The organism is Psychromonas sp. (assembly GCF_047632955.1).
Taxonomy (GTDB): Bacteria; Pseudomonadota; Gammaproteobacteria; order Enterobacterales; family Psychromonadaceae; genus Psychromonas.
Map to the genome: position 1 here is coordinate 1 of NZ_JBLIED010000001.1, position 57671 is coordinate 57671.

The 57671-nt window shown below is 40.2% G+C and carries 43 protein-coding genes and 6 tRNA genes; 29 read left to right on the forward strand and 20 right to left on the reverse strand.

The genetic code is table 11. From position 1 onward, the window contains the following. The 5 genes from rpsM to nfsA all read right to left on the reverse strand — a co-directional run. The coding region (gene rpsM, locus ACJAZP_RS00005) for a 30S ribosomal protein S13 (RefSeq protein WP_415228679.1) at window positions 1-235 on the reverse strand (235 nt) is incomplete at its 3' end. A 121-nt stretch (window positions 236-356) separates the two neighbouring features. Further along, window positions 357-470, reverse strand: coding sequence for a 50S ribosomal protein L36 (gene rpmJ / locus ACJAZP_RS00010; RefSeq protein ID WP_011770886.1), 114 nt, complete (start codon window positions 468-470; stop codon window positions 357-359). Between the two features lie 455 nt (window positions 471-925). Continuing rightward, entirely contained in the window at window positions 926-1180 is a 255-nt protein-coding gene (locus ACJAZP_RS00015; protein WP_415228680.1) for a DUF2960 domain-containing protein, read from the reverse strand. A 34-nt stretch (window positions 1181-1214) separates the two neighbouring features. Continuing rightward, entirely contained in the window at window positions 1215-1880 is a 666-nt protein-coding gene (locus ACJAZP_RS00020; protein ID WP_415228681.1) for an alpha/beta hydrolase, read from the reverse strand. A gap of 263 nt (window positions 1881-2143) precedes the next feature. Continuing rightward, window positions 2144-2905 carry an oxygen-insensitive NADPH nitroreductase gene (gene nfsA / locus ACJAZP_RS00025; RefSeq protein ID WP_415228682.1) on the reverse strand — a complete coding sequence of 254 codons (762 nt, stop codon included), beginning with the start codon at window positions 2903-2905 and terminating at the stop codon, window positions 2144-2146. 324 nt (window positions 2906-3229) lie between these two features. Between nfsA and ACJAZP_RS00030 the strand changes: the two genes are divergently transcribed. The 8 genes from ACJAZP_RS00030 to ACJAZP_RS00065 all read left to right on the forward strand — a co-directional run bounded on the left by ACJAZP_RS00030 (window position 3230) and on the right by ACJAZP_RS00065 (window position 15374). After that, entirely contained in the window at window positions 3230-5002 is a 1773-nt protein-coding gene (locus ACJAZP_RS00030) for an AMP-dependent synthetase/ligase (RefSeq protein WP_415228683.1), read from the forward strand. 64 nt (window positions 5003-5066) lie between these two features. After that, window positions 5067-6356, forward strand: a complete 1290-nt coding sequence (locus ACJAZP_RS00035; RefSeq protein WP_415228684.1) for a thiolase family protein — start codon at window positions 5067-5069, stop codon at window positions 6354-6356. Beyond that, window positions 6356-8530 carry a 3-hydroxyacyl-CoA dehydrogenase NAD-binding domain-containing protein gene (locus ACJAZP_RS00040; RefSeq protein WP_415228685.1) on the forward strand — a complete coding sequence of 725 codons (2175 nt, stop codon included), beginning with the start codon at window positions 6356-6358 and terminating at the stop codon, window positions 8528-8530. Before ACJAZP_RS00035 ends, ACJAZP_RS00040 begins: the two co-directional genes overlap by 1 nt. Before the next feature lie 67 nt (window positions 8531-8597). Beyond that, a complete protein-coding gene (locus ACJAZP_RS00045) occupies window positions 8598-10499 on the forward strand; it encodes an acyl-CoA dehydrogenase family protein (protein WP_415228686.1) in 1902 nt (633 codons plus the stop codon). A 412-nt stretch (window positions 10500-10911) separates the two neighbouring features. Then, window positions 10912-11727, forward strand: a complete 816-nt coding sequence (locus ACJAZP_RS00050) for an HAD-IIB family hydrolase (protein WP_415228687.1) — start codon at window positions 10912-10914, stop codon at window positions 11725-11727. A gap of 24 nt (window positions 11728-11751) precedes the next feature. Further along, window positions 11752-12978, forward strand: a complete 1227-nt coding sequence (locus ACJAZP_RS00055; protein WP_415228688.1) for a glycosyl transferase — start codon at window positions 11752-11754, stop codon at window positions 12976-12978. Window positions 12979-12998: 20 nt separating this feature from the next. After that, the gene (locus ACJAZP_RS00060) at window positions 12999-14774 is read left to right on the forward strand and encodes a sugar phosphorylase (RefSeq protein WP_415228689.1); all 1776 of its coding nucleotides are present in this window, start codon (window positions 12999-13001) and stop codon (window positions 14772-14774) included. A 315-nt stretch (window positions 14775-15089) separates the two neighbouring features. Next, window positions 15090-15374 carry a protein-L-isoaspartate O-methyltransferase family protein gene (locus ACJAZP_RS00065; protein ID WP_415228690.1) on the forward strand — a complete coding sequence of 95 codons (285 nt, stop codon included), beginning with the start codon at window positions 15090-15092 and terminating at the stop codon, window positions 15372-15374. Between the two features lie 68 nt (window positions 15375-15442). Here the strand turns inward: ACJAZP_RS00065 and ACJAZP_RS00070 are convergent, their stop codons facing one another. After that, the gene (locus ACJAZP_RS00070; RefSeq protein ID WP_415228691.1) at window positions 15443-16054 is read right to left on the reverse strand and encodes a MarC family protein; all 612 of its coding nucleotides are present in this window, start codon (window positions 16052-16054) and stop codon (window positions 15443-15445) included. 295 nt (window positions 16055-16349) lie between these two features. Here ACJAZP_RS00070 and ACJAZP_RS00075 point away from each other — a divergent pair, with 295 nt between their 5' ends. Further along, window positions 16350-17438 carry a branched-chain amino acid aminotransferase gene (locus ACJAZP_RS00075; RefSeq protein ID WP_415228692.1) on the forward strand — a complete coding sequence of 363 codons (1089 nt, stop codon included), beginning with the start codon at window positions 16350-16352 and terminating at the stop codon, window positions 17436-17438. Window positions 17439-17542: 104 nt separating this feature from the next. Here the strand turns inward: ACJAZP_RS00075 and ACJAZP_RS00080 are convergent, their stop codons facing one another. After that, window positions 17543-19447, reverse strand: a complete 1905-nt coding sequence (locus ACJAZP_RS00080) for a TRAP transporter permease (RefSeq protein WP_415228693.1) — start codon at window positions 19445-19447, stop codon at window positions 17543-17545. Window positions 19448-19469: 22 nt separating this feature from the next. Continuing rightward, complete coding sequence (locus tag ACJAZP_RS00085) at window positions 19470-20402, reverse strand: TAXI family TRAP transporter solute-binding subunit (RefSeq protein ID WP_415228694.1); 933 nt, start codon at window positions 20400-20402, stop codon at window positions 19470-19472. 217 nt (window positions 20403-20619) lie between these two features. On the opposite strand from ACJAZP_RS00085, the gene ACJAZP_RS00090 reads away from it, so the two are divergent. Together ACJAZP_RS00090 and ovoA are read left to right on the forward strand one after the other, a co-directional pair. Next, window positions 20620-21795: a hypothetical protein gene (locus tag ACJAZP_RS00090; protein WP_415228695.1), complete on the forward strand. Its 1176-nt coding sequence runs from the start codon at window positions 20620-20622 to the stop codon at window positions 21793-21795. A gap of 3 nt (window positions 21796-21798) precedes the next feature. Next, window positions 21799-23910 carry a 5-histidylcysteine sulfoxide synthase gene (ovoA, locus tag ACJAZP_RS00095; protein ID WP_415228696.1) on the forward strand — a complete coding sequence of 704 codons (2112 nt, stop codon included), beginning with the start codon at window positions 21799-21801 and terminating at the stop codon, window positions 23908-23910. Between the two features lie 379 nt (window positions 23911-24289). On the opposite strand, the gene pstB is transcribed toward ovoA, so the two are convergent. From pstB to ACJAZP_RS00120, 5 genes are all read right to left on the reverse strand, one after another. After that, a complete protein-coding gene (gene pstB, locus ACJAZP_RS00100; protein ID WP_415228697.1) occupies window positions 24290-25039 on the reverse strand; it encodes a phosphate ABC transporter ATP-binding protein PstB in 750 nt (249 codons plus the stop codon). A gap of 37 nt (window positions 25040-25076) precedes the next feature. Then, window positions 25077-25922, reverse strand: coding sequence for a phosphate ABC transporter permease PstA (gene pstA / locus ACJAZP_RS00105; RefSeq protein WP_415228698.1), 846 nt, complete (start codon window positions 25920-25922; stop codon window positions 25077-25079). After that, window positions 25922-26827 carry a phosphate ABC transporter permease subunit PstC gene (pstC, locus tag ACJAZP_RS00110; protein ID WP_415228699.1) on the reverse strand — a complete coding sequence of 302 codons (906 nt, stop codon included), beginning with the start codon at window positions 26825-26827 and terminating at the stop codon, window positions 25922-25924. The genes pstA and pstC overlap by 1 nt, the downstream gene beginning before the upstream one ends. A gap of 87 nt (window positions 26828-26914) precedes the next feature. Then, a complete protein-coding gene (locus ACJAZP_RS00115; protein ID WP_415228700.1) occupies window positions 26915-27772 on the reverse strand; it encodes a phosphate ABC transporter substrate-binding protein in 858 nt (285 codons plus the stop codon). 89 nt (window positions 27773-27861) lie between these two features. Next, window positions 27862-28674, reverse strand: coding sequence for a phosphate ABC transporter substrate-binding protein (locus ACJAZP_RS00120; RefSeq protein WP_415228701.1), 813 nt, complete (start codon window positions 28672-28674; stop codon window positions 27862-27864). A 711-nt stretch (window positions 28675-29385) separates the two neighbouring features. Between ACJAZP_RS00120 and ACJAZP_RS00125 the strand changes: the two genes are divergently transcribed. Further along, window positions 29386-29462, forward strand: a tRNA-Pro gene (locus tag ACJAZP_RS00125). A gap of 89 nt (window positions 29463-29551) precedes the next feature. On the opposite strand, the gene ACJAZP_RS00130 is transcribed toward ACJAZP_RS00125, so the two are convergent. After that, window positions 29552-30949, reverse strand: coding sequence for an MBL fold metallo-hydrolase RNA specificity domain-containing protein (locus tag ACJAZP_RS00130; RefSeq protein ID WP_415228702.1), 1398 nt, complete (start codon window positions 30947-30949; stop codon window positions 29552-29554). A 740-nt stretch (window positions 30950-31689) separates the two neighbouring features. Here ACJAZP_RS00130 and ACJAZP_RS00135 point away from each other — a divergent pair. The 6 genes from ACJAZP_RS00135 (at window position 31690) to ACJAZP_RS00160 (ending at window position 34030) form a co-directional block, all read left to right on the forward strand. Next, window positions 31690-31766, forward strand: a tRNA-Pro gene (locus ACJAZP_RS00135). A 48-nt stretch (window positions 31767-31814) separates the two neighbouring features. Further along, window positions 31815-31891, forward strand: a tRNA-Arg gene (locus tag ACJAZP_RS00140). 17 nt (window positions 31892-31908) lie between these two features. Further along, window positions 31909-31984, forward strand: a tRNA-His gene (locus ACJAZP_RS00145). A 30-nt stretch (window positions 31985-32014) separates the two neighbouring features. Continuing rightward, window positions 32015-32099: transfer RNA gene (locus ACJAZP_RS00150), tRNA-Leu, on the forward strand. Between the two features lie 153 nt (window positions 32100-32252). Then, a tRNA-Pro gene (locus tag ACJAZP_RS00155) sits at window positions 32253-32329 on the forward strand. Between the two features lie 816 nt (window positions 32330-33145). Then, window positions 33146-34030 (forward strand): crotonase/enoyl-CoA hydratase family protein, encoded by an 885-nt coding sequence (locus ACJAZP_RS00160; RefSeq protein ID WP_415228703.1) that lies wholly within the window; start codon window positions 33146-33148, stop codon window positions 34028-34030. A 27-nt stretch (window positions 34031-34057) separates the two neighbouring features. On the opposite strand, the gene ACJAZP_RS00165 is transcribed toward ACJAZP_RS00160, so the two are convergent. After that, entirely contained in the window at window positions 34058-36574 is a 2517-nt protein-coding gene (locus ACJAZP_RS00165) for an ATP-binding protein (protein WP_415228704.1), read from the reverse strand. An 8-nt stretch (window positions 36575-36582) separates the two neighbouring features. Further along, entirely contained in the window at window positions 36583-37659 is a 1077-nt protein-coding gene (locus ACJAZP_RS00170; protein ID WP_415228705.1) for an HD domain-containing phosphohydrolase, read from the reverse strand. A gap of 917 nt (window positions 37660-38576) precedes the next feature. Here ACJAZP_RS00170 and ACJAZP_RS00175 point away from each other — a divergent pair. The 7 genes from ACJAZP_RS00175 to ACJAZP_RS00205 all read left to right on the forward strand — a co-directional run bounded on the left by ACJAZP_RS00175 (window position 38577) and on the right by ACJAZP_RS00205 (window position 48164). Next, complete coding sequence (locus ACJAZP_RS00175) at window positions 38577-39182, forward strand: MarC family protein (protein ID WP_415228706.1); 606 nt, start codon at window positions 38577-38579, stop codon at window positions 39180-39182. A 491-nt stretch (window positions 39183-39673) separates the two neighbouring features. Beyond that, complete coding sequence (tig, locus tag ACJAZP_RS00180; protein WP_415228707.1) at window positions 39674-40981, forward strand: trigger factor; 1308 nt, start codon at window positions 39674-39676, stop codon at window positions 40979-40981. 171 nt (window positions 40982-41152) lie between these two features. Further along, on the forward strand, window positions 41153-41776 hold the full coding sequence (gene clpP, locus ACJAZP_RS00185) for an ATP-dependent Clp endopeptidase proteolytic subunit ClpP (RefSeq protein WP_415228708.1): 624 nt from the start codon (window positions 41153-41155) through the stop codon (window positions 41774-41776). A gap of 14 nt (window positions 41777-41790) precedes the next feature. Then, window positions 41791-43080: an ATP-dependent protease ATP-binding subunit ClpX gene (gene clpX / locus ACJAZP_RS00190; protein WP_415228709.1), complete on the forward strand. Its 1290-nt coding sequence runs from the start codon at window positions 41791-41793 to the stop codon at window positions 43078-43080. Window positions 43081-43244: 164 nt separating this feature from the next. Further along, a complete protein-coding gene (gene lon, locus ACJAZP_RS00195) occupies window positions 43245-45602 on the forward strand; it encodes an endopeptidase La (RefSeq protein ID WP_415228710.1) in 2358 nt (785 codons plus the stop codon). A gap of 157 nt (window positions 45603-45759) precedes the next feature. After that, window positions 45760-46035 (forward strand): HU family DNA-binding protein, encoded by a 276-nt coding sequence (locus ACJAZP_RS00200; RefSeq protein WP_011769845.1) that lies wholly within the window; start codon window positions 45760-45762, stop codon window positions 46033-46035. Window positions 46036-46268: 233 nt separating this feature from the next. Continuing rightward, entirely contained in the window at window positions 46269-48164 is a 1896-nt protein-coding gene (locus ACJAZP_RS00205) for a SurA N-terminal domain-containing protein (protein WP_415228711.1), read from the forward strand. Window positions 48165-48333: 169 nt separating this feature from the next. Here ACJAZP_RS00205 and yeiP read toward each other — a convergent pair whose 3' ends face one another. From yeiP to yccS, 3 genes are all read right to left on the reverse strand, one after another. After that, window positions 48334-48906: an elongation factor P-like protein YeiP gene (gene yeiP, locus ACJAZP_RS00210; protein ID WP_415228712.1), complete on the reverse strand. Its 573-nt coding sequence runs from the start codon at window positions 48904-48906 to the stop codon at window positions 48334-48336. A gap of 75 nt (window positions 48907-48981) precedes the next feature. Next, entirely contained in the window at window positions 48982-49311 is a 330-nt protein-coding gene (locus tag ACJAZP_RS00215; protein WP_415229012.1) for a TusE/DsrC/DsvC family sulfur relay protein, read from the reverse strand. 89 nt (window positions 49312-49400) lie between these two features. Then, a complete protein-coding gene (yccS, locus tag ACJAZP_RS00220) occupies window positions 49401-51593 on the reverse strand; it encodes a YccS family putative transporter (protein ID WP_415228713.1) in 2193 nt (730 codons plus the stop codon). Between the two features lie 243 nt (window positions 51594-51836). Here yccS and folD point away from each other — a divergent pair, with 243 nt between their 5' ends. Continuing rightward, a complete protein-coding gene (gene folD, locus ACJAZP_RS00225; protein ID WP_415228714.1) occupies window positions 51837-52691 on the forward strand; it encodes a bifunctional methylenetetrahydrofolate dehydrogenase/methenyltetrahydrofolate cyclohydrolase FolD in 855 nt (284 codons plus the stop codon). A gap of 166 nt (window positions 52692-52857) precedes the next feature. Here folD and ACJAZP_RS00230 read toward each other — a convergent pair whose 3' ends face one another. Beyond that, entirely contained in the window at window positions 52858-54072 is a 1215-nt protein-coding gene (locus ACJAZP_RS00230; RefSeq protein WP_415228715.1) for a pyridoxal phosphate-dependent aminotransferase, read from the reverse strand. Between the two features lie 184 nt (window positions 54073-54256). Here ACJAZP_RS00230 and ACJAZP_RS00235 point away from each other — a divergent pair, with 184 nt between their 5' ends. From ACJAZP_RS00235 to aroG, 3 genes are all read left to right on the forward strand, one after another. Continuing rightward, window positions 54257-55198, forward strand: coding sequence for a LysR family transcriptional regulator (locus ACJAZP_RS00235; protein ID WP_415228716.1), 942 nt, complete (start codon window positions 54257-54259; stop codon window positions 55196-55198). Window positions 55199-55265: 67 nt separating this feature from the next. Next, entirely contained in the window at window positions 55266-56513 is a 1248-nt protein-coding gene (moeA, locus tag ACJAZP_RS00240) for a molybdopterin molybdotransferase MoeA (RefSeq protein WP_415228717.1), read from the forward strand. 83 nt (window positions 56514-56596) lie between these two features. Beyond that, window positions 56597-57649 carry a 3-deoxy-7-phosphoheptulonate synthase AroG gene (gene aroG, locus ACJAZP_RS00245; RefSeq protein WP_415229013.1) on the forward strand — a complete coding sequence of 351 codons (1053 nt, stop codon included), beginning with the start codon at window positions 56597-56599 and terminating at the stop codon, window positions 57647-57649. The last annotated feature ends 22 nt before the right edge of the window (window positions 57650-57671 follow it).

The following is a 57671-nucleotide window of genomic DNA, read 5'->3' on the forward strand; positions in this document are numbered from 1 at the left end:
GTTTGATGTTCATAGAAACTTCACGACGTAAATCACCTTCAATGGTGAACGTAGCTACTTCTGTACGAAGAGCTTCGATTTGTGTTTCATCCAGATCTTTAAGCTTTGTTGATTCAGCAATACCTGACGCAGCACAGATTTTCTGTGAGCGAGTTTTACCGATACCAAAAATTGCAGTTAATGCAATCACAGCATGCTTATGATCAGGAACGTTAATGCCAGCGATACGGGCCACTATGCACTCCTTAAAAGTTAATAATTCATTTGCGAAAAGCCCGGTAGGATACTCGACAAATGAAAATGAGAAAAATTAGTTTAACTATTATTGGCTAAACTATTGGAATCCAAAATCGATCTTAGCCTTGGCGTTGTTTATGCTTTGGCTCTACACAGATAACTCGCACCACACCGTGACGCTTGATAACTTTACAGTTACGACAGATCTTTTTAACGGATGCACGAACTTTCATTGCAACACTCCGAAATCGAAATTAAAGTGTCTGTGATTTTATTAAATCGTCACAAACACAAATTATTAAAATAACCACAAAACTAAATTACTGACTTTGTTTTTTTAAATAAAAAAGTAAAAGTGTAACTAGTGGACATGGGCGCAATAATATAGCAAATATGAAACACTTATACGAGTAATAATTGATTCAAGATGATTAATATAGTGATGATTAGTTGAAATAACTCACCGGAAGTTAGTTTTCTGCTCAATATTCACAATATTGTTTGTTTATAAGCAGTAGGTAAAATAAAAAATCTTAACTTATTTTAATCTGTGCAGGGAAAATTATCATAAAAAGGCGGCCCAATCTGGCCACCATCATTGAGAATAGCAACGGACTCATTCAAAGAACGCTGCTATTCTGCCTGACAAAAGAGCTGAATATTTATCATCATCTTTTGCGCAGTGCGATTATTTTTCCGGTTCTTCGTCACGGACAAATTTTATTTTATCAAAGCCCATTCTGGCAAATTCAGTCAGACGGAAATTTTTTGCAATTCCCTGACCGCGACAACTCATTGCCAGCTGTTTTTCCATTGCGAAAAAGCTTTTTAAATCGACGCCTTCAGCATCTGCAACTGCTTCATACATATCATGAAATTGATTGTAGGTGAATTGAATCGTCTTAAGCTTACCTTTAAATACATATGTTACTTGTCTTGCCATTGTTAAACCTTAATGTTTTATGTTGGTGTGGTTTTTATTTGAGCGCTAATAACTTAACTAACCAAGCGGAAATATCTGTAATTTGCGCGCCGCAAACGCAGTGCTCCATTGTATAACTTTTATAACTTGGTTGAAATCCCATTTCGGTTAGCGAGCTTAATGCCTGCTTACCTAAGCTCGGATCCACAACAGGATCCTGACTGCCATGCATGATCATAATATTAATGTGTTTATTTGCATCGCTTATTTGAATGCTTTCTTTAGTTGCAAAATAGGTAGACATTGCCAGTAGCCCGGCTAAGGGTTTTGCATAGCTTAATGCAGTCTGATAAGCCACTGCGCCGCCTTGAGAAAAGCCGGCGATGACTATCCTGTCGGCAGGGATCCCACGTTCAACTTCTCTGTCTATTAATGCTTGAATTTTTTTGGCAGAACTGTTTAAACCGCTTAAGTCAACCTGACGTTCGATGCTCATCTGCAAAATATCGTACCAGGCAGGCATCTTTAAACCACCATTAATGGTAACGGGTATTGATGGTGCGTGAGGAAATATAAAACGAACAGCTAATGCTTCCGGTAAAGATAACTGCGGAACAATGGTTTCAAAATCATGTCCGTCTGCGCCCAAACCATGTAACCAGATAACCGCGGCATTGGCTGTTAATTTGGGTTGTACTTCTACACAAGGTAAATAAGTCATAAAGTTTATTCTTTAAAAGAAAGGATTGATAATATAACAAGGTTATTACCATAAAAATACTTTTTGGTACTTAGGGGCTGTTTATCTTTAGGTGTTTTTTTACTTCGAACCTAATTTTATCGAGTATCAGCTAAGCGTGCAGCATAACCCTGGTTTTTGTTTCCAGTCTGCCGGAGCAATATTTATGGGTAAAACTATTGATTGGTTAAAAGCGTCAGTAGTCACTGTCAGATAACTCTTCTGACAGTGACTTTTTTTCGTCTTTATTTGTTCATAAATCCCTTATCTTGAAGAAATTTCATCATGTGCGGTCGCGCTTCTTTTTGCAGCATGCCTGAAATTTGCTCAGTCCAACCCGTTTCTTTTTGATTACCCGTTCTGCTTATATAATATTCTCTAATCTGCTGGTCATAGGCTTCAAGTGCTGCTATGTCGAGCTTATCTGCTTCATCTGTTGTTTTATCTTGTGTGTAACTATCTTGTTTTAGCGTTAATGATAATGGCAGGCGAGGTTTTACTTCAGGATTCTGATCCGGGTAACCCAGACATAAACCAAACACTGGGAAAACCAGGTCAGGTAATGCCAACAGAGATGATACGGCTGCAATCTCGTTTCTCAGTCCGCCAATATAACAAGCCCCTAATCCTAATGCTTCTGCGCCAATCACAACATTTTGAGCGAACAAAGCACAATCGATTGATGCGGTTAATAATTGTTCGGTATAACCGCTTTGCATGGGTACTTTATGAAGTTCACAAGCAAGTTGATGGCGGTGCATATCGGCGCAAAAAACTAGAAACACGGGGGCCTTGGCAACGTAGCGCTGATTACCTGCAAACTGTGCTATTTTCTCGCGTTTTTCCCCTGATGATACCTGAATCACGGTGCAGGCCTGAATGAAACTGGAGGTCGCCGCTGCTTGACCGGAACGGATTAATTCTTCGACAAGGGATTGATCTATCGTAATGTCTTTAAAAGTACGAATCGAACGGTGAGATTGTAATAAATGCATAACATCTTGCATATCCAGTCCTTAAAGTGGGTTCATTTTAGCGTACTCGATTTTACCACACCCAATCAATAATTAAACGAAGCACCACCGGGGATTAAAAATTTAACTCTATTTTTCAAATGCTAATGGCAATTAAGGGAATTGTTTATTGTACAAAATAGTCTATATTTTTTGGAGGTGCAAAGGAAAACATCCATTAATCAAGACTGCAAAGTTAAGCATGAGAATAGTCGGTGTTTAGGGGTTTTACCTATAGCTGCTAGGAAAATTAAATTGCTCCACGCGGTTTATAGCGGTTATTGGGATGACAGCAACGCGATCAACAGGGAAATAGATATGGAAAAGTACACAACTATCCCACAGATGATTCAATATGTTGTAAATACATACAGTAATTATTCTGCCCTGAACTTTAAAAATAAAAGCTATTGGGAAACCATTTCCACGGAAAAGTTTTCTGAAACTATTCGCCGTCTTGCTTTAGGTTTGCACTCACTCGGTATTAAGCCGGGCGATGGTGTTGGTTTAATTGCTAACCCTTCTCCACAATGGGTGATGATTGATATTGCTATCATGGTCAATAAAGCAATTTCAGTGCCGATGTTTGCAAATATATCTTCAGCTCATTTTCAGTTTCAGAGCAAGGACAGTCATGTTAAATATCTTTTCATAGATGACCAGGAATTATTAGCCGATGCGCTAAAACCCCTGCTGCACTCATTCACAAAAATCATCTCCTACCAGCCTCAACGCAGCGCTAGAAATGCCATCAGTTATGAGGAATTATTAACCTTGGGCGATCTGTTATCGGCAAAGCAGCCAAATCTTTATGCGCGCATGAGGCAGGCTGTTGGCCCAAAGGATATCGCCACGGTTATTTATACCAGTGGTTCAACCGGCATGCCCAAAGGCGTTGAAATCACGCATGCAAATCTGATTTCACAAATAAGAGCAACAACACAACTGTTCCCGCTACGCTCTGAAAAAGACAAGGCGCTGACCTGTTTACCCTTGGCCCATGTTTTTGAACGAATGGTTATTTACTTTTATATCTCCACCGGCACGCCGATCTTTTTTGCCGATGATATTAAAAACGTCGGTGAACTGCTCAGACAAGTGCATCCCAGTGTTATTACCCTGGTTCCACGCCTGTTAGAAAAGGTTTATGCGAAAATGCATGCGCGAATAGAGGAGCAATCCGGAATCAAAAAAAATCTTATGTCGAGTGCATTTAAACGTGCGATCTCCAAGCAGCCTGGTGCTCATAGTCTGCTTGATAAGATTTATGACAAACTGATCTATGCAAAATTACGCGAGGCTTTAGGGGGCAACTTAGAGATAGTGATCAGTGGCGGGGCGGCGCTCAGTGAAAGCATGGAAAATTTTTTCAAAAATATCGGACTTAATCTTTATCAAGGGTATGGATTAACCGAAACGTCACCGGTTTTAGCGGCTAACTACCCGGGTAATGTGTGTTACCGAAGTGTCGGTAAGATTTGGCCGGAGGTTGAAATAAAAATTTCCGATGAGCAGGAGATCTTAGCTAAAGGCCCTAATCTTATGAAGGGTTATCACAATAACCCACAAGCTACCCGGGAAACGATCGATTCAGCAGGTTGGTTACACACGGGGGACTTGGGCTACATTGATGAAAATGGATATTTATTTGTTAACGGGCGAAAAAAAGAAATTTTTAAAACATCAAACGGCAAGTATGTCAGTCCCGTTCCTATTGAACAAATGTTATCTGCTTCAGAGCTTATCGATATGGTGGTTATCATTGGAGAAAATAAAAATTTTGTTTCCTGCTTACTTTTTCCGGATTTTGAAAACTTGGCTGCCATTAGAAAAAACCGTGGTTATGGTGATATGAGCAACGGTGATTTTCTTAATTCAAATGAAGTCAGGCAGGAAATTGCGGCTGTTGTTGAAGGTGTTAACAGGCAGCTAGATGAGTGGGAAAAAATTCGTAAATTTAAATTTATAAAACAGCCAATCAGTATAGAAACCGATGAGCTTACTCCAACCATGAAGATTAGACGTCAGGTTATTGAACAGAAATTCAGTGACATTATTAATCAATTTTATGTGGATCAGGACGGTGAGTAATGGGTTATCTATTATCCATTATGAATAAGAGCTTGCAGTAATGGCAATTAAGCAGGGGAATAATATGAAAGAGAGATTAGCAATTGTAGATGGTATTCGCAGTCCATTTTGTAAATCCGGTAGCAGTATGGCGAATATCCTGGCTGACGATTTAGGGGCCGTTATTGTCAAAGAATTGATTGCCAGAACAGACATCGATTTCACCTTAATTGATGAACTAATATTTGGCAATGTCGGTCAACCTGCAAACGCACCCAATATTGCTCGCGTTATCGCCTTAAAAGCAGGGCTGCCGTTAGAGGTTATTGCGCATACCGTGCATAGAAACTGTGCTTCAGGGATGGAGTCTGTCACCACCGGCTTTGATAAATTATTAGCGGGAAACGCCAATATACTGATCGCAGGCGGGACCGAAAGCATGAGTAATTTACCCATCAACTTTAGCAAGAAAATGACCCGGATTTTTGAAAATGTCATGAAGGCTAAATCCATCGGACAAAAATTATCGGCTATTTCAGCATTGAGGCCCGCCGATTTAAAACCCGTTATCGCTATTATAGAAGGGTTAACCGATCCGGTTTGCGGCTTAAGCATGGGACAAACAGCTGAGGTATTAGCCCGTGAATTTGCGATCACTCGGGAGCAGCAGGACAAGTTTGCTCTGCAGTCTCACTTGAAGGCTGCCAAAGCAAATACAGCCGGTTATTTTGCTCAGGAAATTCATCCCATCATGCTACCGCCAAATTACGATAACGTGCAATTTGATGATAATTCTATTCGGCCGGATCAAAGTTTAGCAAAACTCGCTAAATTAAAACCCTTCTTTGATCGGGTTGCCGGCACTGTCACGGCTGCTAACGCCTGTCCCATTACCGATGGTGCCGGTGCGGTATTAATTATGCTGGAAAGTAAAGCCAAGGAGTTGGGGTATTCGCCCTTAGGTTATTTAAAAGAGTACAGTTATGCGGGCTTGCAACCGGAAAGAATGGGATTGGGTCCGGTCTACGCAACCTCTAAACTTTTGAATAAAACCGGTATGTCCATGGCAGATTTTGATCTGGTGGAGCTAAACGAAGCCTTTGCAGCACAAGTGATTGCCAATCAAAAAGCCTTCGCATCGGCTATTTTTGCACAAAAATATTTACACAAAGATAAAGCGCTGGGTGTGCTTGATGATGATCTGTTAAATGTTAATGGCGGCGCGATTGCATTAGGACACCCCGTAGGAGCTACCGGTACCAGATTGATAATTACCATGTTAAATGCCCTGCGCCGCAGTAATAAAAACTGTGGGCTGGTTACTTTGTGCATAGGTGGTGGTCAGGGTGCGGCATTAGTCTTGGAGGTAGAATAATGAATTTTACACTGGATATTTCACAAGCAGGCCCAATGGCGGGTGTTGCAATCCTTACCTTTGATTTTCCGGGCGAACGCATTAATAAGTTAGATTCGGAGGCATTATTAGAGCTTCGGGAAAAAATTGATGATTTGGCAAAAAATAATGCCGTCAAACTGCTGGTATTTCGCAGTGCCAAAAAGGATATATTTATTGTCGGCGCTGATATCAATGAAATTAAAGATCTTGTTAACGAAGAGCAAGCCTATAAAGCAATAAGAACCGGACAGTTAATCATTGATGGTATTTCTAAATTACCTTTTCCAACATTAGCGGTGATAAACGGGGTCTGTCTGGGTGGTGGTTGTGAGTTAGCCTTAGCCTGTACGTATCGCATTGCTACCGATAATATTAACGCTATTATAGGCTTACCCGAAGTCAGTTTGGGTATTATTCCCGGTTTTGGCGGTTGTGTGCGTTTACCAAAACTGATTGGCCTGCAAGCTGCTCTGCAGTTAATACTGTCCGCTAAACCTGTACCGCCTAAAAAAGCACTACGACTCAAATTAGTGGATCATCTTTACAATAATGAGCTTGAAGAAAGTTCAGTGGCTGATTTTATCGTAGGTTTAGTAAATGATGAAAGTTTTGCCAAAGGGTTGATAACACGACGTTCAAAATCCGTGAAGAAACTGAGCCAGAGAATTTTAGAAGATAATATTTTAGGGCAAAAACTGATCTTTAAAAAAGCCAAAGACAATTTGCTGAAAAAAACCAAAGGGCAATATCCCGCGCCGCTTAAGGCCCTTGAAACCATAGAAAAAACATTAAATTTAAAAACAGTAGAAGCCTTAGAGGTGGAAGCACGAGTTGTCTCCGAGCTTGCTGTAAGTGAAATCAGTAAAAATTTAATTCAGCTGTTTTTCACCTTCGAGGCATTAAAAAAAGAAACGGGTATTACTGAAACTAACATAGAGCCGAAAATCATTAATCAGGTCGCGGTGCTTGGCGCAGGCGTGATGGGCGGTGGTATCGCCTGGTTGTTTTCGAAAAATGATATCCCGGTCAGGCTTAAGGATATTGAATGGGATGCGGTCAGTAAAGGTTATGAAACCGCCGCCCATTATTACGGACAATTAAAGAAAGTCCATAAAATTACTGATAATCAAATCCGCGTAAAAATGAATCATATTGCAGGGACAGTTAATTATAACGGTTTTAAAAGAATCAATCTGGCGGTTGAAGCGGTGGTTGAAAATATGGAGGTTAAGCAAAAAGTTCTGGCGGAGGTTGAAGCGCAGCTGCCGGAAGAGGCGATACTCGCTTCTAACACCTCAAGTTTATCGATCACCGAAATGGCGGTAAATCTGCAAAGGCCGGAGAACTTTATCGGCATGCACTTTTTTAATCCGGTTAACAGAATGCCGCTGGTGGAGATTATACCGGGAGAAAAAACCAGCCAGCAGACCATAATCACTCTGGTTAAACTCGCTAAACAGGCCGGTAAAACGCCGATAGTTGTTGCTAACTGTGCCGGTTTCTTAGTCAATCGGATTTTAATTCCGTTTTTGAATGAAGCCGCTTTAATGCTTGAAGAGGGAGGTGTTGTCAGCGAAATGGACGATGCCCTTGAAACGTTCGGCTTGCCCATGGGGCCTTTTGTTTTAGCCGATGAGGTTGGTATAGATATTGGCTTTCATGTAGCTTCAATACTTGAGCAGGCCTACGGCGATAGAATGAAAGTTTCTGCTTTATATACCCAACTTTTTAAAGATGAGAAGTTATTAGGTAAAAAAGCGGGTGTTGGTTTTTACCTGCACAAAGGCAAAGAGAAATCCTACAATGAGGCACTGGATAAGATTATTTATACCTACCGTTTTAAAAACGGGATAACAGCCAAAGCTTTTCAGCCGGACGAAATTGTCGACAGATGTATTCTGGTGATGGTCAATGAAGCGGCCAAATGTTTACAGGAAAATATTGTTAACAATCCAGCTTATCTGGACATGGCTATGATCCTCGGAACCGGTTTTCCGGCATTTACCGGCGGGCTTTTAAAATATGCCGATAATCGCGGCATCGGCAATGTTTGCGATAAATTAAATCAATTAGCGGCTTTATACGGCGAGCGTTTCTTACCTGCCGAGCAGTTAATTGAGAAAGCAAAAAATAATGAGAAATTTTATAATTAGAGCCGGATAGTAAAGGTAGGCAGCAACAGATTGCAGGCCGGCAGGGTATTGATAGAGGGGGTTAATAATGCGTGATGAAAATAATGAACCTAAACAAGAGTCTGTTATAGATACATCTAAAATGAATGCCGAGAAGGCCTCGACCATGAGGATAACCGAAGCTGCTCGAGAAGCAAACAATGAGCAGCCAAGCTTCGCCGGACAGCTATTTATGGGTTCTTTCCAACCGCATCTGTTATTTCCTTTTCCTGTGCAGAGTCTTGAAGAAAAAATAATAGGCGATCATTTGCTTGATAAAGTTTGCCGTTATCTTAAGCAAAACTTAGATCCGGAGTTGGTCGATGCGACCCAAACTATTCCTGAAGAAGTGATTAAAGGAATGGCGGAACTGGGGCTTTTTGCCATGAAAGTACCTAAAGAATATAACGGCCTAGGGCTTTCTCAAGTGAATTATAACCGGGTCATGATAGCCATCTCCTCCTATTGCGGCAGCACCGCCGTATTGCTCAGTGCTCATCAATCTATTGGCGTGCCGCAACCGTTAAAAATGTTTGGTACTAAAGCGCAAAAAGAAAAATACCTGCCTTTATTCAGAGAAGGGAAAATATCTGCTTTTGCCCTTACGGAACCCGAAGTGGGGTCCGATCCCGGTAAAATGGAAACCACTGCAACCTTGAGTGATGACGGTGAACATTATCTTATAAATGGAGTAAAACTGTGGTGTACCAACGGCTTGATCGCCGACGTATTGGTGGTGATGGCCCGTACCGAGGATAAAATAGCTAAGCATGGAGAGCCGATAAAACAAATTACCGCTTTTATTGTTGAAAAGGAGATGCCCGGCATTGAAATAAAACATCGCTGCGACTTTATGGGAATCCGCGGGATTCAAAACGGCGTCATAAAATTTAGCAATGTAAAAGTACCGATAGAAAATATTATTTTAGGTAAAGGCAAAGGATTAAAACTTGCGTTGGCGACGCTTAACACCGGGCGTTTAACCCTGCCGGCTGCCGCTACCGGGATGTCTAAATATTGTTTAGCGGTCGCTCGGGAGTGGGGAAACGAACGCGTGCAGTGGGGACTGCCGATCGGCAAACATGAAGCGGGCTCTAAAAAAATAGCCTTTATTGCCGCCAGCACTTTTGCGATGGAGGCGGTTACTTATTTAACCTCGCACATGGCCGATGATCCTAAATTAGACATTAGAATTGAAGCCGCCATGGCGAAATTGTTTTGCTCGGAACTTGCCTGGAAAGTGATCGATGAAACGATGCAGTTCAGAGGCGGGCGAGGTTACGAAAAAGCCTCATCACTGAAGGCGAGGGGAGAAAAGGCTTACCCTATCGAAAGAATGATGCGTGATACGCGTATCAACCGAATTATCGAAGGCACAACGGATATTATGAAGCTGTTCTTAGCGCGCGAAGCCATGGATCCGCATTTAAAAGTCGCCGCTGAAATATTAAAAAACAATCTTTCCATGGAAAATAAACTCCATGCCGGTGTTAAACTCGCGGCCTTTTATGGCAAGTGGTACCCCACTCAGTGGCTAAACTCTTCGCTTTGGGCCAGCCATACGGATCTCGGTGAATTGTCCAAACATTTCTCCTACGTGGAAACGACTTCGCACAAACTGGCGCGCACGATTTTTCATTATATGGGGCTTTATCAGGACAGGTTAGAGCGTAAGCAAAATATTCTCGGCATTTTAATGGAAATTGGCACTGAGCTGTTTGCGATGGCAACCACCTGCTCCTATGCCAAACATAAAATGGATGACGATCCCGAAGATACCACACCCAAGTATTTAGCCGATGTTTTTTGCTTAAATGCCAAAAGGAAAATAGCCCGTTTATTTGATGATTTAACCGATAATGATGATAAAAAAAGGAATAAATTAGCAAAAAGTGTTTTAAAAGGTGATTTGAAGTGGTTGGAAAAAGGCATTATCTGGACAGATGATTAATTAGCTTTATTACAGCCTAAGTGAAAACTCAAAACGGGTACTGTGTTTTGAGTTTTTTATACTGAATAATTTTAAATTATCACTTTAATAAATTTTTTATTTCCCACCGGAATGGAATTAAGCCATTTTATCTGCACCAAAATAGTGCTTTTTCATAATGAAACAGCTATATTCCCCTTTGAAGTTTCCATTAAACACTAAGCTATTGAATATAAAGTTATTTTTATTCAATAGCTTAGTGTTTTTTTTATGTCCTGCTTTTAAGTGCTTTATATTTGGCTTAATTATTGCTAGATATTAATTATCATGATCCTGTTTATATTTTATTTGTACAAAAAATAATCAGTTGAATGTTTATACTCTAGGGATGGGATTAGATGCACAGAATAGGCGGTTAAAAAAGTGGGGATAAATGAATAAAAAAACACTCATATTCACAGATTTAGATGGCACCTTACTTGACCATTACACTTATCAGACTGACTCTGCAGATAAGACTATTGCGCAGCTTAAAGAAAAAAATATCCCCATTATTCCCAATACCAGTAAAACTCTCGATGAAGTGTTATTAATTCGAGAAGATTTAAAACTTGATAGCCCTTTTATTATTGAAAATGGTGCCGCGGTTTATATACCGGTTAACTATTTTAGCGAACAACCCCTTGGCAGCCGCTTGGAAAATGGATTTTGGGTTAAATCATTTTGTCAAAAAAGAGATTTTTGGCTATCTTTATTAAACTTGAATGCACCACAATTTAGTGCTCATTTTCGCGGCTTTTCACAAATGAGTGCACAGCAACTGGCCGATTTGACCGGGCTCAGTCTAACGGATGCCGGATTAGCTAAACGGCGCCAATACGGAGAGCCGCTTGAATGGTTAGGTGATCAACAATCTCAAGCAAACTTTATTAAACAGATGAAGCTGTCGGGTGCCAATGTACTTGCCGGAGGACGGTTTTTACATATCAGCGGAAATTGTGACAAGGGGCAGGCGCAATCCTGGTTGGCTCAGCAATATAAAATTAATCAAGCTGAACAGGTATTTACGACTATCGCACTTGGCGATAGCCACAATGATACGGCAATGTTAGAAGCCGCTGATGTTGCTGTTTTAGTGCGCTCTCCCGCGCACGATTTCCCAACCTTACAAAGAGTAACCGATGTTTATTTTAGCCGTGAATATGGACCTGCCGGATGGGCAGAATGTTTGCAAAAAATAATTTTTTAAACTGTAATTAAAGGAATGCTTATTATGGCTGATTTTTATCAAAACGGTATTGTTACAACCCTGCATAGCTTGTCTCAACGAAGTAACGAGGATCTGGAGAAAGAATTGTTGGCATTTTCAGCAATAAGGCCGATGGGGCTGATACTACCCTCTTTGTATTCTGAGTTAGAGGGTAAGGCGCTGCCCGCGATCGTTGGACATTTAAGCAAAACAAAATATTTATCAGAAATTGTGATCGGCCTGGACAGAGCTGATGAGGCACAATATCGTCAGGCCTTGAAGTTTTTCAGCAAATTACCCCAGCAGCACAGCGTATTATGGAATGACGGCCCACGATTACAGGCAATAGATGCCAAGCTGCAGAAATTGGGTCTTGCGCCCAAAGAGTTAGGCAAAGGGCGTAATGTCTGGTATTGCATGGGTTATACCTTAGCGACGGGCAGAAGTGAGTCAGTGGCATTACATGATTGTGATATTTTAACCTACGACAGAAAACTTCTGGCGCGATTACTTTATCCGGTTGCCAATCCGCAATTCAATTATGAATTCTGTAAAGGTTTTTATGCGCGAGTAGCAGACGGGAAAATTAACGGACGCGTTTCCCGGTTATTGGTTACTCCTTTGGTTAAAGCCCTGCAAAAAACCGTTGGGCATCACGATTATTTGACGTTCATTGATAGTTTTCTTTATCCGCTTGCCGGTGAGTTTTCATTTCGCCGCGATGTATTAAATGATTTGCGTATTCCAAGTGATTGGGGATTAGAAATCGGTGTACTCTCTGAAATGCATCGTAATTACGCCAGCAACAGGATTTGTCAGGTGGATATAGCGACCAATTATGATCATAAACATCAAGCGCTGTCTCTTGAAAACAGTAACGCTGGATTATCAAAAATGTCCGTTGATATCACTAAAGCATTCTTTCGCAAACTAGCAACCCAAGGGGAAATTTTTAGTACTGAGAATATTCGAACGCTTAAAGCCGCCTATTATCGAATCGCCCTGGATTACGTGGAGATGTACCACAATGATGCAGTAATGAACGGTTTGAAGCTGGATATTCATAGTGAAGAAAAAGCGGTGGAAATGTTTTCTGAAAATATTATGACGGCAGGTCAACAATTTTTAGATAACCCGATGGAAACCCCTTTTATCCCTTCATGGAATCGGGTGGTCAGTGCAATACCCGATGTCTTAGAGCAACTTAAAGAGGCGGTAGAATTAGATCAAATTGAATTCAGTAATTATTAATTAACATTAAAAGGATATGTATGTCTGATTTTAAGCGCAAATCAAAATCATTAAAAAATTTACAAAAGAAATTAAATCAACAGCTGAGCAGTATCTATAAGGATATTGAATTAGCAGATACTTTTGAGGAATTAAGTGATAAATTAATGCATTTGATGGGTCTGGATCAGACATGCTATTTACCCGTTGCGGCTCAAAATAAGTGGTCAGAACGGGATGTTATTTTGATCACTTATGCAGACAGTCTGCTGGAAGCGGATAAAAAACCGTTAGCCACACTGCAGCACTTTATTGATAAATACTTAGGTAAAAGCATTAACAGCGTGCATATCTTACCTTTTTTCCCCTATAGCTCGGACGACGGTTTTTCCGTCATTGATTATTCAAGCGTTAATGAATCCTTTGGTGACTGGAGTGATATTCAAGCGATTGCCAAGGACAGGCGCCTGATGTCAGATCTGGTGATTAACCATTGTTCCAGCCGCAGTGCCTGGTTTCAAAATTTTATTAAAGGGGAGGGGGTAGGGCATGACTTCTTCTACACCGCAAACCCCGATGATGATCTTTCTAAGGTGGTACGTCCGAGGACCTCAGATCTTTTAAATGAAGTTCAAACGGGCAAAGGTGTGCAGCATGTTTGGTGTACTTTTAGTCATGATCAGGTTGATTTTGATTTCAGTAATCCAGCGGTATTGGAAAGCTTCGTGACTATTATTCGTCAGTATCTGGATATGGGGGTCAGGATTTTCCGTCTGGATGCGGTCGCTTTTTTGTGGAAAAAAGCAAATAGTGAGTGTATTAATTTGCCTGAAACTCACACCGTTATTCGCCTGCTTAGAACCTTGATTGAACATGCACAGCCTGATGCGATTATTATTACTGAAACCAATATCCCTAATGTCCAAAATTTAACCTATTTCGGTAACGCCAATGAAGCGCATGCCATTTATAATTTTGCATTACCGCCTTTATTGGTTCATACCCTGGTCAGTGAGGATTGCAAACATCTTAAGCGCTGGTTGATGAGTATGCCTCCCGCACAAAATGGCACCTGTTATTTCAATTTTATCGCTTCCCATGACGGCATCGGTTTACGTCCCGTGGAGGGATTATTAAGTGACCAGGAATTAAATACACTGGCGGTGACGCTGGAGAGTTTTGGCGGGAAAACCTCCTGGCGCACCACGGATCAAGGCCAGCAAAAACCCTATGAAATTAATATCGCCTTATACGATGCCCTGCAAGGTACCGTTGAGGGGGAAGACAAACTGGGATTCTACCGGTTTATTTGTGCTCACGCGATCATGCTTGGTCTGGAGGGGATACCTGGAATATACATACACAGTCTGTTAGGTACCAGAAATGACTATGAAAAATTACAAAACACCCAGCATAATAGAGCCATTAATCGTCATCGTTGGGACTACAATGCCTTAGAAGAAAAATTATCCGGGCATCCCGATCACCATAAAAATGTTTTATCCGAGATGAAGCATTTAATTAATATACGTATAAAACAAAAGGCATTTCATCCTAACGCAACGCAATTTACACTGCATTTAAAAGAGCAGTTATTTGGTTTTTGGCGACAAAGCCAGGACCGGGCACAAAGTATTTTTTGTATCAGCAATGTCAGTACAAACACCTTAGATCTGTCTCTTAGTGAATTGAACTTGATTATTACTGAAAATTGGTATGAATTGATCACCGGCGCTAAAATCGCACCTTCGCAATCAACCATTAGCTTACTGCCTTATCAAACGTTGTGGATAAGTAATCTTGATATGGATGTTTGACTGGCAGTCGCCTCATAAAAACCGGCTTATTCGAGAGATAAGCCGGTTTTTGAATAAATAGGCTATTATTTTAATATTCTTTATTCGCTATGAGGTCCATTCAAACGTGCCGACGGAAGATTCGGAATTTTTAAAACTCAGAAAATTAATGGTCAGCGAACAAATTGAAAAGCGGGGCATTACCAGCAGTAACGTCTTAAATGCGATGAGGACTGTTCCCCGGCTCTGTTTGTGCCGTAACAACGTTTACATGAAGCCTACGCTGACTATCCTTTGCCGATTGGATTAAATCAGATTATCTAGATTGTCGCGCTAATGATAGAAACGCTGGAATTGGAAAACCATCATAAGGTTCTGGAAATTGGTAGCGGTTATCAAACGGCATTATTAGTTGAAATAGCGGCTCAAGTCTACAGCATTGAAATAGTCCCTGAATTAGCTGAGCGCTTTCGGAAAATATTAGAGCAACTGAACTATCAGAATATTCATCTTAAATGTGGTGATGGTTTGACGGACTGGGCAGAGCAGACTCTCAGAATTTATATCACATTATTCGAAAATCAGACAATAAAAGAGAGCAGCAATTACTGGAGCCGGTAAGGTTTGTTGCCATGACTGGCAAAGTTGAAAAAAACAACCGTTTTACCCAACTGCCCGACTAAGCTAATTTAATAAAACGTCGGAATAAGACCGCGAATACCGTCAATAAACATCTGCACTGACATAATAAGTAATAACATCCCCATCAGTTTTTCTAATGCGCTTAACCCTTTTGTCCTTAATAGCTTGTATAAATAGGGCGAACACAATAATACCACTGCGGTTAATAACCAGGCAATAAGCAGTGACAGGAATAATTCTCCCGTATGCTCAGTATTCGTTTTGGCTAATACTAACAGGGTGGCAAGTGCCGCAGGGCCGGCAATCATCGGCATGGCAATGGGCACAATTAACGGTTCGTTGGAATCTTTTGTGGTAAATAGATTTTCCCCGTTAGGCGATGGGAAAATCATCTTCAATGAGATAATAAAAAATATAATGCCGCCTGAAATAGTGATCGATTGTGGTTCTAAATGAAACAGGCTTAAAAATTGCTTACCGAAAAATAGAAAAACCACTAAAATAAATAAACCAATCAGCATTTCTCTGATAATTATTTTGGTATGTCTTTGTTTATCTACGTTTTTCAGAATACTTAATAGCAACGGGATATTGCCCAAGGGATCTAAAATAAAAAACAGTAATATCGCTGTAGACAGTATTGGGAAGGTGCTTTCCATATAAATTTTTCCTTGAAATCCATTTTGGCACTATGTGTAATATCACTTTTTAAAACTCAGTTTCTAGCAATATTATTTAGGATTAAATTTTATCATAGCGTATTAATCTTAACAAAATATTCACCTTTCCCGGTAAAATTTTTTTTCCTAATTGATGGCTAAAAATTAGCGTTCTGAAAATAATTAATGATTTGTATTTGATCGTGCCTAACGATAACTTATTATGTGTAATAGTTGCTGATAGTTATGCTCTAAATGTTAGATTAAGAAAATAATAAAAATACAGGAAATTGATATGATTATTGATATTAAACCGCTTGGCCTTTCCGAGCGGGGGGCTTGTCCAGAAACCTACAGTTTTGGAACTGATTTTTCTGACCATATGTTTAGTCAAAATTTTGTTCAAGGTGGCGGTTGGGAGAAAGCTGAAATTACCCCTTATCATGCATTAACACTTGATCCTTCCGCGGCTGTTTTTCATTACGGACAGGAAATATTTGAAGGTTTAAAGGCTTACCGCACCCCCGATGGAACGGTTAATTTATTCCGTCCTAGTGAAAATTTTAAACGTTTTAACCGTTCAGCTAAAAGAATGGTGATGCCCGAAGTTGATGAACAATTCCACTTAAAAGCACTTAAAACACTTATCGCGCTTGATCAAAATTGGATTCCGGATCAAGTGGGATCCTCTTTATATATTCGCCCGACAATGATTGCGACGGGTAAAAAACTGGGTTTAGGCGCAAGTGATTCATATCTTCACTTTATTATCACCGGACCTGCCGGAGCTTACTTTAAGGGTGGGTTTCAGCCAGTATCGGTTTACATTGCGGACCAGTATCGACGTGCGGTCGTAGGCGGTGTTGGTGAAGCTAAGACCGGTGGGAATTATGCTGCTAGTCTGTATGTTTCAGAAGACGTTGCAAAACTGGGTTACTCGCAAGTACTTTGGTTAGATGCCGTGCACGGTAAATATGTTGAAGAAGTTGGCGCCATGAATATCTGTTTTATTTATGAAAACAAACGCATTGTTACACCGGCTTTAAGTGGCAGTATATTACCCGGTATTACCCGTGATTCTATTCTTAAACTGGCTCCTGCGTTGGGATTTGAAGTCAGCGAAGAACGCTTGGATATTGAGCAGATATTAGACGATATAAAAAGCGGTAAAATAACCGAAGCATTTGGTTGTGGTACAGCTGCGGTTATCTCTCCGGTTGGTAAACTGTGCTGGAAAGGCACAGATTATGTGATTAACAATAATCAATCAGGCGAGATTTCCAAACAATTATACGATGAGCTGACAGGTATTCAATACGGCACACGTGAAGACCGTTTTGGTTGGATAGAGAAAGTTGAGATAGACGTTACTACTGCAGTTTAATTGTTAATTTAAAAATTAGCTTTACGCGCAAGAGAACAAAAAAGCACATTAAGTGATTGATATTTAAATCTCTTAATGTGCTTTTTAATATATGCGGCAGAGCATCAGCTCTGTTGATATTGCTCGTAATCACTTGCCTTAGAGAGTTTATAATTCAGTAAAACAATCATGATAATTATTATTACGCCTGCAATATTCACAAAATGATCCGGCATTAATAAAGCAAAGGCAGATAACAGTAGTAAAGCCCGGTTATGAAAAGCCAATTTTGTCACCAATCGTCCTTCTAGACTGCCCGCAACTGCAACAATTAAACCTATGGTTAAAACGATGGAGATTACAAATTCAGTGTTTTTACCCTCCACCCAAATAAGACCGGAAAATGCCATCATGATGGGAATAATCAAAAATCCCTGAGCTAATTTAAAGGCTTGTACAGCGGCCTTCATTGGAGAACAATTTGCTATACCGGCCGCCGCAAAAGCTGCTAATGCGATTGGAGGTGTGACATTGGATGTTTGTGATAACCAAAATACAATCATATGCGCCGCTAATAAACCTACCCCGAGTTCAGTCAAACTCGGTACCGCCATAATCGATAAAACGATATAAGCGGCAGTCACCGGTAAGCCCATCCCTAACACCATTGCAGCAATCGCAATGAGGCCTAATACGGACCATAAATAACCACCGGACAGGGCCATTAAAAATTGGGTGAATTGTAACCCTATACCCGTTTGGCCGACAACGCCCACCACAATACCCGCAGTGCCGCAAGCCACTGAAATAGGCAGAGCAAGTAATGCACCTTCTTTCATGCCTTGGAAGAACAATGGAATACTAATGCGACTGTGTTTTCTGCACATGGCTGCGACCAAAATTGCAACACAACCTGCAATGCCTACCAAGATAGGTGAATAACTCATTAACAGCAGGGTGGTAATAAACAGCAACGGCAGTAAAAAATGCCAACCATTTTTCAATACCATTGATATTTTTTCAGTTATTTCCATTCCTTTTAGCCCTAATTTGCAGGCCATTAAATGCACATAGAGCAGGGTACAGGCAAAATACAAGATAGCCGGAGCAATAGAGACTAATAGTATTTCACTGTATGGAATACCGGTGAATTGTGCCATAACAAATGCACCAGCCCCCATAACCGGAGGCATGATTTGTCCGCCGGTTGATGCTGCTGCTTCAATACCGGCTGCTTGTTCCGGTTTATAACCGAGCTTTTTCATCATTGGAATGGTTAAAGCGCCGGTTGTCACCGTATTGGCTATGGCTGAACCGGAAATAGATCCCAGTGCTGCGGAAGCAATCACGCTGGCTTTGGCAGGTCCTCCCCGATATTTCCCTGCAATTGAAAACGAGGCATCGATAAAGAATTTTCCCGCACCGCTTACCTGTAAGAACGCACCAAACAATACAAATATAAAGACCACGCCAGCTGCTATCGCTAAAGGCGCACCGTATATGCCATTGGTTGAATAAATATGGAACCTGACGATTTCCTCAATAGAGAATCCTTTACTGGCGACATTAGAAGGTAAAATATCGCCGAATAGTGCATACAGTAAAAAGGTAACGGCAATCAACACCATCACCATGCCAACGGTCCGGCGTGTTGCTTCAAGCAATAGCAGCACAATAATCAGACCGGATAATTGGTCAAGTGTTGTCAAACCATCCAGTAAGAAACTGATATCGTCATAATCGAATGAAACAATATGGTACGAAGCCCAGGTGATCGCAATAATACAAAGCAGATCGATGCTGCGTCCAAACAGGTATTGAAATGAAGAGTGCTGGGATTTTATAAGGGGTAAGGTAAAAAACACTAAAATCAGGACCCAGCTTAAATGGATGGGCCTGAATACCGGCGCGGATAAATCCGCGGTAATGCCCTGCCAAATTTGAAATACAGATAACGAAATAGCCGCAAATGCGGCTATTAATAACACTTTATCCGATATCAATTTGCACATTTTAGTCGTTGTGTTCATGATATTCTCCACGTAAAACGCTTTACATGTTTTCTCTTAAATATTTCAATGCACCGGGATGCAATTCTATTCCTTTTAATCTGTCCATATTCTCAAGGGTTGTAAATTTGGTCACACTGATAACTTGATTGATCTCTTTCATATGCTCAAAAGCAATTTTAGTCATTTTATAGGCAAGCTCGGTATCAAGATTTTTGTTGACGACTAAAATATTCCAAACAGCCGGTGCATCAAAGGCGTTAACATTTTGATAACTATTAACCGGGACATTGATAGCCTGATAAGAAGGGTTGCTGTCGGAAACTATTTTTAGCTCTTCAGCTGTGAAGGATAAGATGCGAATGTCATGGGTGAAAGCCAATTCAGTAATTGCACCAACGCCAATGCTGCCGACAATCACGCCTGCATCGATTTGACCCGCTGAGATTGCCGTTGTTGTGGCGGTATAATTTAAAGATTGAGCGTCGATATCTGACTCATCAATACCTAAGGCGGCAAGAATATTGGTTGAGCTGACACGGGTACCCGAACCCGGCGCACCTAAGGAAATTCGCTTGCCTTTGAGATCCTGAATGGATTTTATATCAGAGTCAGCTGCAACAATAAACTGTACAACGTTTGGATACAGTGCAAATAAGACCGAAACATCCATTTTACGGGGAAAAGGTTTCACTCCCTGATATGCCTGCAGTACAACATTACCCATGGCAATGCCGGCAAGTTGTTTATTGGCAGATACTTTAATGGTATTTTCCACCGATGCCGCTGTTACTTCTGCGCGCATATCAAAATCATCAATATTTTCACTCCAAATTTTAGCAAGCATTCCACCTAATGGGTAATAAGTGCCGCTTTGGCTACCTGTTCCTATAGTGTAATTCTCAGCCACGGCATTGAATGAAAATAGACAAGCTAAGCTTATTCCCAGTATTCCCTTTTTGATTACATTTTGCATTATCATTACTCCATTATAGATGTTAATAACTTGCTAAGGATTTGTTGCGAATCTCACTTTAGCATTGAACCCGTTATTTAACCTGCGACATTAGGCGAGCTATGTCGCAAAATCAGCAACCTAGCCAGTCCATTCTGATTTTTTGTTCGATAACCAAAATAATAGGCATTATATTTATCAACAGACTTAATCCAACCCGGCTATAGGTATTATTAACGTGGAAGCAAAAATACCGAAAAAATCATCAGATCAGGATCTAGTGGCTCAAAACATTATTCTAATGTTACAGGAATATATAGATTTTCTGGGCTTCAAACCTGCTGTTCATTTTGAGCTGGAGGGCTGTATAAGAGCACCTCAACCCGGCTTTTCTATTGACTACCAGAGAATCAACGCACGCCTTAAGACGCATCATATCGAAGGGGTATTAGTGTCTGAATTTTGGCTCAATCAGTGGGAGTATGTGTCGAATTTTTCACAGCAAACCCCCTTAAAGGAAGCGCAAAATTTAAGCTATGTCATCAAATATTTACCATTCTGGTTTGCCGAGCAGGGGGTTGTTCAAACTTATATAAAACCCGTGGTGTGGGCAGGTGATCGGGGCAGATTAGTTGCCGGCAGTGAAAAAATATTCAGCGCACAAACGGCCGCTGTGCATATTCCCAATGCAATACAGATAAATATTAGCGCATTGAATACTCAGGGTGAGAATATAATCGCGGATGCCGGTTTTGGCGAATACCTGCAGCAGTGTTTTTTAGAGAGCAGTTTAAACTGTGCGCTATTATATTTACCGGAGCCCGAGGCCTATCAAAGATTGTTATTAAAAACGCATTTTGGTTTGGCGCAGGAATTGTGTTCACCCTGTGATATTTCCGGAGGGCACCAGGGCAGCATTGCTCTGTACAAGCAGTTCGGCAAACATAATCAGGAGATGGGGGTAACGCCTCTGATATACAGCGCAAATAATGAAGTCTTAGTGACCCAAAAAAATTGGCGAATGAGTGCCAGAATTGAGCATAGATTGGGCGCCTCAAGTGTTTTTTATAACCCCTTTTACAATGTTATTTTTGCATTATTGAACTTAATTGATGCTTTGCACGTATATAAAAGTCAATCCTGTATTAAGTTATTAAAACCGCTGAGTAATAACAAAAAATTACCTCGGAGCATTTTCCCCTACGATAATAAGCCGGGAGCATTATGTTTATTTCGCCAGGACACCTGGTTTGGCGATTCAATCGATAGCGTTTATAAATTTTCAAACTTTAATAATATTACGCTACCCGATATCCTGCATGATAGTTCTGGCAAAGCATTACAGGCTGAAATTATTACAAACTATCAGCAGGGTCTATTTTTTGGTAATTCTCTATCGATATTAAGTGATTAGCCGATGACCATAAAGCAATTAAAAACCCCCTTACTGAGCGGCACATGCGCTCAACAGAAACGGGCTGAATTAAAGCACTATTATGCTAATACCGTGCACACCTATCAGTCACTGTTTAGCTTAATCGATAATGATAATGCCTATTATTTAAGACCGGAACCGTTACGCCATCCGCTAATTTTTTACTTTGGGCACACGGCGACTTTCTACATCAATAAGTTAATGTTAGGTAAATTTATAAATAAACGCATCAATCCAAAGCTTGAGGCTATCTGCGCAGTGGGTGTTGATGAAATGAGCTGGGATGATCTTGACAGTAGGCATTACGATTGGCCTAAGGTTGATGAGGTTGTTGAGTATCGGCGCCAAGTTTTTACTCTGGTTAATAACCTAATCGATACTATGGAGATTAGTTTACCCATTTGTAAAGGCTCTCTAGCCTGGATTATTTTGATGGGCTGCGAGCATGAGCGTATTCATTTAGAAACTTCTTCGGTGATCATGAGAATGTTGCCGCTTAATGATTTGACAGCCCATCAAGATTGGCCTGCTTGTGATTTAGTTGGTACAGCTCCTGAAAATAAATTATTGACTGTTGATGGTAAAACAATCACCTTGGGCAAACCCGGTGAGGATCAAACCTATGGTTGGGATAACGAATACGGACAGTTGAAAGTGGCCGTTGAACCATTTAAAGCCTCACAATTTTTAGTATCGAATGGCGAATTTATTGAATTTATGGAAGCGGGTGGTTATCAAAATTCAGCCTGTTGGAGTGAGGAGGGCCAACAGTGGCTAGCATTTAAAGGGGCCAAAATGCCAAGATTCTGGCTGAAAAAAAATGATCAATATTGGCAGCGTAATTTATTAAATGAAATTCCACTACCCTTAAATTGGCCCGTTGAAGTCAATTATTTAGAAGCCAAAGCCTTTTGCAACTGGAAAAACAGCTGCACTGAACATTATATTCGTTTGCCGACTGAAGCAGAATGGTACTGTTTACAAGAAAGGGCCGACAGCGACCTTATTAACGGCCAGCAAGCGCCGGGTAATATTAATTTAGCTTATTGGGCGTCTTCATCACCTGTTGAGCAATTTTCGGGAAACAATTTTTTTGATCTGTTTGGCAATGTCTGGCAGTGGACTGAATCGGCGATAGACGGTTTTGAAGGATTTCAGGTTGACCCTCTTTATGATGATTTTTCAACTCCGACCTTTGACGGCCAACATAACCTGATTAAGGGAGGATCATGGATCTCCACGGGTAACGAAGCACTGAAACATTCCCGTTATGCCTTTCGTCGTCATTTTTTTCAGCATGCAGGATTTCGTTATATTGAATCGACTTCACCCACCCTCCCGACTATTCCTGTTAACGAATATGTCTCAGATAAAACTATCTGTGCTGAGTTGGAGGCACATTTTGGTGAAGATTATCTAGGATTGGGTAACTATTCCGTCACCCTGGCGGGTTATATACTTGAGCAGTTAAATCGTTTTTCAATACCAAAAGGCAAGCTGCTTGATTTGGGTTGCAGTGTGGGACGCTGCAGTTTTGAGTTATCTCCTTATTTTAAAGAGATCGACAGTGTCGATTTTTCTGCTCAGTCAATTCCCTACCCAGTGCAATTACAGCAGGGGAAAACGGTCCGTTATGCGCTTGAAAAAGAAGGCGAGCTGGTTGATTTTAAATCAATTAATTTAAATTCTGCCGGGTTGAATGAAAGCTACCGGAATATTCATTTTAAACAGGGGGACGCGAGCAACTTAAAAACTACATTTGGCGATTATGATGTGATCATTGCACAGCAGGTGCTTGAGCTGCATTATGATCCACAGGGGTTTTTAGATAATATCTCAAGCTGTTTAAAGAAAGGGGGGATTTTGATACTGGTATCCGCCTATGAGGTTAACCCGCAAATTAATCACGAAAAAAGATTTTCGGGTAAGAAAGTAAATGGTGAAAATCTGACTGGATTTGACGCAGTTCAACAACGTTTATCAGAACAGTTTTTGTTCGTTGCCAGCAACAACATAACCAAGTTGTCATATCATTGTGCCCGTAAATTTACGGTCACAAATCAACATATTACACTATGGGAAAAGTTAGTTTAATTGATTGGAAATTGATTATTTATGAAACATTCAGGGAAGAAGAGTGTAGTGGTTAATATAATACCAAAAGAACTAAAAAGGTGAGCACCCTTACTGGTTAAAATCATCCCTAACTGCGTTGTGAGTTTTATTCAGAACATCCTGTTCTTCACCACTACGTGGTCAGTTAAAGCTGTTCAAAATCGTTCCATACGATTTTGTGAAGTGAGAACAACTCTCTCCTGCAACTCACGTCTTATTAGTGCTGATTTTTCCTTCGCAATCATTGATAACTTCATTAATTCTTTTGCTATAAGCTAAAAAAATAACCTCTAGCAAGTCAACTTGCTGCGAGGTTGATTTTATAATAGTAAAAAATGGCTTGGTTAATAATTGATTATTAACCAAACTCACCACTGACATAACCCTGAGTTCTTTTATCAATTGGGTTACTAAACAGCTCTGCGGTATCTCCGTGTTCAACTAACTCACCCATCCAGAAAAAAGCAGTTTTATCAGAGATTCGTTTAGCCTGGTTCATCGAATGTGTCACGATGACGATGGTGAACTTTTTACGCAACTCATCCATTAACTCTTCAATTTTATGAGTTGCAATTGGATCCAGCGCGCTGGTTGGTTCATCCATCAGGATAACTTCCGGCTCCATGGCGATTGCGCGAGCGATACATAAACGCTGCTGCTGCCCACCCGACAGACCTGTCGCCAGCATATTCAGTCGATCCGACACTTCATCCCATAATGCGGCACTGCGCAGAGACTCTTCTACAATTTTAGAGAGTTGCTTTTTATCTTTCATCCCCTGCGCTTTAAGACCAAAGGCAACATTTTCATAAATGCTCATTGGGAATGGATTGGCTTTTTGAAAAACCATGCCGACACGCATTCTCAAGTCTCTAACATCAATATCTGCATAAATATCTTCGTTTTCAAACTTTACTTCACCGGTGATTGTGACACCGGCGATGAGATCATTCATGCGATTTAAGGTACGCAGTAAAGTTGATTTACCGCATCCGGAAGGGCCAATCAATGCGGTCACCTTGCGCTCGGGAATAATTAATGAAATATCTTTTAATGCATGGTTTTTGCCATAGAAAAGATTCAGGTTGTTGATTTCAAGCTTGTTCATTTTTATGACCTTTATTGAGATGCTTTATTGAGATGCTTTATTGAGATGCTTTATTGTAACGGGTAGCAATGAGTTTGGTGATTAAATTTAAGACCAGCACCAACACAATCAGAACAGTTGCAGTTGCATAAGCCTGATCCCATTCATGCTGAGTAAAGAGCTCCTGGGTTAATTTATACAGGTGCACTGTTAATGTCCTGCCCGAGTCCAGTACCGATTCGGGAATTTTAGTGACCATACCTGCGGTTAAGAATACCGGTGCAGATTCTCCAATAACCCGGCCGATACTCAGGATAACCGCCGTGACAATACCCGGCATAGCACTGGGTAAAATTAAACGCCAAATAGTATATATTTTAGAACTGCCCAGGGCATAACCGCCTTCACGGTAACTCAGCGGCACAGCCATCAGCGCTTCTTCGGTGGTACGGATGATAACCGGTAATATAAGCACCGACAGAGTCAAAGCACCGGCTAAAATGGAGAATCCCAGCCCTAATGTGGTGACAAAAAAGGTCATACCAAACAGACCGTAAACGATTGAAGGAATCCCGGCTAGCGATTCGATACAAAAACGTATTACCTGTACGACCTTACTGCCCGGTTTGGCATATTCGGTTAAATAAATAGCCGTCATGATACCAATAGGGGCCGCAATCGACAGAGTCAGCACAACCATGTAAACCGTTGATACTATCATTGGCCAAATTCCTGATGCTTCGCCAATTCGCGTGTAAGAACTAGTGATAAATTCCCAGGTGACATAGCTTAAACCGTTACTTAAAACGTGCCAAACAACCCATAACAGAAACAGGATAGTAATGGTAGCGGCACACCAGGTTGCTGCTAATAACAACCTATCTTTAGTTTGTCGTTTTAACATTAGTAGGCTCTCTTTTTGTTAATGTATAAAATAGCTGCATTTAACACTATGATAAATACCAATAAAACAATACCTGTTGCATAAAGAGCGCTGGCATGTATGCCCGTTGCATAGGACATTTCCATGGCAATATTGGCGGTCAGCGTTCTTGCCGGCTCCAGTAATGAACCGGGCATGGCAGGGGCGTTACCCATCACCATAATAATGGCCATTGTTTCACCAAGGGCACGTGCAATACCCAGTGCAATCGCCGTTAAAATGCCACTTTTAGCGGCGGGGACAAGTACTTTAAATATGCTGTAGATATGTGAAGCACCTAATGCCAGTGCACCTTCTTTGTAGACCGGGGGCAATGCGCGCAGAGAGGTTTCTGAAATGGTAATGACGGTCGGTAAAATCATAATCGCCAGAACGATAATCCCCGCTAAAATGGTATTACCTGCCGGAATATTAAAAATTACTTCAATAGCGGGGACAATAATCACCAGGCCGAAAAAACCGTAAACAACGGAGGGGATACCCGCCAGCAGTTCAACGGCTGGCCTGACAATATTTGCTAACCATTGTGGCGCAAGCTCTGCCAGAAAAACTGCCGTTAACAGCGCAATCGGTACACCAATAACAACAGCGCCGATAGTAGAAGCTAACGATGCCACTATCATCGGGAAAATGCCAAATAGCGCGGGTGGTAACCATTCATTACCAAATACTAAATCTATAACGCCTGCTTGACGAAATGCAGGGAGACCTTCAGAGAAGAGAAACCAAGCAATAGTGGCTAAAGAGATCACACCGACCAATGCTGAGCAAATAAACAAGAAGTGGAAAAATATTCCTACCCAATCCTGTTTTTTTGTTGAAATGCCATGCGCTGTCCGTGGAATACTTTTATTTCCAATATTCATTATACTGCCTCAGGGTAATACTACTTATTTAATGTTAATTATTACAACAGAAGGCGCGTTTGCGCCTCCCTTATTTTAATTATGAGATTATTTAATGCTGATATAACCTTGCTCTTGAATGATTTTTTGACCCTCGTCGGACATGATATAGTTAATAAAATCGAATGCCGGTTGAGCAATATTCTTTTTATATAATACTATAAAGGGTCTCGAAAGTTTATATTCACCGGAAAAAACATGTGCATTGGTGGCTTTAACTCCATCTATACTAAGCGCTTTTACCGATAATCCATTATCAACAGAGCCTAAAGAAATATAGGCAAGTGCATAAATATTGTTAGCAACCAGTGTTTTAACCATGCCGTTACCATTACCAACCAGTATACGCGGAGAAATATCTGATACTTCTATATTATTGACCCTGCGCTTTAGGTCCAATATTTTTTCGAACTCTTCCCGTGTACCTGATGACACGTCACGCGTTACCACAATAATGGGTTTATCTTCGCCACCTACCTCTTTCCAATTAGTAATTTCCCGACGATATATTTTTTTTATTTCTTCGCGGCTTAAATTTTCAACGGGGTTTGACTTGTTGATGACCATAGCAATGCCATCATGGGCAATGATAACTGTTTGTATATCATCCGTTAATTCGTCATTTTCCAATTCGCGAGAAGACATGCCGAGCATAGTGGTACCATTTTTTACTGCAACAATACCAGCTGAAGAACCAATACCTTGCACCTCTACATTAACACCTGTTTGTTTCTGATAAATCTCGGCTAATACCTCTATAACATTAGAAGCAGAAGTCGAACCCGCCATAGTAACGGTTGTCTTTTCCGATGCAAATGACGCGGGTGACAAAACCATTGCAGCCAATAAACCAATAACTATTTTCATAATAAATTCCATTTGAATCATAGCGGTAAGAATATTCATCTGATTATGCACTATAAGCAGTTAATCTTACAAAATTTTAAATGCAAAAAGAGGAGCATAAGCTCCTCTTTGATTAAGTTCTTTGGAAATTATTTAACCGGGATGTAACCTTCTGCGACAACGATTTTTTGAGCGGGTTCTGATAATAGGTAAGCAATAAAATCACGCGCTTCTTTAGCAACGTCCTTTTTAACTAATAATACGAACGGACGGGCAATCTGATACTTACCGGCAACAATGTTTGCATCTGTTGCTGCAACACCTTCAACTGCTACTGCGCTTAATGAAGCATCTACAGAGCCAAGAGAGATGTAGCCGATTGCGAAAGTATTATTAGCGACAATAGTTTTAACCATACCGTTACCATTACCTACTTGGGCAGTCGGTGTGATAGTAGATACTTTCATGTCTTTAATTTTACGTTTAAGGTTTAAGATGTCCTCAAATGCGCCACGTGTGCCTGATGCCGTATCACGTGTTACTACTACGATAGGTTTGTTTTCGCCGCCAACTTCTTTCCAATTTTTGGTTTCACCGCGGTAAATCTTAGCGATTTGATCTTTAGTTAAGTTCTTAACTGGATTTGAATTATTTACCGTTACAGCAATACCATCACGCGCCATCACAATTATTTCTGTGTCTGCGGTTACTTCACTGCTTTTAACTTCACGAGATGCCATACCTATCATGCTGGTGCCGTCTTTCGCAGCACGAACACCTGCTGATGATCCCGTACCTTGTACTTCTACATTGATACCGGTTTCTTTACTGTATGTTTCAGCCAGCACTTCCATTACATTAGTAACAGAAGTTGAACCTGATACCGTAATCGTTGTGTTTGCATAGGTAAGTGGTGATGCCATCAAACCAATTGCTGCTACTAAACCAAAAACTTTTTTCATAATGAATTCCATTCTATGTAAATAAAAATTGCACGTTGCGTAAATATAATTTAATCAGTGACTACTTCTGTGGAAGCGTCTGTATTGAAACATGTGAATGTGACAGTTTCATTACAGTACTGTAATAAAACATGATTAATTTTATATCTGTTTGTTTTTAAATGTTTTTAAAGTATAAGTTTTAATTCATTTTTATAAAAATGCGACTATTTAGTGCTACTTAGATCATTCTTCTGGATAATATAGAGTGTTGGCTGCATAAAAAAACATTTTTTTTGAGTTTTCGAGATTTCTATCGTAATTTAACTAAATTTTACAAGAAAATATTGTGACAATTAAATATTGTGATGGAACATTAAAACTTAAAAAGTCAAAGGTGTGCTAATAACTGTATTGGGGAGCCGCTCCAGCACAATAAAAAGACAAGCGCATTGTTATCGGTAAATGATACAAAGCTGAATCTGCACCTTTATAAGCTGGTTAGTTATAAGGAATTTGTCTTTTATCCCATAAAGAAGAAGTTAAAATAGACAAAGCGTTTAATAAACAATCATTCAGACTCTTTACTGTAAATAATATTTGACGACAGCTGAACAACTCCGTAACCTTTCGCTCAGTTGTTAAGGCGTTAAGGCGTTAAGGCGTTAAGGCGTTAAGGCACAAAGGCACAAAGGCACAAAGGCTTAGAGCTTAAGAATAAAAGTAAGATTTCGGTGATTAGCGCAGCTTGGTAGCGCACCTGGTTTGGGACCAGGGGGTCAAAGGTTCGAATCCTTTATCACCGACCACATTTAGAAAAGCCCGTAATATGTCAAAGTGTTACGGGCTTTTTGCTTTTTACGAATCTTAGGCTAATTAGCGCAGTTTTCTAGTGTCTTTAAATATAAATTTGTTCTGCATATTTAACGATATGTGTGGGTTTGTGTAACTGCTCTTCAATAACTTGTTTAAAAATAGCCTGTTTGTCGGGCTCTCCATGTATTAAAAAGACTCTATCGAGTTTTTCAAATTCGTTTATCCAAGCTAAAAGGTCGCTTTGATCGGCATGAGCCGAAAATCCGTTGATCATGTGTATCTGCGCATTTACTTTAATATTTTCGTGATAAAGCTGAATGGACTCTGTCCCATCAATCATTTTTCGCCCTAGGGTGCCCTGCACCTGATAGCCGACAAATATGACGCTGTTATGTGCATTCCAGAGCCGATGTTTAAAGTGATGTAAAATGCGTCCACCGGTACACATTCCACTCCCGGCAATGATAATACAGCGGTTTTCTACGTTGTTAATCAGCATTGAATCTTGATTTTTAAGTGAATATTGCAGATAAGGAAAGTCAAAAATAGTGCCGTCACGCTCAAGCAGTTTTTTGGCTGGTGCATTTAGTTCAGCATGATAACGAGTATAAATTTGCGTGGCACGCATGGCCATTGGCGAGTCTAAAAACACTTGGCATTTGGGAAGCTCTTTATCGTAATACATTTGCTTGAGCAGCAGCAGGATTTCTTGTGTACGTTCAATCGCAAAGGAGGGGATCAATACATTACCCTGATTATTTAAGGTTTTAATAATAATCTCTTTAAATTCATGAACAGTCTCTTTTAAACCGCGATGATCCCGATCCCCATAGGTGGATTCAATATAAAGCGCATCGGCTTGTTTAACCACTGTAGGGGCGGGCATAATTAAGTCAGTCTGGCCGCCTAAGTCTCCACTAAAGACAATCGATTTGGATACGCCTGCTTCATTAAACTCGATTTGCACGGTTGCCGAGCCAAGGATATGTCCGGCGTTACGAAAGGTCACTTTTACCCCCGGTGCAAGTTGTATACTTTTGTTGTACTGCGCATATTGAATGGTTAAATCAAAGACAGCTTTTGCATCATCAGTGCTGTAAATTGGCAGACGAAGCTGTTTTTCATTACCGGAACGTTTGGCTTTTTTCAATGCAGTTTTATAATCCTCCTCAGCAATTTTAGCGCTATCCATTAAGATCACTTCGGCCAAATCCATGGTTGCTCTTGAGGCGATAAGTTTGCCGTCAAAGCCTTCCTTGACCAGTTTAGGAATACGGCCGACATGATCCAAATGCGCATGGGTAATCAATAAAATATCCACTTGTTTAGGATCAAAACCAAAAGGTTCAAATGTTTGTTCTTCACCATGGCCCTGAAAATAGCCACAATCAATTAAAATTTTAGGCCCGTTTTTAAGCTGTAAAAAATGGCAGGAACCGGTTACTGTCTCAGCAGCCCCAAATGATTGGATAAAAGCCATAAAACACCCCCCATTGTTGATATACTTTTAACTGTAGCATGCTTGTATTTATTCGCTTAAAATTCATCAAGTCGCGATAAAATTGTATCGTGATATTAAGAGTGCGTTGAATTTGGAATTTACAGTTAGATTCATATCGGTAAAAAATATTTTTAAATTTGGATATGCAAATAAACTCAAAAAATGTTTTTCGATTCAGATTAAGCCGGGGCATTTTGCTCTTTTAAGCCTGCTACTATCGTGAGCTAATCGGCCCGTCTGTTGTTACTATTAGCGCTTGTCGGACTGTTCAATCTATACTTCAGCTCTAAAATCAGGCAATGCGATTAATTTATCATCACTCAACACCTAATTGTTAAAATAACAATTGACGATCTAAAAACAACTCAGTAATATCTGCCTCGTTGTCAAGGCTCAACGGCTAACAACAAAAGCAAGGTTTTCGGTGGTTAGTGAAGTTTAGTAGCACACCTCCTTGAGTTTATAGAAAGTTGGACCAGAAAGTTTGGACCTTAATCTTTAAACACTAAAAGCAAGATTTTCGGTGGTTAGTGAAGTTTAGTAGCACACCTCCTTAGGTTTATAGAAAGTTGGACCAGAAAGTTTGGACCTTAATTTATAAACACTAAAAGCAAGATTTTCGGTGGTTAGTGAAGTTTAGTAGCGTACCTCCTTGGGTTTATAGAAAGTTGGACCAGAAAGTTTGGACCTTAATTTATAAACACTAAAAGCAAGATTTTCGGTGATTAGCGCAGCTTGGTAGCGCACCTGGTTTGGGACCAGGGGGTCAAAGGTTCGAATCCTTTATCACCGACCACATTTAACAGCATGTTTTGAACGTGTTGATGTTTTAACAACCAGCGATGCGCCCTTAGCTCAGCTGGATAGAGCAACGGCCTTCTAAGCCGTAGGCCACAGGTTCAAATCCTGTAGGGCGCACCATTTAGAAAAGTTTAGTGGCGGATGTAGCTCAGTTGGTAGAGCCCCGGATTGTGATTCCGGTTGTCGCGGGTTCAATCCCCGTCATTCGCCCCATCTTTACTTTATTAAAATGTTTAAATAGTTGCGGAATTGGCGGAATTGGTAGACGCGCTAGATTTAGGTTCTAGTATCGAAGGGTGTGAGAGTTCAAGTCTCTCATTCCGCACCACTTAAACATATTCAAATAAGATGATACGGTGATTATAACAATCTTAGTAAATCTCCCCCGATTTATAAAATATTGTCTAATAGTTTCACCAAATAGATTAAAATAGCCTGTGATATTAATCTGTTACAGGCTTTTTGCTATAAAAAAAATTATCGGTGATTAGCGCAGTTTGGTAGCGCACTACTCTGGGGGAGTAGGGGTCAGAGGTTCAAATCCTCTATCACCGACCACCTCTAAAAAAACCGCTCCTGTAGCGGTTTTTTTTCATCCAAAACTTATCCATCCGTAAAAATTGAATTTAATGCAGTTATAGAGTTTTATTTTTAATATTTTGCTGCCACCGGCCCATACCAAATCTTCTTTTGCACTATTATAGTTGAAGGGGCTTGCTGTTGCCTTGTAATACCAAAGGAATTAATTAAGTGATCAAGTATTGCGAAGGAAAAGTTAGTACTAACAAGGCGAGAGAGTTGCAGGAGATAGTTGTTCTCACTTCACAAAATCGTATGGAACGATTTTGAACAGCCTTAGCTGACCACGTAGTGGTGAAGAACTGGATGTTCTGAATAAAACTCACAACGCTGTTAGAGGTAATTTTAACCAGCAAGGGTGATCACCTTTTTGGTTCTTTTGGTATTAATATACTTTCTTTGTAAATTACCTTCAATATCACCCACGGTATAATTTATTTGCGCTAAAACCAGTTTCATTATATTTCTTTAATACATTACGCTGCGCTTAGGGTCTTTATTTATCTTAATAACACTTAAAAAAGTTATAAGTGCAACGGTTGCGATTAAGCGGCTATCAACGCAAACCTCTCAAAATTTATCTTCATCCTGTTATCCCGTTTGTTCTCAAGCTTTGATCTTTATCATTTTCTCTTTAAATAACAAGTAGTTGTTTAAAGAAAGACACTGTTCTAGACAAAGAATAATTATATTTATTGGTACACTTTGTGCGCATTTGCCAATAGCGGCAGGTGTCAAAAAAATTGCTCGTGAGCATAAATTACTGAGCACCATTAAATATTTGAAGGGAAAAAAATGATTGATAATCTAGCACGAATGATAAATTCAGATGATGTTGAGCAACAAAGTGGCCTTAACAATCAGTACACTCAACTTAAAACCTATTATGATACAAAGTATAAAGCCGGCTGGTATTTTATGAACGCACAGCCTCGTCCCTGCTTCACGTCCGTTTTATTAGATGAATTAAATGACTATGCGAAAAATATTAAGCATGAGATGAAAAGCAGTCAGCAAAAAAAATACGATTATTTGATACTCGCTTCCGATGTTAAGGACGTTTTTAACTTAGGGGGGGATCTAGCCGTCTTCTTTGAGCTGATAAAAAAACAGGATAGAGATGGCTTGCTCGCTTATGCGATAAAATGCATTAATGTTTTATATCATAATATAACACACCTTGAAAGTGAACTTACGACCATAGCGCTGGTGCAGGGGGATGCATTGGGTGGCGGTTTTGAAGGGGCTTTAGCAAGTAATCTGTTAATTGCTGAACGTGGTACTAAGCTCGGACTGCCGGAGGTTTTATTTAATCTATTTCCAGGAATGGGGGCTTACTCACTGCTTAGCCGAAAGGTAAGCCCAGCGAAAGCGCAGGAAATTATTTTAAGTGGGAAATTATATCTAGCAGAAGAGTTATATGAACTTGGGATCGTTGATATTTTGGCCGATAAAGGTGAAGGTGAAACCGCTGTTTACCGGTATATTGAAACTGCGAACCGTAAAGCAAACAGTTATCAGGCTATGCGACAGGTTCGAGATATTAGTAATCCCATTCCGTACAAGGAACTGTTAGATATAACCAAAATATGGGTTGAATCTGCATTAAAGTTAACCGTCAAAGACCTTAGAATGATGGAAAGACTGGTTATGCGTCAAACAGCAAAAAATAATCTGTAACATAAACTTCAGTCATTTACTTTAGTTTTACCCGGTAGCAGCCTTAGATAAGGCATCGTTTAAGGCTTCTACCGTTTTATCATAGGCATATTCAATGTCCTTGATTAATAAAACTAATTTTTCTGTTCCAAGATCATAAGGTCTGCAAGTCTCTCCCTGTGCGCATATTTCAGAAAGTTTATCCGCGCCAAGTTCTGCAGAAGCTCCTTTTAAGGCATGTAATGATTCACGAAGTTGCAGGTAGTCATCGGTTATCGCTTTTTTAATATATGCAATATGCTTGTCACCATCTTCAGTAAATCCTTTTATTAAACGCTTCATAAATCCGAGATCGCTGTCTAGCAAAAATAACGCTTGAAGCACTGCTGTATTGCACCACGAGACATCTGTTGCTGTCGGCAGCGCTACAATAGACGGCTGTTTAACTACTTTAAGGTTGGTATTTTTAGAGATAGCCGCAATTTTTTCTAATAAGCCACGGGAGTCTACCGGCTTGGTTAAAAATTCATTAACACCGAGGCTAAGCGCTAACTTTTTCGCTTCGGGAGTCGCGTCTGCTGTTAGCATAATAATCGGAAAATCATTGCCAGTATCCATAAAGCGTAACGCTTTCACCACTTCATCACCTGAACGGCCCGGCATGTTTTTGTCAACAATTAATAAATCTATCTGCTCAAAATCTTTTGCCAGTACGTCCAGCGCTTGTTCGCCATCGTCAGTGAGAATAACTGAGTGACCAGCTCGTCGCAAAATACCGGAAAGAACCTGCTGGTTGACCTTGTTATCTTCTGCAACCAAGATGTTCAATGTGTTAGCCCCGTTTTGACTAGCGTAATATTCAGCAATAGAAATTATATTAGTATTATTGCTGTAATTACTTTGTGCCGCATGGAGAGCGTTGAAGAGGGCACGTTTATCGCTTAAATCCTCAATGACTGAAATATAGTATTGATCTATTTTATTATTGTATGAATAACCTTCTGCACAATTGAGCAATACTAATGAAATGCCATCCAGTAATTGTTCTGATTTTAATTGAGCAGCAAATTCAACCGCTGTGGTATCCAGCAGGCTTAATCTATCAATAAGGATAATTTTATAAGCCGGGTTATGTTTTTGCGTGTTTTTCAGCATAGTGACAGCGTGCATAGGTGATTGCACAAAATCCGCTAATAGGCTCCATGCTGCTAAATAAGGTTGTATAACCGCTTTGGTGTGATCTGTTGAGATAACTAACAAATGACTGTCACTGCTATCTAAAGGGACGACAGGCAGCAGGGTAAAAGGTATTTCAAACCAGAAATTTGACCCGTGATTTAATTCACTTTCAACCCCTATATTACCGCCCATCAACTCCACTAATTCTTTTGAAATAGTGGTACCGAGGCCAGTCCCCCCTGTATAGTGTTCAGCTGCGGCATCCCCTACCTGGCTGAAGTCATCAAATACGCAGTGCAATGACTGCTTATCAATGCCTATGCCCGTGTCTTTGATATCAAAATGGATCATAGTCGAACTCTCATTGCCTCCGACGTTAGAAAGATGCAGATTAATTACTCCTGCATCGGTAAATTTTATTGCGTTACCGATTAAATTTACCAGAATCTGACGAATATATTTCTGATCACCCTCCAGTAGGAAGGGCACATCAGAGTCTATTCGGGATACCATTGTCAGTCCTTTTGCCTCGGCCATTACCTTTTTTATTGATGTAACAGAGTTGATTAAGGCGTGTAAATCAAAGGACTTTTTAGAAATAACTATTTTTCCAGCTTCGATTTTAGAAATATCAAGCACCTTTTCAATAAGCTCAAGCAAGGTTTTAGCTGAGCTGTGCATGGTGCTGACAAGATTACGTTGCTCATGGTCGAGTTTAGTTTCGTTGAGTAAATCACCTAAGCCTAATACGCCATTTAAAGGGGTTCTGAGTTCATGTGACATATTCGCTAAAAAGCGACTTTTAGCCTGATTTGCATTTTCAGCCATTGCAATTGCGGCATAGAGCTTATTAATTAAAAAAATTGAATACAGCGGAATTAGCGTAATTATGATCAGCAGGCTTATCGCAATTGGCAGGTTCAGCTGCCAATAGTCTCCCCAAAGAATCGCGCCTAAAAAACCACTAAAACCCACGGCCAGAGAAATATATAAATAATTAACACCGTATCGAAAACCGTTTCCTAAAATAACCCAGAGGTAGAATACAAATAGAGAAACTGTTTCATCTGCGGCGATCGCCATCAAAACCGAGAGGGAAACAAGATCTAAAAAAATGCCAACTACTCTGCGTTTTGGGCTGGGTTTGGGATTTTTTATTATTGCGTTAACAATCGCTACTGCAATGATGAAACCAGCCAATATGATGAGATTAACTGTTGATATTATAATTTCAACAAATTGTTCTTTTGGACTCCATGGAAGACAAAAAAAGATAATCAACAACAAACTTATAAATACACGCACCAGCGCCTGTTCAGGTTCCGAGTCACCAGTCTGTTTTATGTGCTTTTTGAAAGCGCTTATTTTTTGTGAAATTTTTTGCATTAAGACAATCAATCCGGTTGGTTTTTTGGCCTTACAAGATCAGGATAATCAGCCTGTATTTGTGTCATATCTGTGATGCGGTTACAAAATGCATCAACACATTTGGGGTCAAACTGGGTACCTGATTGTTTTGTTAAAAAATCAATTGTACGTTCAATTGACCAGGCTGTTTTATAGGGTCTTACAGACCGGAGTGCATCAAATACATCGGCAACGGATACGATTCTGGCGATCAGAGGGATTTCGGCTCCCTTTAGCCTATTAGGGTAGCCATGCCCATCAAAACGTTCGTGATGATTAAGTGCGATGATAGCCCCCATCTGTATATATTTAGACTGGCTATCCGAGAGGATTTCATAACCGATAGTGGTATGGGTTTGCATTATCTTCCATTCTCTCGCATCGAATTTGCCCGGTTTTAATAATATACTATCTGGAATGCCAATTTTTCCAATATCATGCATCTGCGCCGCGTGCTCAATATCTTCACACTCCTGATCCGTTAACCCCAGCTGTTCTGCAATTTTTCGGGAGTATTTAGCCATCCTGATGACATGATTACCGGTTTCCTGATCACGATATTCCCCGGCTTTAGCAAGACGTAAAATAGTTTCCTGCTCGCGCTGAAGAATCTGCTTTGTGGTGCTGCTAACTTGCTCGGCTAACCAGTTGGCTCTATCCTGAATTATCATATGCTGTTTATGCAGCTTTAGTAAGTTTCTGCAACTGGTGCGGCATTCAATTTGATCTATAGGTTTGGTTAAAAAAGCGGTTGCTCCCGCCTCTAGTGCCTCATAACGTACCGCCTTATCGCTGACGACAGTAATCATCATGATTGGAATATGCGAACCGCTACCGGTCTTGCGAACTTCTTTTATAAACTCGACCCCATCTAAACCGGGCATTTTATAATCAGTCACAATGAGATCAGCCTGATTGCCCGTCATCCATTCAAGCGCATCTTTTGGATCTTCAAAATCAATAACCGTAATATTATTCGATATTTGCTGAATAATCTTTCCAAGGATCATTCTTCCGGTTGATTGATCATCAATAATAATGACGACTTGTCTCTGGTTATTCACATTAATCTTCCATTTTCAAGAAAAGAATCAGTAGTTGTGATAAAAGGAAGGGCGTATGTATCCCCCTTTTCAAAAAACATGCATTATGATTTCTCTCTCATAAATAATATTTTTACTACAATCCTGAAGGGCACTGCAGATTTGCAGCCGATCGGCAGTATTTTGTGAACCAAGTATAGCACTGAGATGTTGTTCTGTTTGCTAAAATCATGACATTTATGCAAGCTTTATTTTGTAAATATCATTACAGGCGCAATAAAAAATCATATTAAAATCAATGCGATGCAAAAGTGATTATCATTTATTGTAAAAGTTTAATCTATTAATTAAACCGATAGATATGATTACAGAATCATATTAATCTGACTTAATGAACGTAGATTGAAATTTTTTACTGTTGATAGATGATGTTTCGCTTAGCTGTAAAATGAAGGGTAATTGGATCCATCAATAAAAATACCAGTTTTTTGAATTGAAACGCTTATTTGTGATAAATCTTGGATTATATTTCATCTTTCTTTGTAAAATACAGCAAATCATAAAATCAAGTAAATGGGGGTAAATACCGTGCTGGGTTTTATTTTTCAGTGTGACAGCAATCCGTATTTTTATTTGTGAGCAGACCGAAGCCAGTTGTATTTACTATGGTAACCTGCTTTATATTGTACCAAATCCATTAAATTCATGCCCTTATCGATACCTAAGTAGATCCTAATTGAGACTTGGAAGGTCATAGGAAGATTAAAAATTTTAGCGTCTAGGGGCCTGTTATTCGAAGCGGGATCTCAGTCATTTTTATTACAACTTTTCAGTTATTATTTTTTTAAAAAAGTTGATTGATTCAGGCGTTTTTTTTACATGAATTTATTAATAGGTATGTTAGCATCGCGTTTTTTTAAGACTATAGAGAGCTTGAGATGTTGGAAACGTTTTTTACCCTTTATTTAAAGATATTTTTTATGATGACACCCTTTTTTGTGTTATCGGTTTTCTTGAGTTTAAGTAAAAAACTCAGCAAACCTGAGAAAACAACCGTCATTTTCAGGTCATCAATCGCAGTCACAGTTGCGAGTTTAACGTTTTTATTATTTGGTAAATATATTTTTAGCCTCTTTGGCATTACCTTAGATGCTTTTAAAATTGGCGCAGGAACGGTTCTTTTTTTAAGCGCCTTAGAGATGATTAAGGGCGGGGGCGAAATACCTGAAACGAGCATTAAAAAAGGCAGTGATTTTTCCATTGTGCCGCTCGCTATCCCAAGCACCATCGGGCCGGGGTTGATTGGTATTTTGATGGTTATTGGTGCGGAGATGTCCGGTTTTCTGGGGATCACACTGGTTATTTTGTCATTACTTGCCGCCGTTATTTCACTCGCTGGCATTTTATTGCTTTCCAATAAACTGCAGCATTTAATCGGCGAGCAAGGGTTGGAAATTATACCAAAAATTACCGGCTTATTTGTTTCTGCCATTGGCGCTCAAATTATTTTTTCAGGGATTCAGGGGTTCTTGCTGCAGACATAATCTATTATCACTGGGTTATGCTAACCCGCATATTTACAGAGAAAATGAGTGAATTTGGTATGATGGGTTGATTTTTCATGTTCACACCCATACATCCTCTATTAGATGTCATTACTTTGGATTAGATTTATATTTTACGCGCATTATTGATGCTAACTGAACAAAAAAATTGTCGTCTATTTGAGCGCCGCGATTTAATTGAAGCAATTGTAAAATATCTGTTTTTCTGTAGCGCTGATTGGTCTTTTTATAAATTATGATCTGCTTAGCATTTTTCATTTTTTGTAAGACTCGACTAAAGCATAAACAATGTCTATAATGGTGGGTCTTAAATTTCATCATCGAAATTAAACTCAATAATTTACTGAGGTGTTATTTTAATATATGTTGTTGTTTAAAAACGATAATTCCTTAGAGGTTTAACTCATCATCGAAGATGAGCTGAACTGGCTAACTTAATTTATTAACGTCAAAAAGATAAAGGAAATAAAATGCAAGTTTCTGTTGAATCAACACAAGGTCTAGAGCGCAAGCTTACTGTCACTATTGCTGCTGCAGCATTTGATAAAGAGTTTGATAGCCGCGTTCATCATTTAGCTAAAACACAGCGTGTTGATGGTTTCCGCCCAGGTAAAGTGCCAACTTCAGTTGTTACTAAACGTTTTGGCGCGAGTATTTTCCAAGAAGTTGCTGGTGAATTAATGCAGCGCAACTTTTCTGAAGCTGTTGTGACTGAAAAACTTAACCTGGCAGCCCGTCCTACTTTTGAACCTCATACGCGTGAAAAAGGTCAAGACTTTACTTTTACTGCAACATTTGAAGTTTACCCGGAAGTAACACTGAACGCATTAGAAGAGCTATCCGTTGACAAAGACTCTGCAGAAGTCACTGACGCCGATCTGGATAAAATGATTGAGACACTGCGCAAACAACATGCAGAATGGAATGCCGTTGAACGCGAATCTGCAAATGATGACCAAGTTACACTAGATTTTGAAGGATCTATTGACGGTCAAGTATTTGAAGGCGGAAAAGCTGAAGGATTCGAAATTGTATTAGGTAGCGATAGAATGATCCCGGGTTTTGAAGCGGGTATTGTTGGCCATGCCGCTGGCAGTGAGTTTACTATCGATGTAAACTTTCCAGAAGAATATCATGCAGAACAACTTAAAGGTAAAGCTGCTCAGTTTGCAATTAAACTGACTAAAGTTGAAGAACAAATTCTGCCTGAAATTACGCCTGAATTTGTACAAAAATTTGGTGTGGAAGATGGTCAGTTAGAGACATTGAAACATGATATCAAACAAAATATGGTGCGCGAACTTAACCAGGCACTTAAAAACAGCGTTAAAGATAAAGTATTAAATGCACTTGTTGAAAACAATGAAATTGAAATACCTAAAGCGTTAGTTGAAGAAGAAATTACTCTTTTACGTAAGCAGGCGATGGATCGTTATGCTAAAGAAATGGATCCTGAAAACTTACCTGAGTTACCAGCTGAATTGTTTAAAGAACAAGCTGAAAAACGCGTTAAAGTAGGTTTCTTGTTAGGTGAAGTGATTAATGTTAATGAATTGAAAGTTAATCAAGAAAAAGTGACTGCATTAATTGAATCTGCGGCATCAGCTTATGATAATCCAACAGAAGTTATTGAGTACTACAAAAATAACAAAGAAATGATGCAAAACATGGAAAATGTTGCATTAGAAGAGCAAGCAGTTGATTTTATCATTGAAAAAGCTAAAGTAACTGCAGTGAACAAATCGTTCGATGAAGTTATGAACAAAGTGGTTGCTTAATAGATACCTATTAGTCAATTTTTATACCCACTATACAGCGCAGAGATGAAACTATTTTAATTTTTCAGGCGTTCGGGTATTAACTTTCAATGGCTCTAGTGATTTCACTCGGGCCATTTTACATTCAGCGTATTAGCAATTTAATTTAATTTATTAGGGTAGAAGTTGAACATGTCAAATCCATTTGCTGGAAATACCGATCCAATTAGTAACGCGCTTATTCCTATGGTTGTGGAACAAACAGCAAAAGGAGAGCGTTCTTATGATATTTATTCACGTTTATTAAAAGAGCGTGTCATCTTTTTGACCGGTCCCGTTGAAGATCACGTGGCGAACGTCATTGCTGCACAATTATTATTTTTAGAATCAGAAAGTCCGGAAAAAGATATCTTTATTTATATCAATTCACCGGGCGGATCGATCAGTGCCGGCATGGCAATATACGATACCATGCAGTTTATAAAACCCGATGTGAGTACTGTTTGTATGGGTATGGCTGCCAGCATGGGTGCTTTTTTGTTAGCCAGCGGTGCACCGGGTAAGCGTCATTGTCTACCTAATGCAAAGGTGATGATTCATCAACCATTAGGCGGATTCCAGGGTCAAGCTTCTGATTTTGAAATTCATGCTAAAGAGATTCTTGCGACCAAGCACCGCATGAATGAATTATTATCTTTCCATACGGGTAAAGATATTGAAATAATCGCGCAAGATACCGACCGTGATAATTTTATGCGCGCAAATGAAGCAGTAGAATACGGCATTGTTGATTCAGTGTTAACGCAAAGAAAATAGGTGAAGGAAAAAAAATGCCAAATAAAAACGATAGCAACAGCTTACTTTATTGTTCTTTTTGTGGAAAAAGCCAGCACGAAGTAAAAAAACTGATTGCCGGTCCTTCTGTTTATATTTGTAATGAATGTGTTGATCTTTGTGATGATATTATCAAAGAAGAGATTGCAGAAATAAGCAGTGCAAGCGAATCGACAACAAGTGATAAAAAATTACCAACACCGCACGAAATTCGTGCCAACCTAGACGATTATGTCATTGGCCAAGACACTGCCAAAAAAGTGTTGGCAGTTGCGGTATATAACCATTATAAGCGTTTAAAGCACGGCGCTATTTCCGATGGTGTTGAGCTCAGCAAAAGTAATATTCTCCTGATTGGTCCAACCGGGAGTGGTAAAACTTTACTGGCAGAAACAATGGCACGATTATTAGACGTACCTTTTGCGATGGCCGATGCAACCACGCTTACTGAAGCGGGTTATGTGGGTGAAGATGTTGAAAACATTATTCAAAAACTGTTACAAAAATGTGATTACGATCCTGAAAAAGCGCAACACGGTATTATCTACATCGACGAAATTGATAAGATAACCCGTAAATCAGAAAATCCGTCTATCACACGAGATGTTTCGGGTGAAGGTGTACAGCAAGCGTTATTAAAACTGATTGAAGGTACGGTTGCTTCTATTCCCCCGCAGGGTGGACGTAAACATCCAAACCAAGAGTTTATCCAAGTGGATACCTCCAAGATACTGTTCATTTGTGGTGGAGCATTCTCGGGTTTAGACAGTATCATTGAACAACGCGTTGAGACGGGTACGGGTATTGGTTTTGGTGCAACCGTAAGGGATAAAGATTCTAAAGCGACACTCAGTGAAACCTTTCAAAAAGTGGAACCTCAGGATCTCATCAAATACGGTCTTATTCCCGAGTTTATCGGGCGCTTACCCGTTGTTGCAACATTAGCTGAATTAGATGAGCAGGCATTAGTTGAAATCTTAACTGCACCTAAAAATGCAATCACTAAACAATACGCGGCATTATTTGCATTAGAAAATGTCGAACTTGAGTTTAGGGAAAACGCATTAATCGCAATGGCGCAAAAAGCGATGGGCCGAAAAACCGGTGCCCGCGGACTGCGTTCAATTGTTGAAGCGGTATTATTAGATACTATGTATGACTTACCATCGGTAAAAAATGTTAGCAAAGTGGTCATTGATGAAAATGTTATTGACGGTCAGGCAAAACCGCTGTTGATTTATTCGGAAGAGCAGCAGCTAGAGCAATTGGCATCGTCTGATAAATAAGCAATTGAAGCAATAATTGTTAAGAAAGAGAGCCTTGTGCTCTCTTTTTTCATTTTTTACCTTGAAAAAAAAATTTCCAATCCCCAGTATAGTTTATTACGCTTTCTAAAATTTATTTGTTGTCGATAATAAGAATAAATAAATGAATATTTTCTGGGGATATTATGAAAAATGAATCAGAGCTGCAATTAACCCTGCCGGTATTGCCCTTACGTGATGTAGTGGTTTACCCGCATATGGTTGTTCCACTTTTTGTTGGTAGAAAAAAATCTATCAGCTGTTTAGAAGCTGCGATGGATCAGGGTAAAAAAGTATTATTAGTGGCACAAACGGAAGCTTCATTAGATGATCCAAAATTAGAAGATCTGTATACAGTAGGAACAGTTGCAAATATTCTGCAATTATTAAAATTACCCGATGGTACCGTTAAGGTATTAGTTGAAGGTGTGCAGCGTGCACGATTGATCAATAACATTGAAAATAAAGATTACTTTTTTGCTGAAGTTGAGTTACTTGAAAGTGAAGCAATAGATGAAAAAGAGGAAGAGGCTTTATTACGCAGTGTAATGGGGCAATTTGAATCTTATATCAAGCTTAATAAAAAAATTCCGCCCGAGGTGTTAGCTTCAGTAAATGGTATTGATGATCCTGAACGTTTGGCTGATACCATCGCCGCACATATGCCCTTAAGTCTGGAAGATAAACAAACTGCTTTGGAGTTAAACTCTATCACTGAGCGTTTGGAATATCTGATGGCGATGATGGAAAATGAAGAAGATATTCTCAAAGTTGAAAAACGTATTCGTAGCCGTGTTAAAAAGCAGATGGAGCGAAGTCAACGTGAGTATTATCTTAATGAACAGATGAAAGCCATTCAAAAAGAATTGGGTGAGTCAGAAGAGGGTGCCAATGACCATGACCAGCTTGCTGACAAAATAGAACAAGCCGGTATGTCTGAAGAAGCTTATGAAAAGGCAACTTCAGAGCTTAAAAAATTAAAAATGATGTCGCCAATGTCATCTGAAGCAAGCGTTATTCGAACTTACATTGAAAGCTTAGTGAATGTACCCTGGAAAAAACGCACGCCGATGAAAAAGAATCTGGCCAAAGCACAGGAAACATTAGATGCGGATCATTATGGTTTAGAAAAAGTAAAAGAGCGTATTTTAGAATACCTCGCAGTGCAAACCCGTATTAATAAATTAAAAGGACCCATTTTATGTTTAGTCGGTCCTCCCGGTGTTGGTAAAACTTCCTTAGGGCAGTCAATTGCGCGCTCTACCGGCCGTAAATATGTGCGTATGGCATTAGGTGGGGTTCGAGATGAAGCGGAGATTCGCGGGCATCGTCGCACCTATATAGGCTCGCTACCGGGTAAAATAATTCAAAAAATGACTAAAGTGGGGGTGAAAAATCCACTGTTTTTATTAGATGAAATAGATAAAATGGCCTCTGACCTGCGCGGTGATCCTGCTTCTGCTTTATTGGAGGTGTTAGATCCCGAGCAAAATAATACTTTTAACGACCATTATTTAGAAGTGGATTATGACTTGTCAGATGTGATGTTTGTGGCGACTTCAAATTCAATGAACATTCCCGGGCCACTGCTTGACCGAATGGAAGTTATTCGTTTGTCGGGTTATACCGAAGACGAGAAATTAAATATTGCTCAGCAGCATTTAACCGGTAAACAAATCAAACGTAACGGTTTGAAAGAGAGTGAAATCAGTATCGATGACAGTGCGATTATCGGCATTGTTCGTTATTACACGCGTGAAGCCGGTGTACGTTCATTAGAGCGTGAAATTTCAAAAATTTGTCGTAAGGTGGTTAAACAGATACTGCTTGATAAAAAGATCAAAAAAGTCGACGTGAATATTGATAATTTAAAAAATTATCTCGGGGTGCGCCACTTTGATTTTGGTAAAGCGGATTCGACCAACCAAGTCGGTCAAGTGACTGGACTTGCCTGGACCGAGGTAGGTGGCGAACTGTTAACCATTGAAGCAACCTCGGTTCCGGGAAAAGGTAAATTAACCTATACCGGATCCTTGGGTGATGTTATGAAAGAGTCTATCCAGGCTGCGATGACCGTAGTGCGTGCCAAATCTGAAGAATGGCGGATCAATGCCGATTTTCATGAGAAACGCGATATTCATGTGCATGTACCTGAAGGTGCAACGCCTAAAGATGGTCCAAGTGCAGGTGCTGCTATGTGTACTGTACTGATTTCCAGCTTAACCGGGATTCCTGTAAGAGCGGACGTTGCCATGACCGGGGAAATTACCCTGCGTGGAGAAGTATTACCGATTGGTGGCTTGAAAGAAAAATTATTGGCTGCACGAAGAGGCGGTATTAAAACCGTATTAATACCATTTGAAAACACCCGTGATTTGGAAGAAATTCCTGATAACATCAAGGATGAACTGGAAATCAAACCGGTTCGTTGGATTGATGAAGTGCTGGAAATTGCGCTGCAGGATAGTATAAAAGGTTTTTCTTTGGAAAAATCACCGAAATAGGTGATAAACCGCAGAAAATAGAGGGCTGCGGGTGAGTTTTCTATAAATTTACTTGCACCCGCTTAAATAGCAACGTAGCCTTACAAAAATAGAATTAAACGCGTGTTAATTATGTATTTAATTGTGGACATTATAATAATAAAGATGGAGATGTAAAATGAACAAAGGACAACTGATCGATAATATCGCGGAAAGTGCAGATATTTCTAAAGCCGCAGCGGGCCGTGCTCTAGATGCTTTTATCGAAAGTGTAACGGGTGCATTAGTTGAAGGTGATAATGTTTCACTTATTGGTTTTGGTGCTTTCTCAGTTAAAGAGCGTGCCGCACGTACGGGCCGTAATCCACAAACCAATGAACCAATTCAAATTGCTGCCGCTAAAGTACCTGCATTTAAAGCCGGTAAATCATTAAAAGATGCAATCAACGCTTAATCGCTTGTTTGATAAATACTATAGCCGGTTTATTTGCAGCGATGCAAATACAATAGTTATACATTAAGCGCATCCAATGATGCGCTTTTTTATTTAATAACAATCCGATTAAAAAGTATTTTTTTAGTGTTAAAATTTGCTGTGCTTTAGTTGCTCATAGGGCGATTAACGGCAGAATGTTATCAATTAAGTGCCATTAAAAATTGGTATAAGTTTTCAAGAGAAGAAAAGTTATGTTAGATAAAATGCGCGAAGGCGCACAAGGTGCCACGGCTAAAATTATAATAGTTGTTATCATTCTCTCCTTCACCCTGGCGGGAGTGAGTAGTTATTTAGGCGGCAGCAATGTAGCCGTTGCCGTTGTCGTCAATGGTGAAGAAATCAGTAAAGCGAGCGTTGATCAAGCTTATCAAAATGAGCGTAGTCGTTTAGAGCAACAATATGGTGAACAGTTTGCACTACTTGCAGCTACGCCTGATTTTAACCAGAAAATCAGACAGCAAGCGACGCAAACGGTCATTTCTGAACGTCTTCTTACGCAAGCTATTAATGATATGGGATTACGTATCGGTGATGAGCAAGTTAAACAAGAAATGCGTAAAATGCCGGAGTTTCAGGTTGATGGCAAATTTAATAACGAGCAATACTTATCACTATTAAGAAGAGCAAGTTATACACCGGCGCAATTTAGTGAAAGTGTAAAACAAGATTTAGCTCGTCGTCAGTTACTTACCATGGTCCTTGGCAGTGAGTTTAGTTTACCCATGGAAGTGGCGCAGGCTAACCGCTTACAAGCTCAAAAACGTGTGGCGCGAGTGCTAACGGTTAAAGCTAGTGATTTTGCTGAAACAGATCCGCTAAGTGAACAAGAAATATCTACTTATTACAATAATAACAGCCAGTTGTTTCAAACTGCTGAGCAGGTCAGTGTCGATTATGTTGTCCTGGATGGCTCTTTGTTAGCTGACCAGGTGATGGTGAGCGATGCTGATCTGGAAAAATATTACGATCTTCACGCCTCTGATTATCAGCGCAGTGAAAAACGTAAAGTTGCGCATATTTTAGTGCTTGGAGACAACAACGCAGCCAAAGAAAAAGCCCAGGTTATTTTAGCTGAGCTTGAAAAGGGTGCTGATTTTGCGCAACTTGCCGCTGAAAAATCTGAGGACAGCTATTCTGCTGAAAATAATGGCGAATTGGACTGGTTTGAACGTGGTGTAATGGATCCTGCCTTTGATGAGGCTGCATTTGAGCTCACCAAAGAAGAGCCTTTGTCGGGAGTTGTTAAATCACAATTTGGTTATCACATCATCAAACTGGTCGATATTCAAGAAAGTAAAACATTACCCTTGTCTGAGGTGAAAGCGCAAGTTGAAGACGCTGCTAAACAGGACAAAATGAATGAACTTTACTATGACTTGTATCAAAGGTTAAGTGAAGTTGCCTTTGAAATGCCTGACAATTTAGATGAAGCTGCTAAAGTGCTTGGTGTAGATATTGAGCATTCAGAACTGTTTTCAGCTGCAGAGGCGCCCGAATTGCTTGCCGATGATGCGGTATTAAAAGTCGTATTTGATAGCGCATTTCGTGAAGATAGGATGAACTCCGAGCCTATTGAGCTTGCCGAAAATAAAGCCATTGTTGTGCATATTAATGATTACCAAGCGGTTGCGTTGAAACCTCTTGCTGACGTTTCTGAGCAGATCATCGAACTGCTACAGGCAGAGAAAGCGCAGGAAAATACCGAACAGTTTGTTAAATCCTTAATGGGCAAGTTGAATGCTCAAGAGTCAATTGAAAAGTTATTGACTGAGAAAAAATTGGCATTCAGCTCACCGTTAACCTTTACGCGTAATGACAGTGAACTTGATTATCGAGTGATGCAATCGGTCTTTAAATTAGCTAAACCAACCGCGCAGCAAGCGACCTACGACTGGGTGACAACGACCACGGGTGATTATGCTCTGATTGAACTGAACAGCGTTCAGGAACTTGATCCGGAGTTGAGCAATGGTGATGATATACAACAAATTGAACAGAGATTAGAGCGCTTATTTTCTGAATCAACCTATCAAGCCTTATCAATGGCGTTAATGGCCAATGCTGATATTAAATATGCTGCTGAATAGAACTCTTAATGAGTGAAATGGGTATGATTTGATTATTTGTTAGAAGATTAAAAGGCGACTATATTTAGTCGCCTTTTTTTATGCCAAAAATAACTGCAGAGCTTGTTAAAAAAAAGGGGGAGCCAATTTACTGGCTCCTCCCTTTTTTTAATGTTTATTGCTTAAATTGTTATTTATCAGCACGGCCCATAAATTTACTTTCAGCCGTGTTCACTTTGATTTTATCGCCCGTAGAGATATGCTCTGGTACCTGTACTGTTAGGCCGGTAGAGAGTATGGCAGGTTTGGTACGGGCTGTTGCCGAACCACCTTTAATAGAGGGAGAGGTTTCTGCTATTTCCAGCTCTACACTGGAAGGTAGTTCCAACGCAACAGGCGCACCGTCAACTAAAACTATCTGAAGACCTTGAGTATCTTCATTAATAAAGAGTCGCTCGTCTGCGATGCTGTCTGTATTAAGATTGTATGGCGTATAATCTTCGCTATCCATAAACACATATTCATCACCGTCAATATAAGAAAACATAACATTACGGCGAACTAAATCGGCTAATGGCAGCATCTCATTATCTTTGAATGTTTGATCAATTTTTGAGCCGGAAACAACGTCGTACATACGGAAGCGATATAAACTTCCGCCGGCACGCCCCTGCGGCACAGAACGTTCAATATCTCTTACAATATAAACATTGTTGTTGTATTCGACTGCGGTATTTTTTTTAATGTCGCTTGCCTTTGGCATAGGTTAATCCTTATTAATAATGACGGTTGTTTGTTAAGTTTGATTAAATCTAAAAAAATTATTCTTTACTACCCATTAAATGCAGCGAGCGGGTTTTGGTAATCCGGCGATTTTAGTCGCTTGCTTAGCTGGCCCCTTAGGAAAAAGCCGGTATAAATAACGACTACTTATCTTTTCTTTTCCGTATTCTTTTTCCATCGCTTTAACCAGGGTGCGCATCGCTGGTGAGGTATTATACTCGAGATAAAATTGACGAACAAAAAAAATCACCTGCCAGTGCTGGTCGGTCATTTGCAGTGCTTCTGACTGGGCAATAAATGCGGCTAGTTCACGGGTCCATAAGGTTGAATCCAATAAGTAACCTTGCGCATCTGTTGGGTATTGTTGCCCGTTAAATAACAAAATATTTATCCTTTATTGCTCAAATGTACTGGGAAATGAAGTTTACCTGTTGATATCCTCCGCGGCTAAATATAATTAAAATATTTTTAGCGTTATTTTGAACTGTCAAAATCAATCTGCTGCAGAATTAATTGAATATCCATCGCGGTAAAGGCAATTAAGCGCAATTGCTCAACAATTAACAAGGTTTCGCCGTAAAAATGAGCATCATAGTCTTCTAATTCTTGAATCGTTTCAACAATTTTTTTGGTATCAATCTGTTCGGGACGACAAGCGAGAAACAACTGTTTGCCTGTGTGGTTGATTAAGTTTTGTACTTCAATGTTTTTTTCAAAGTCATCAATCTTATGGCGGTGAGAAGCCAATGCCGCGATATAAGAAACTAATGCATCACAACGATTGACCAAGGCATAAACTTCCTGTTTTAACTGCTGTTTAGCATCGGGTTCAAACAACATACTCTGCCAGGCACTGGCCAATTGTGCATCACTTTGAAAGGTGTTAAATCGGGTGATCCGATAATTTAAGTTTTCGCTGCGACCATGCTGATATTGATCGGTCACCTGTTTGAAGTAACGGCCACTTAAGGTTAAAAGTTGGTTAACCAGTGTCGGAAAGCGCTGAAACTGCCAATCGGGAAAAATAAAACTGGTTGCCAGAACGCTTAATAAACAACCTAATAGGGTCTCGCCGATTCGATAAGGTAACACTTCCATGCCCGTGCCGTTTAACAGATTGAACACAAACATCACAAACAGGGTCATAAATATGATCGATAAACCATAATTGGTGCGTACATAGGTAAAAAAGAAAAAAGCCATCACTACCAGCAACGCAATTTGCGGGATTATGCCTCCCACTAACATTATTATCGGGTAACCTAAGAGAACCCCAAATAGTGTGCCTATACTGCGTAATACCAATCGCTTACGTGTTTCACTGAAACTGGGTTGGCAAACAAAGAGCACCGTCAGTAAAATCCAGAAACCATGATTAAGCTGTAAAATATTCTGCAGAAAAAACGCGACTAATAAAGCAATGCTGATTCTAAGCGAATGTTTAAAGGTCGGGTTGGTTGCTGTCATTGCCGCAAGCAGTTGCTTGTAAGCGGGCTGTGTCGGCACCGACTCGGCTTCGACAGGCACCATTACTGGCTCATTTTGGTCGGTTTGCTGAGTTGTTAACAATAACGTATTTATGCCTTCTAAATTCTCATAAATTCCCTGCAGCGCCTGCAGAGCTTTTTTATTGTCAATCACTTCTGGTTTCTGTTTGAGCAAATATAATTGATCCGCCAGAGCCTTGAGGGTCCATTTTAAGCGTCGACTGTGCTGATAGCTTTTTTTATCGGAGATAGCCATCCCAATTTGATAATACTCATCACCTAATTGTAATAAAAGCTGATGGTAACCTTCTAATATTTGACTGTCTCGAAAGCTTTTTTCCAGCTGGCTGTATAAATACTGGCTTGCGCTAATACGTTCATGAATTTGTTCTGCGACAAAATAGTGATAATTAAGTTTATCAAGCTCAGGTTGTTGCTGGTTAAACTGAAAACGAGATTGAATAATGCGTTTGCATTGATCCAGACGGCCCATAATGGCAATGTTGCGAATCGCTAATTGTTGACGTACGGCAAATATTCCGGCTTTGCTGGTGCCTTCTTTTTCGTTAAATAAAGCTGATTTTTGTTCCTGATAACGGCTCAATGCGAAGAACAGTTGTGCCAGCTGTTCCCTTAACGAGCGATAAGGACTATAAAAATTCCAAAACAGCGAAAACAGGCCGTACCATAATGCACCCAGGCTTAATAGAATGGGTTGCTCATACCAGCTGATCTGTGCCTGGTAACCTATCATGGTATAAATTGCAATTAAAATGGCACCGAATCCAACCCGATTGTAATGGTTGTTTAATACCGCAAGCATCATAAAAGCAAAACTTGAGGTAAATAAACCCAGCGCAAAAGCAAACGGATAGGGCATTAATAATTCAACGCAGGCCGATGCAAAAATGAAGCATATTGCGATGGTAAAAACAAATTTACGTCTGTTTCTACTGTTATCATCGGTTTCAACAACACCACTGGCCATTACCCCTAAACACAACGAAATTGAAATATGCAGACTATCTTGTGTAAAAAAGGGGATTGAATCGAACATAAGCACCGGGATAAATGCCATCGACATGGCTATTAATGAACGTAACCCGGAGTGCACATTGGAGTCTGAAATTAGCTTACGCAATAAGCCATTATAATTGAATATTGAATTTGACGGTTGCATAGATCTCTATCTGATAAATAAAGCGGTTAAGAGGCATTGATAAAGGATCTTACCGATAAGATCCAAAATAGAAAAGATATTATCGTAAATAAAAAAAATAACCCAAAATTACTTAAAAATGCAGGACTGCGCATCTTCAAGCAGTTTGGATATATAACGAAACTGATGATGATTTATGTGACATCATTCGATTGTTTTGCGACAATACAGAGATATTAAACATTATAAATAGAGAGTTGTTCAATGACTGCACAAATCATAGATGGTAAGGCAATTGCAACCACGATTACAGACAGAGTAGCAAAGGGTGTTGCGCTTCGAGTAGCCGAAGGATTACGTGTTCCGGGGTTAGCCGTTATTTTGGTGGGAGGCGACCCGGCATCACAAATATATGTTGGTAGCAAACGTCGTACCTGTGAAGCGGTGGGCATTCACTCAAAGGCCTTTGATCTTCCTGAAACGACAACTCAGAATGAATTATTAGTGTTAATTGATAAGCTTAATGATGATCCCAGCATTGACGGAATACTGGTGCAGTTTCCTTTGCCCGAGGGCCTTGATGAAACAACCGTCATTGAACGTATTAAACCCGATAAAGATGTTGATGGTTTCCATCCTTATAATGTCGGTCGGTTAGCACAACGTATCCCGTTGCTGCGCTCTTGCACACCGCGCGGTATTATCAGTATGCTCGAATATATCGGCACTGAGTTTCACGGTAAACATGCTGTGGTGGTGGGCGCCTCTAACATAGTGGGACGGCCGATGACGCTGGAGCTGTTATTAGCCGGTTGTACAACCACCACTTGTCATCGCTTTACGACGGATCTCGCGCATCATGTAAAACAAGCAGATATATTGGTTGTGGCTCGCGGTAAAGCTAACTTTATTCCGGGAGAGTGGATTAAAAAGGGCGCCATTGTATTAGATGTTGGCATCAACCGTTTGGAAGATGGCCGCATTGCAGGTGATGTTGACTTTGCAGGTGCTAAAGAGCGTGCCGCATGGATTTCTCCGGTACCCGGCGGAGTCGGACCGATGACGGTTGCAACGCTGATAGAAAATACACTGTTTGCCTGCAATGAATTTCACAGTTAATAAAAAATAAAAAGTTGCTAACGAGTGCGGCAAACATCGTTAGCAACTTCCTATTCATTCCCTAAATTAAGACCATCTTCGAAGGGGAATAATTAACTCGAATAGTATTTTAAAAATGGAAACCGACGGTCTCCATTGTAGATTTTATTTACCTTACTGGCGATAATTACTGGCGATAGTGTTGCAGAAATCGACCTATTTTAGAGATAGCAGTACTGAGCTCGTCCACTCGCGGCAAACAAACAATCCGGAAATGATCCGGTGAGTGCCAGTTAAAGCCGGTCCCCTGAACAATTAATATTTTTTCTTCCATCAACAAGTCCATGGCAAAACGCTGGTCGTCTTTAATATTAAATTTCTTTTGATCCAGTTTAGGAAAAAGGTATAAAGCGCCCTTAGGTTTGGTACAGCTTAACCCGGGAATCTCATTAATTAACTTCCATGCACTTTGAGTTTGTTCATATAAACGTCCGCCCGGTACGGTCAGCTCATTAATACTTTGATATCCGCCTAGGGAGGTTTGGATAGCGTGCTGCATCGGCACGTTGGCGCATAAACGCATACTCGCAAGTATCTCTAAGCCATTAATATAATCACGTGCTTGTTTTTTTGCGCCGCTTATCATCATCCAACCGACGCGAAAACCGCACACCCGATAGGCCTTAGACAACCCGTCAAAGGTCACGATTAAAATATCGTCGGCCAGGGTGGCCAGCGGAATGTGGACCGCATCATCGTAAACAATTTTTGAATAGATTTCATCGGAGAAAACAATTAAATTATGGATACGGGCAAGTTCAATAATCTGCTCTAATAATTCCTTGCTGTAAACCGCGCCGGTGGGATTATTCGGATTGATAATAACAATCCCTTTGGTTTTAACGGTGATTTTCGATTTAATATCCTCAATATCGGGATACCAATCTGACTGCTCATCACAAATGTAATGAACTGCTTTGCCGCCGGATAAATTTGTTGCAGCGGTCCATAGCGGGTAATCCGGCGCAGGCACCAATAGCTCATCACCATTATTTAATAAACCCTGCATCGCCATTACAATTAATTCACTGACTCCGTTGCCGATATAAATATCATGGGTATCCAGTGACAGCAAACCTTTGGCCTGATAATGCTGCATTACCGATTTTCGAGCAGAAAAAAGGCCTTTGCTATCACAATAACCCTGACTTTGCGGCAGGTTTTTTATCACATCCATCATCACTTCTTCAGGTGCATCAAAGCCAAACTGGGCAGGATTACCGATATTCAGTTTTAAAATACGCTGTCCTTCTTCCTCCAATTTATGCGCTTGTTTAAGAACGGGTCCGCGAATGTCATAACAGACATTATCTAATTTAGTGGACTTTTGAATGGTATACATGGGCACCTCTGAATGCATAATTTTTGGTAAGTGAAGGCAAGTTATTTTTAACTGTTAAAAGTACCTGATATTGAAGACACTGTGAAGCAAATAACAGAGACAAAGCATAATTCACGCTTTTATTATGAATTTTTTTCAAGTATTGTTGTGATAATTGTAATTTTCTTTGGAATGGGCTTTCGCTGTGATTGAAATCAAACACTTAAAAACCCTGGCAACATTAAAATCGACGGGCAGTTTAATTGAAGCCGCGCGGCAATTGCACTTGACCCAATCGGCAATATCACATCAGCTAAAAGAGTTAGAAGGGCGGCTTAACTGCTCTTTATTTATTCGTAAATCCAGGCCGATTCGTTTTACGATTTCCGGTTTGCGTTTATTAACCTTAGCCGAGGAGGTTTTGCCGCAAATTAATAATGCGGAAAGAGATCTTGCGCGTTTTTATTCAGGCGATGCCGGCCGTTTACACATGGCCATTGAGTGCCATTCCTGTTTTCAGTGGTTGATGCCGGCGATTGATAAATTTCGTGATAGTTGGCCGGAGGTGGAATTAGATTTCTCCAGTAGTTTCAGTTTTTTACCCTTACCGGCCTTAAAGCGCGGGAATCTGGATCTTGTAGTAACCTCGGATCCGCAACCCATTGAGGGGATCAGTTACATTCCTCTGTTTCGTTATCAGCCGATGCTTGCCCTCAGTCGCCATCATAGACTGGCGCATAAAAGTTATATTGAAGCTGAAGATCTGCGAGAGGAAACCTTAATCACTTACCCCGTTGAGAAGGAACGTTTAGATATTTTTAAGCAGTTTTTAATTCCTGAAGGCGTCTCCCCGGCAAAAATTCGTCATGCTGACTTGACCCTGATGATGCTGCAGTTGGTTGCCAGCGGCAGAGGAGTGGCGGGGTTGCCTAACTGGGCTTTATTTGAATATCTGCAAAAAGATTATGTGGTTGCGCGGCCCTTAGGTAAAGAAGGAATCTGGAATACCCTGTATGCTGCGGTACGTGAAGAGCAGCAAGGAATGGCCTATTTACAGGATTTTATTAAAACAGCAATAACCTGTTGTTTTAAAGATTTACAAGGGATCAAGGTTGCCAGAACCGAGCAGCCTGCGTTTACAAAATAAAAAGCTTAAAGTTTTCTTAAATACGGTTAAAAGTGCAATTGTTATCAATATAATGGAGTAAAAAAAGATGGGATGTTGTGATGTACAAGGATTAATGCCTTTTGAGCAGGCACTGGATAAAATGCAGACCGCATTAGACAATGTCTGCCAGGCAATTTCTCTGCCGTTAGCCCAAGCATTGGGTTACGCATTAGCAGAGGAGATAAAATCACCCTTAAATGTCCCCTCTTTTAATAATTCAGCAATGGACGGATATGCCGTTAATCGCGTCGATTTAATTAACTGCTCAGCGGATCAGCCGGTGACATTAAAGCTGGTTGGCCGATCTTTTGCAGGTATCCCTTATCACGGTCAGCTCGCATCAGGAGAGTGCATCCGCATTATGACCGGTGCTGTTATGCCGGGTTGCGCCGACAGCGTCGTCATGCAGGAGCGCACCACGGTCAAAGACGACTTGATTAGTTTTACTCAGTGCCCGACATTGGCCGACAATGTGCGTTTAGCGGGCGAAGATATTAAACTCGGTCAACGGGTGCTTAATAAAGGTCATAAATTAACGCCGCGTGATATCCCCTTAATTGCCTCGCTGGGCCTCGCTGATATTGCTGTTTTTAGACAACTTAAAGTAGCGGTTATCTCTTCAGGTGACGAACTGAAAAACTTAGGTGAAACACTTTTTGAAGGTGATATTTATGACAGTAATCGTTACAGCATAATCGCGCTGTTATCCCGTTTGAATGTTGAAATTATTGATTTTGGTATTATCAAAGATGATATAAATCTGCTCCGTGAGACATTTATTAAAGCCGACCAGCAAGCCGATGTGGTCATTAGCAGCGGCGGGGTATCAGTAGGTGAAGCCGATTTTATCAAAGATATTTTAGCTGAATTAGGATCGATAAATTTTTGGAAATTAGCCATCAAACCGGGTAAACCTTTTGCTTTTGGAAAATTACCATCGAGTGTCTTTTTCGGCTTGCCAGGTAATCCTGTTTCCGCTATGGTAACTCTTTACCAGCTTGCTGTACCTGCGATGGCGACCCTAAGTGGTTTAAATCCTCAGCCTGCAATTCGTTTTAATGCTATTACGCAAGAAAAACTTAAAAAATCCCCCGGTCGAACCGATTTTCAACGTGCAGTCTACTCTGTTAATAACAATGGACAGTTAGTTGTACAATCAACCGGCCACCAAGGTTCGGGCGTATTTAGTTCAATGAGTCAATCAAATTGTTTTATTGTACTGGAGCAGGATCGCGGTAATGTGGCGGAGGGTGAAAGCGTTATTATTGAGCCGTACAGCGCTTTGATGGACTAAACCTCACCAGATTGCTAAGAACATAATGAGACAGATAGAAAAATACAATTAACTTTAAGCACAGAAAGTGCGATATGGGAACTTTGATGATTAATACCGATGATATAAATATTAAGGCTATAAAAGAGCTATTACCACCTATTGCATTATTAGAAAAATTTCCGATAACAGCAACCATCAGCAAAACCGTTGCTGATTCACGCCACGCAATTCATAACATTTTAACTGATCATGATGATCGCGTTTTAGTGATTATCGGTCCATGTTCAATTCATGATACTAAAGCTGCCCTTGAATACGCTAATAAATTGGCGCCACTGCGTGAAAAATATAAAGACTCATTAGAAATTGTGATGCGTGTTTATTTTGAGAAACCGCGTACTACGGTCGGCTGGAAAGGGCTGATTAATGATCCGGAATTAAACGGCACCTTCAATATTAATAAAGGATTACGCACAGCACGTAAATTGTTATTGAATATTAACAAATTGGGCGTGCCTGCTGCGACTGAATTTTTAGATATGATAACCCCACAATATGTTGCCGATTTAATGACTTGGGGCGCAATTGGAGCACGTACTACTGAATCACAAGTTCACCGGGAATTAGCATCTGGCCTTTCTTGTCCGGTGGGATTCAAAAATGGCACAGACGGTACAATCAAAGTCGCCGTTGACGCTATCGGTGCGGCTAATGCCTCGCATCATTTCCTGTCGGTCAACAAGTTTGGTCACAGTGCGATAGTACAAACTAAAGGTAATCCTGATTGCCATCTTATTTTACGTGGTGGTAAAAAGCCAAATTACAGTGCACAGGATGTTGCTGCGATTAAATCAAATCTGCAAAAATCAGGTTTAGCACAAAAAATAATGATCGATTTCAGCCACGCAAATTCAGAGAAAAAGTTCGAAAATCAAATGAACGTTTGCACTAACGTTTGTGAACAGATTGCAGCGGGCGATAAAGCCATTGCCGGTGTGATGGTTGAAAGTCATCTTGTAGAAGGTCGTCAAGACTTAATCGAGGGTGTCTGTGGAACATACGGTCAAAGTATCACCGATGCTTGTATCGGTTGGGCAGACACAGAAACACTATTAGCAGAGCTTGCCGAGGCTGTGATCATTCGTCGTGGTTAACAGCATCTGGCGTTAGACTTCA

Bases quoted from the DNA above. Each gene is read 5' to 3' on its own strand.
- pstB (WP_415228697.1), bottom strand. From the start codon at position 25,039: ATGAACAAGCTTGAAATCAACAACCTGAATCTTTTCTATGGCAAAAAC.
- ACJAZP_RS00015 (WP_415228680.1), bottom strand. From the start codon at position 1,180: ATGGCAAGACAAGTAACATATGTATTTAAAGGTAAGCTTAAGACGATT.
- clpX (WP_415228709.1), top strand. From the start codon at position 41,791: ATGCCAAATAAAAACGATAGCAACAGCTTACTTTATTGTTCTTTTTGT.
- yccS (WP_415228713.1), bottom strand. From the start codon at position 51,593: ATGCAACCGTCAAATTCAATATTCAATTATAATGGCTTATTGCGTAAG.
- moeA (WP_415228717.1), top strand. From the start codon at position 55,266: ATGGGATGTTGTGATGTACAAGGATTAATGCCTTTTGAGCAGGCACTG.
- ACJAZP_RS00070 (WP_415228691.1), bottom strand. From the start codon at position 16,054: ATGGAAAGCACCTTCCCAATACTGTCTACAGCGATATTACTGTTTTTT.
- tig (WP_415228707.1), top strand. From the start codon at position 39,674: ATGCAAGTTTCTGTTGAATCAACACAAGGTCTAGAGCGCAAGCTTACT.
- pstA (WP_415228698.1), bottom strand. From the start codon at position 25,922: ATGTTAAAACGACAAACTAAAGATAGGTTGTTATTAGCAGCAACCTGG.
- ACJAZP_RS00115 (WP_415228700.1), bottom strand. From the start codon at position 27,772: ATGAATATTCTTACCGCTATGATTCAAATGGAATTTATTATGAAAATA.
- ACJAZP_RS00160 (WP_415228703.1), top strand. From the start codon at position 33,146: ATGATTGATAATCTAGCACGAATGATAAATTCAGATGATGTTGAGCAA.
- ACJAZP_RS00035 (WP_415228684.1), top strand. From the start codon at position 5,067: ATGAAAGAGAGATTAGCAATTGTAGATGGTATTCGCAGTCCATTTTGT.
- ACJAZP_RS00040 (WP_415228685.1), top strand. From the start codon at position 6,356: ATGAATTTTACACTGGATATTTCACAAGCAGGCCCAATGGCGGGTGTT.
- ACJAZP_RS00130 (WP_415228702.1), bottom strand. From the start codon at position 30,949: ATGGCTTTTATCCAATCATTTGGGGCTGCTGAGACAGTAACCGGTTCC.
- ACJAZP_RS00080 (WP_415228693.1), bottom strand. From the start codon at position 19,447: ATGAACACAACGACTAAAATGTGCAAATTGATATCGGATAAAGTGTTA.
- clpP (WP_415228708.1), top strand. From the start codon at position 41,153: ATGTCAAATCCATTTGCTGGAAATACCGATCCAATTAGTAACGCGCTT.
- ACJAZP_RS00050 (WP_415228687.1), top strand. From the start codon at position 10,912: ATGAATAAAAAAACACTCATATTCACAGATTTAGATGGCACCTTACTT.
- ACJAZP_RS00065 (WP_415228690.1), top strand. From the start codon at position 15,090: ATGATAGAAACGCTGGAATTGGAAAACCATCATAAGGTTCTGGAAATT.
- ACJAZP_RS00030 (WP_415228683.1), top strand. From the start codon at position 3,230: ATGGAAAAGTACACAACTATCCCACAGATGATTCAATATGTTGTAAAT.
- pstC (WP_415228699.1), bottom strand. From the start codon at position 26,827: ATGAATATTGGAAATAAAAGTATTCCACGGACAGCGCATGGCATTTCA.
- ACJAZP_RS00165 (WP_415228704.1), bottom strand. From the start codon at position 36,574: ATGCAAAAAATTTCACAAAAAATAAGCGCTTTCAAAAAGCACATAAAA.
- ovoA (WP_415228696.1), top strand. From the start codon at position 21,799: ATGACCATAAAGCAATTAAAAACCCCCTTACTGAGCGGCACATGCGCT.
- ACJAZP_RS00020 (WP_415228681.1), bottom strand. From the start codon at position 1,880: ATGACTTATTTACCTTGTGTAGAAGTACAACCCAAATTAACAGCCAAT.
- ACJAZP_RS00045 (WP_415228686.1), top strand. From the start codon at position 8,598: ATGCGTGATGAAAATAATGAACCTAAACAAGAGTCTGTTATAGATACA.
- ACJAZP_RS00205 (WP_415228711.1), top strand. From the start codon at position 46,269: ATGTTAGATAAAATGCGCGAAGGCGCACAAGGTGCCACGGCTAAAATT.
- nfsA (WP_415228682.1), bottom strand. From the start codon at position 2,905: ATGCAAGATGTTATGCATTTATTACAATCTCACCGTTCGATTCGTACT.
- ACJAZP_RS00075 (WP_415228692.1), top strand. From the start codon at position 16,350: ATGATTATTGATATTAAACCGCTTGGCCTTTCCGAGCGGGGGGCTTGT.
- folD (WP_415228714.1), top strand. From the start codon at position 51,837: ATGACTGCACAAATCATAGATGGTAAGGCAATTGCAACCACGATTACA.
- yeiP (WP_415228712.1), bottom strand. From the start codon at position 48,906: ATGCCAAAGGCAAGCGACATTAAAAAAAATACCGCAGTCGAATACAAC.
- ACJAZP_RS00120 (WP_415228701.1), bottom strand. From the start codon at position 28,674: ATGAAAAAAGTTTTTGGTTTAGTAGCAGCAATTGGTTTGATGGCATCA.
- rpmJ (WP_011770886.1), bottom strand. From the start codon at position 470: ATGAAAGTTCGTGCATCCGTTAAAAAGATCTGTCGTAACTGTAAAGTT.
- ACJAZP_RS00055 (WP_415228688.1), top strand. From the start codon at position 11,752: ATGGCTGATTTTTATCAAAACGGTATTGTTACAACCCTGCATAGCTTG.
- ACJAZP_RS00085 (WP_415228694.1), bottom strand. From the start codon at position 20,402: ATGCAAAATGTAATCAAAAAGGGAATACTGGGAATAAGCTTAGCTTGT.
- ACJAZP_RS00060 (WP_415228689.1), top strand. From the start codon at position 12,999: ATGTCTGATTTTAAGCGCAAATCAAAATCATTAAAAAATTTACAAAAG.
- ACJAZP_RS00175 (WP_415228706.1), top strand. From the start codon at position 38,577: ATGTTGGAAACGTTTTTTACCCTTTATTTAAAGATATTTTTTATGATG.
- lon (WP_415228710.1), top strand. From the start codon at position 43,245: ATGAAAAATGAATCAGAGCTGCAATTAACCCTGCCGGTATTGCCCTTA.
- ACJAZP_RS00230 (WP_415228715.1), bottom strand. From the start codon at position 54,072: ATGTATACCATTCAAAAGTCCACTAAATTAGATAATGTCTGTTATGAC.
- ACJAZP_RS00200 (WP_011769845.1), top strand. From the start codon at position 45,760: ATGAACAAAGGACAACTGATCGATAATATCGCGGAAAGTGCAGATATT.